Annotated in this window: 68 protein-coding genes, 8 tRNA genes, 2 pseudogenes and 2 other annotated features (1 of these 80 running past the window's edge); of the genes and pseudogenes, 75 read left to right on the plus strand and 3 right to left on the minus strand. The window is 49.8% G+C overall.

Annotated elements, in window-relative coordinates; genetic code table 11:
* The first annotated feature begins 74 nt into the window (after window positions 1–74).
* From Q6A92_RS11770 to rpsI, 73 genes are all read left to right on the plus strand, one after another.
* Window positions 75–147: transfer RNA gene (locus tag Q6A92_RS11770), tRNA-Val, on the plus strand.
* A 7-nt stretch (window positions 148–154) separates the two neighbouring features.
* Window positions 155–227, plus strand: a tRNA-Thr gene (locus tag Q6A92_RS11775).
* Window positions 228–237: 10 nt separating this feature from the next.
* Window positions 238–312: transfer RNA gene (locus tag Q6A92_RS11780), tRNA-Lys, on the plus strand.
* A gap of 20 nt (window positions 313–332) precedes the next feature.
* Window positions 333–407 (plus strand) — tRNA-Gly (locus Q6A92_RS11785).
* A gap of 20 nt (window positions 408–427) precedes the next feature.
* Window positions 428–516: transfer RNA gene (locus Q6A92_RS11790), tRNA-Leu, on the plus strand.
* Window positions 517–529: 13 nt separating this feature from the next.
* Window positions 530–606, plus strand: a tRNA-Arg gene (locus tag Q6A92_RS11795).
* 3 nt (window positions 607–609) lie between these two features.
* Window positions 610–683, plus strand: a tRNA-Pro gene (locus Q6A92_RS11800).
* Window positions 684–706: 23 nt separating this feature from the next.
* Window positions 707–779 (plus strand) — tRNA-Ala (locus Q6A92_RS11805).
* Between the two features lie 603 nt (window positions 780–1,382).
* Window positions 1,383–1,841: a CtsR family transcriptional regulator gene (locus Q6A92_RS11810; protein ID WP_274401815.1), complete on the plus strand. Its 459-nt coding sequence runs from the start codon at window positions 1,383–1,385 to the stop codon at window positions 1,839–1,841.
* Window positions 1,842–2,517: 676 nt separating this feature from the next.
* On the plus strand, window positions 2,518–4,965 hold the full coding sequence (gene clpC / locus Q6A92_RS11815) for an ATP-dependent protease ATP-binding subunit ClpC (protein ID WP_332238267.1): 2,448 nt from the start codon (window positions 2,518–2,520) through the stop codon (window positions 4,963–4,965).
* Between the two features lie 131 nt (window positions 4,966–5,096).
* Window positions 5,097–6,506, plus strand: coding sequence for a DNA repair protein RadA (radA, locus tag Q6A92_RS11820; protein ID WP_332238268.1), 1,410 nt, complete (start codon window positions 5,097–5,099; stop codon window positions 6,504–6,506).
* A gap of 128 nt (window positions 6,507–6,634) precedes the next feature.
* The gene (locus Q6A92_RS11825) at window positions 6,635–7,741 is read left to right on the plus strand and encodes a PIN/TRAM domain-containing protein (RefSeq protein ID WP_274401819.1); all 1,107 of its coding nucleotides are present in this window, start codon (window positions 6,635–6,637) and stop codon (window positions 7,739–7,741) included.
* A gap of 47 nt (window positions 7,742–7,788) precedes the next feature.
* On the plus strand, window positions 7,789–8,502 hold the full coding sequence (gene ispD / locus Q6A92_RS11830) for a 2-C-methyl-D-erythritol 4-phosphate cytidylyltransferase (RefSeq protein ID WP_332238269.1): 714 nt from the start codon (window positions 7,789–7,791) through the stop codon (window positions 8,500–8,502).
* Window positions 8,480–8,962, plus strand: coding sequence for a 2-C-methyl-D-erythritol 2,4-cyclodiphosphate synthase (ispF, locus tag Q6A92_RS11835; protein WP_274401822.1), 483 nt, complete (start codon window positions 8,480–8,482; stop codon window positions 8,960–8,962). The genes ispD and ispF overlap by 23 nt, the downstream gene beginning before the upstream one ends.
* Before the next feature lie 57 nt (window positions 8,963–9,019).
* Entirely contained in the window at window positions 9,020–10,501 is a 1,482-nt protein-coding gene (gene gltX, locus Q6A92_RS11840) for a glutamate--tRNA ligase (RefSeq protein ID WP_274401823.1), read from the plus strand.
* A 68-nt stretch (window positions 10,502–10,569) separates the two neighbouring features.
* Window positions 10,570–10,786, plus strand: a binding site (T-box leader).
* A 64-nt stretch (window positions 10,787–10,850) separates the two neighbouring features.
* Window positions 10,851–11,516 (plus strand): serine O-acetyltransferase EpsC, encoded by a 666-nt coding sequence (gene epsC / locus Q6A92_RS11845; protein ID WP_443029728.1) that lies wholly within the window; start codon window positions 10,851–10,853, stop codon window positions 11,514–11,516.
* The gene (gene cysS, locus Q6A92_RS11850) at window positions 11,513–12,910 is read left to right on the plus strand and encodes a cysteine--tRNA ligase (protein WP_274401825.1); all 1,398 of its coding nucleotides are present in this window, start codon (window positions 11,513–11,515) and stop codon (window positions 12,908–12,910) included. The genes epsC and cysS overlap by 4 nt, the downstream gene beginning before the upstream one ends.
* Before the next feature lie 2 nt (window positions 12,911–12,912).
* Window positions 12,913–13,326 carry a Mini-ribonuclease 3 gene (locus tag Q6A92_RS11855; RefSeq protein WP_443029726.1) on the plus strand — a complete coding sequence of 138 codons (414 nt, stop codon included), beginning with the start codon at window positions 12,913–12,915 and terminating at the stop codon, window positions 13,324–13,326.
* Window positions 13,323–14,060 carry a 23S rRNA (guanosine(2251)-2'-O)-methyltransferase RlmB gene (rlmB, locus tag Q6A92_RS11860; RefSeq protein ID WP_274401827.1) on the plus strand — a complete coding sequence of 246 codons (738 nt, stop codon included), beginning with the start codon at window positions 13,323–13,325 and terminating at the stop codon, window positions 14,058–14,060. The genes Q6A92_RS11855 and rlmB overlap by 4 nt, the downstream gene beginning before the upstream one ends.
* A 5-nt stretch (window positions 14,061–14,065) precedes the next feature.
* Window positions 14,066–14,578: an NYN domain-containing protein gene (locus Q6A92_RS11865; protein ID WP_274401829.1), complete on the plus strand. Its 513-nt coding sequence runs from the start codon at window positions 14,066–14,068 to the stop codon at window positions 14,576–14,578.
* A 74-nt stretch (window positions 14,579–14,652) separates the two neighbouring features.
* Window positions 14,653–15,303 carry an RNA polymerase sporulation sigma factor SigH gene (gene sigH, locus Q6A92_RS11870; RefSeq protein ID WP_274401831.1) on the plus strand — a complete coding sequence of 217 codons (651 nt, stop codon included), beginning with the start codon at window positions 14,653–14,655 and terminating at the stop codon, window positions 15,301–15,303.
* Window positions 15,304–15,520: 217 nt separating this feature from the next.
* The gene (gene rpmG / locus Q6A92_RS11875; RefSeq protein WP_274401832.1) at window positions 15,521–15,670 is read left to right on the plus strand and encodes a 50S ribosomal protein L33; all 150 of its coding nucleotides are present in this window, start codon (window positions 15,521–15,523) and stop codon (window positions 15,668–15,670) included.
* Between the two features lie 26 nt (window positions 15,671–15,696).
* Complete coding sequence (gene secE, locus Q6A92_RS11880) at window positions 15,697–15,894, plus strand: preprotein translocase subunit SecE (protein ID WP_274401834.1); 198 nt, start codon at window positions 15,697–15,699, stop codon at window positions 15,892–15,894.
* 51 nt (window positions 15,895–15,945) lie between these two features.
* Window positions 15,946–16,482, plus strand: coding sequence for a transcription termination/antitermination protein NusG (gene nusG / locus Q6A92_RS11885; RefSeq protein ID WP_274401835.1), 537 nt, complete (start codon window positions 15,946–15,948; stop codon window positions 16,480–16,482).
* Window positions 16,483–16,674: 192 nt separating this feature from the next.
* Entirely contained in the window at window positions 16,675–17,100 is a 426-nt protein-coding gene (gene rplK, locus Q6A92_RS11890; protein ID WP_188804676.1) for a 50S ribosomal protein L11, read from the plus strand.
* A 97-nt stretch (window positions 17,101–17,197) separates the two neighbouring features.
* Window positions 17,198–17,890: a 50S ribosomal protein L1 gene (gene rplA, locus Q6A92_RS11895; RefSeq protein ID WP_332238270.1), complete on the plus strand. Its 693-nt coding sequence runs from the start codon at window positions 17,198–17,200 to the stop codon at window positions 17,888–17,890.
* Window positions 17,891–17,962: 72 nt separating this feature from the next.
* Window positions 17,963–18,110, plus strand: a sequence feature (ribosomal protein L10 leader region).
* A 66-nt stretch (window positions 18,111–18,176) separates the two neighbouring features.
* Window positions 18,177–18,674, plus strand: a complete 498-nt coding sequence (gene rplJ / locus Q6A92_RS11900) for a 50S ribosomal protein L10 (RefSeq protein WP_274401839.1) — start codon at window positions 18,177–18,179, stop codon at window positions 18,672–18,674.
* 75 nt (window positions 18,675–18,749) lie between these two features.
* Window positions 18,750–19,115, plus strand: coding sequence for a 50S ribosomal protein L7/L12 (rplL, locus tag Q6A92_RS11905; protein ID WP_274401840.1), 366 nt, complete (start codon window positions 18,750–18,752; stop codon window positions 19,113–19,115).
* Window positions 19,116–19,257: 142 nt separating this feature from the next.
* The gene (locus Q6A92_RS11910; RefSeq protein WP_332238271.1) at window positions 19,258–19,854 is read left to right on the plus strand and encodes a class I SAM-dependent methyltransferase; all 597 of its coding nucleotides are present in this window, start codon (window positions 19,258–19,260) and stop codon (window positions 19,852–19,854) included.
* 172 nt (window positions 19,855–20,026) lie between these two features.
* Entirely contained in the window at window positions 20,027–23,548 is a 3,522-nt protein-coding gene (rpoB, locus tag Q6A92_RS11915; RefSeq protein ID WP_274401843.1) for a DNA-directed RNA polymerase subunit beta, read from the plus strand.
* A gap of 96 nt (window positions 23,549–23,644) precedes the next feature.
* On the plus strand, window positions 23,645–27,271 hold the full coding sequence (gene rpoC, locus Q6A92_RS11920) for a DNA-directed RNA polymerase subunit beta' (protein ID WP_274401845.1): 3,627 nt from the start codon (window positions 23,645–23,647) through the stop codon (window positions 27,269–27,271).
* 87 nt (window positions 27,272–27,358) lie between these two features.
* Window positions 27,359–27,610: a 50S ribosomal protein L7ae-like protein gene (locus Q6A92_RS11925; RefSeq protein ID WP_274401846.1), complete on the plus strand. Its 252-nt coding sequence runs from the start codon at window positions 27,359–27,361 to the stop codon at window positions 27,608–27,610.
* Window positions 27,611–27,710: 100 nt separating this feature from the next.
* The gene (rpsL, locus tag Q6A92_RS11930; RefSeq protein WP_274401847.1) at window positions 27,711–28,124 is read left to right on the plus strand and encodes a 30S ribosomal protein S12; all 414 of its coding nucleotides are present in this window, start codon (window positions 27,711–27,713) and stop codon (window positions 28,122–28,124) included.
* Window positions 28,125–28,157: 33 nt separating this feature from the next.
* The gene (gene rpsG / locus Q6A92_RS11935) at window positions 28,158–28,628 is read left to right on the plus strand and encodes a 30S ribosomal protein S7 (RefSeq protein ID WP_274401848.1); all 471 of its coding nucleotides are present in this window, start codon (window positions 28,158–28,160) and stop codon (window positions 28,626–28,628) included.
* Between the two features lie 31 nt (window positions 28,629–28,659).
* Window positions 28,660–30,738, plus strand: coding sequence for an elongation factor G (gene fusA, locus Q6A92_RS11940; RefSeq protein WP_332238272.1), 2,079 nt, complete (start codon window positions 28,660–28,662; stop codon window positions 30,736–30,738).
* Between the two features lie 144 nt (window positions 30,739–30,882).
* Window positions 30,883–32,070 (plus strand): elongation factor Tu, encoded by a 1,188-nt coding sequence (gene tuf, locus Q6A92_RS11945; RefSeq protein ID WP_274401850.1) that lies wholly within the window; start codon window positions 30,883–30,885, stop codon window positions 32,068–32,070.
* Window positions 32,071–32,399: 329 nt separating this feature from the next.
* Window positions 32,400–32,708 (plus strand): 30S ribosomal protein S10, encoded by a 309-nt coding sequence (gene rpsJ / locus Q6A92_RS11950; RefSeq protein ID WP_274401851.1) that lies wholly within the window; start codon window positions 32,400–32,402, stop codon window positions 32,706–32,708.
* A 32-nt stretch (window positions 32,709–32,740) separates the two neighbouring features.
* The gene (rplC, locus tag Q6A92_RS11955; protein ID WP_274401852.1) at window positions 32,741–33,379 is read left to right on the plus strand and encodes a 50S ribosomal protein L3; all 639 of its coding nucleotides are present in this window, start codon (window positions 32,741–32,743) and stop codon (window positions 33,377–33,379) included.
* Window positions 33,380–33,396: 17 nt separating this feature from the next.
* Window positions 33,397–34,020 (plus strand): 50S ribosomal protein L4, encoded by a 624-nt coding sequence (rplD, locus tag Q6A92_RS11960; RefSeq protein WP_274401853.1) that lies wholly within the window; start codon window positions 33,397–33,399, stop codon window positions 34,018–34,020.
* The gene (rplW, locus tag Q6A92_RS11965; RefSeq protein ID WP_274401854.1) at window positions 34,020–34,310 is read left to right on the plus strand and encodes a 50S ribosomal protein L23; all 291 of its coding nucleotides are present in this window, start codon (window positions 34,020–34,022) and stop codon (window positions 34,308–34,310) included. Before rplD ends, rplW begins: the two co-directional genes overlap by 1 nt.
* Window positions 34,311–34,338: 28 nt before the next feature.
* The gene (rplB, locus tag Q6A92_RS11970; protein ID WP_274401855.1) at window positions 34,339–35,169 is read left to right on the plus strand and encodes a 50S ribosomal protein L2; all 831 of its coding nucleotides are present in this window, start codon (window positions 34,339–34,341) and stop codon (window positions 35,167–35,169) included.
* 38 nt (window positions 35,170–35,207) lie between these two features.
* On the plus strand, window positions 35,208–35,489 hold the full coding sequence (gene rpsS, locus Q6A92_RS11975) for a 30S ribosomal protein S19 (protein WP_274401856.1): 282 nt from the start codon (window positions 35,208–35,210) through the stop codon (window positions 35,487–35,489).
* Window positions 35,490–35,506: 17 nt separating this feature from the next.
* On the plus strand, window positions 35,507–35,848 hold the full coding sequence (gene rplV, locus Q6A92_RS11980) for a 50S ribosomal protein L22 (RefSeq protein WP_274401857.1): 342 nt from the start codon (window positions 35,507–35,509) through the stop codon (window positions 35,846–35,848).
* 3 nt (window positions 35,849–35,851) lie between these two features.
* A complete protein-coding gene (rpsC, locus tag Q6A92_RS11985; RefSeq protein ID WP_274401858.1) occupies window positions 35,852–36,511 on the plus strand; it encodes a 30S ribosomal protein S3 in 660 nt (219 codons plus the stop codon).
* Between the two features lie 2 nt (window positions 36,512–36,513).
* Window positions 36,514–36,948, plus strand: a complete 435-nt coding sequence (gene rplP / locus Q6A92_RS11990) for a 50S ribosomal protein L16 (RefSeq protein ID WP_274401859.1) — start codon at window positions 36,514–36,516, stop codon at window positions 36,946–36,948.
* The gene (rpmC, locus tag Q6A92_RS11995; protein WP_274401860.1) at window positions 36,938–37,141 is read left to right on the plus strand and encodes a 50S ribosomal protein L29; all 204 of its coding nucleotides are present in this window, start codon (window positions 36,938–36,940) and stop codon (window positions 37,139–37,141) included. Before rplP ends, rpmC begins: the two co-directional genes overlap by 11 nt.
* A gap of 16 nt (window positions 37,142–37,157) precedes the next feature.
* Window positions 37,158–37,430: a 30S ribosomal protein S17 gene (rpsQ, locus tag Q6A92_RS12000; RefSeq protein WP_274401861.1), complete on the plus strand. Its 273-nt coding sequence runs from the start codon at window positions 37,158–37,160 to the stop codon at window positions 37,428–37,430.
* Between the two features lie 43 nt (window positions 37,431–37,473).
* Window positions 37,474–37,842, plus strand: coding sequence for a 50S ribosomal protein L14 (gene rplN, locus Q6A92_RS12005; RefSeq protein WP_274401862.1), 369 nt, complete (start codon window positions 37,474–37,476; stop codon window positions 37,840–37,842).
* 45 nt (window positions 37,843–37,887) lie between these two features.
* On the plus strand, window positions 37,888–38,208 hold the full coding sequence (gene rplX, locus Q6A92_RS12010) for a 50S ribosomal protein L24 (RefSeq protein WP_274401893.1): 321 nt from the start codon (window positions 37,888–37,890) through the stop codon (window positions 38,206–38,208).
* Between the two features lie 25 nt (window positions 38,209–38,233).
* Complete coding sequence (gene rplE / locus Q6A92_RS12015) at window positions 38,234–38,773, plus strand: 50S ribosomal protein L5 (protein WP_332238273.1); 540 nt, start codon at window positions 38,234–38,236, stop codon at window positions 38,771–38,773.
* Window positions 38,774–38,796: 23 nt separating this feature from the next.
* The gene (locus Q6A92_RS12020) at window positions 38,797–38,982 is read left to right on the plus strand and encodes a type Z 30S ribosomal protein S14 (protein ID WP_130032512.1); all 186 of its coding nucleotides are present in this window, start codon (window positions 38,797–38,799) and stop codon (window positions 38,980–38,982) included.
* Window positions 38,983–39,015: 33 nt separating this feature from the next.
* On the plus strand, window positions 39,016–39,414 hold the full coding sequence (rpsH, locus tag Q6A92_RS12025) for a 30S ribosomal protein S8 (protein ID WP_274401864.1): 399 nt from the start codon (window positions 39,016–39,018) through the stop codon (window positions 39,412–39,414).
* 27 nt (window positions 39,415–39,441) lie between these two features.
* On the plus strand, window positions 39,442–39,978 hold the full coding sequence (rplF, locus tag Q6A92_RS12030) for a 50S ribosomal protein L6 (RefSeq protein WP_274401865.1): 537 nt from the start codon (window positions 39,442–39,444) through the stop codon (window positions 39,976–39,978).
* Window positions 39,979–40,069: 91 nt separating this feature from the next.
* Entirely contained in the window at window positions 40,070–40,432 is a 363-nt protein-coding gene (gene rplR / locus Q6A92_RS12035) for a 50S ribosomal protein L18 (RefSeq protein ID WP_274401866.1), read from the plus strand.
* An 18-nt stretch (window positions 40,433–40,450) separates the two neighbouring features.
* Window positions 40,451–40,951: a 30S ribosomal protein S5 gene (gene rpsE / locus Q6A92_RS12040; RefSeq protein WP_274401867.1), complete on the plus strand. Its 501-nt coding sequence runs from the start codon at window positions 40,451–40,453 to the stop codon at window positions 40,949–40,951.
* A 12-nt stretch (window positions 40,952–40,963) separates the two neighbouring features.
* The gene (gene rpmD, locus Q6A92_RS12045; protein ID WP_274401868.1) at window positions 40,964–41,152 is read left to right on the plus strand and encodes a 50S ribosomal protein L30; all 189 of its coding nucleotides are present in this window, start codon (window positions 40,964–40,966) and stop codon (window positions 41,150–41,152) included.
* 32 nt (window positions 41,153–41,184) lie between these two features.
* Window positions 41,185–41,625, plus strand: coding sequence for a 50S ribosomal protein L15 (rplO, locus tag Q6A92_RS12050; RefSeq protein WP_274401869.1), 441 nt, complete (start codon window positions 41,185–41,187; stop codon window positions 41,623–41,625).
* Entirely contained in the window at window positions 41,625–42,911 is a 1,287-nt protein-coding gene (gene secY, locus Q6A92_RS12055) for a preprotein translocase subunit SecY (protein WP_274401870.1), read from the plus strand. The genes rplO and secY overlap by 1 nt, the downstream gene beginning before the upstream one ends.
* 34 nt (window positions 42,912–42,945) lie before the next feature.
* Complete coding sequence (locus Q6A92_RS12060; protein ID WP_274401871.1) at window positions 42,946–43,599, plus strand: adenylate kinase; 654 nt, start codon at window positions 42,946–42,948, stop codon at window positions 43,597–43,599.
* On the plus strand, window positions 43,596–44,345 hold the full coding sequence (gene map / locus Q6A92_RS12065; RefSeq protein ID WP_274401872.1) for a type I methionyl aminopeptidase: 750 nt from the start codon (window positions 43,596–43,598) through the stop codon (window positions 44,343–44,345). The genes Q6A92_RS12060 and map overlap by 4 nt, the downstream gene beginning before the upstream one ends.
* Before the next feature lie 16 nt (window positions 44,346–44,361).
* Window positions 44,362–44,685, plus strand: coding sequence for a KOW domain-containing RNA-binding protein (locus Q6A92_RS12070; RefSeq protein WP_274401873.1), 324 nt, complete (start codon window positions 44,362–44,364; stop codon window positions 44,683–44,685).
* The gene (gene infA / locus Q6A92_RS12075; protein WP_010024579.1) at window positions 44,678–44,896 is read left to right on the plus strand and encodes a translation initiation factor IF-1; all 219 of its coding nucleotides are present in this window, start codon (window positions 44,678–44,680) and stop codon (window positions 44,894–44,896) included. Before Q6A92_RS12070 ends, infA begins: the two co-directional genes overlap by 8 nt.
* Before the next feature lie 40 nt (window positions 44,897–44,936).
* Window positions 44,937–45,050, plus strand: a complete 114-nt coding sequence (gene rpmJ / locus Q6A92_RS12080; RefSeq protein WP_010024581.1) for a 50S ribosomal protein L36 — start codon at window positions 44,937–44,939, stop codon at window positions 45,048–45,050.
* Between the two features lie 21 nt (window positions 45,051–45,071).
* The gene (gene rpsM / locus Q6A92_RS12085; RefSeq protein ID WP_332238274.1) at window positions 45,072–45,437 is read left to right on the plus strand and encodes a 30S ribosomal protein S13; all 366 of its coding nucleotides are present in this window, start codon (window positions 45,072–45,074) and stop codon (window positions 45,435–45,437) included.
* Between the two features lie 20 nt (window positions 45,438–45,457).
* The gene (rpsK, locus tag Q6A92_RS12090) at window positions 45,458–45,847 is read left to right on the plus strand and encodes a 30S ribosomal protein S11 (protein ID WP_188804749.1); all 390 of its coding nucleotides are present in this window, start codon (window positions 45,458–45,460) and stop codon (window positions 45,845–45,847) included.
* A gap of 163 nt (window positions 45,848–46,010) precedes the next feature.
* Window positions 46,011–46,955 (plus strand): DNA-directed RNA polymerase subunit alpha, encoded by a 945-nt coding sequence (locus tag Q6A92_RS12095; RefSeq protein ID WP_274401874.1) that lies wholly within the window; start codon window positions 46,011–46,013, stop codon window positions 46,953–46,955.
* Window positions 46,956–47,030: 75 nt separating this feature from the next.
* Window positions 47,031–47,396 carry a 50S ribosomal protein L17 gene (gene rplQ / locus Q6A92_RS12100; protein ID WP_274401875.1) on the plus strand — a complete coding sequence of 122 codons (366 nt, stop codon included), beginning with the start codon at window positions 47,031–47,033 and terminating at the stop codon, window positions 47,394–47,396.
* A 302-nt stretch (window positions 47,397–47,698) separates the two neighbouring features.
* Complete coding sequence (locus Q6A92_RS12105) at window positions 47,699–48,538, plus strand: energy-coupling factor ABC transporter ATP-binding protein (RefSeq protein WP_443029727.1); 840 nt, start codon at window positions 47,699–47,701, stop codon at window positions 48,536–48,538.
* The gene (locus Q6A92_RS12110; protein WP_274401876.1) at window positions 48,514–49,386 is read left to right on the plus strand and encodes an energy-coupling factor transporter ATPase; all 873 of its coding nucleotides are present in this window, start codon (window positions 48,514–48,516) and stop codon (window positions 49,384–49,386) included. Before Q6A92_RS12105 ends, Q6A92_RS12110 begins: the two co-directional genes overlap by 25 nt.
* Window positions 49,379–50,173 (plus strand): energy-coupling factor transporter transmembrane component T family protein, encoded by a 795-nt coding sequence (locus tag Q6A92_RS12115; RefSeq protein ID WP_274401877.1) that lies wholly within the window; start codon window positions 49,379–49,381, stop codon window positions 50,171–50,173. Before Q6A92_RS12110 ends, Q6A92_RS12115 begins: the two co-directional genes overlap by 8 nt.
* A gap of 15 nt (window positions 50,174–50,188) precedes the next feature.
* Window positions 50,189–50,929: a tRNA pseudouridine(38-40) synthase TruA gene (gene truA / locus Q6A92_RS12120; protein ID WP_332238275.1), complete on the plus strand. Its 741-nt coding sequence runs from the start codon at window positions 50,189–50,191 to the stop codon at window positions 50,927–50,929.
* A gap of 385 nt (window positions 50,930–51,314) precedes the next feature.
* Complete coding sequence (gene rplM / locus Q6A92_RS12125) at window positions 51,315–51,752, plus strand: 50S ribosomal protein L13 (RefSeq protein ID WP_274401879.1); 438 nt, start codon at window positions 51,315–51,317, stop codon at window positions 51,750–51,752.
* Window positions 51,753–51,772: 20 nt separating this feature from the next.
* Window positions 51,773–52,165: a 30S ribosomal protein S9 gene (gene rpsI / locus Q6A92_RS12130; protein WP_274401880.1), complete on the plus strand. Its 393-nt coding sequence runs from the start codon at window positions 51,773–51,775 to the stop codon at window positions 52,163–52,165.
* 88 nt (window positions 52,166–52,253) lie between these two features.
* On the opposite strand, the gene Q6A92_RS12135 is transcribed toward rpsI, so the two are convergent.
* The 3 genes and pseudogenes from Q6A92_RS12135 to Q6A92_RS20315 all read right to left on the minus strand — a co-directional run.
* Window positions 52,254–52,616 (minus strand): tyrosine-type recombinase/integrase, encoded by a 363-nt coding sequence (locus tag Q6A92_RS12135; RefSeq protein ID WP_332238276.1) that lies wholly within the window; start codon window positions 52,614–52,616, stop codon window positions 52,254–52,256.
* A 267-nt stretch (window positions 52,617–52,883) separates the two neighbouring features.
* Window positions 52,884–53,006: a YjcZ family sporulation protein gene (locus Q6A92_RS12140; RefSeq protein ID WP_274401883.1), complete on the minus strand. Its 123-nt coding sequence runs from the start codon at window positions 53,004–53,006 to the stop codon at window positions 52,884–52,886.
* A 185-nt stretch (window positions 53,007–53,191) separates the two neighbouring features.
* A pseudogene (locus Q6A92_RS20315) lies at window positions 53,192–53,263 on the minus strand (YjcZ family sporulation protein); the annotation flags it as partial.
* A 143-nt stretch (window positions 53,264–53,406) separates the two neighbouring features.
* Here Q6A92_RS20315 and Q6A92_RS12150 point away from each other — a divergent pair.
* Both Q6A92_RS12150 and Q6A92_RS12155 read left to right on the plus strand, forming a co-directional pair.
* Window positions 53,407–54,089 (plus strand): annotated as a pseudogene (locus tag Q6A92_RS12150) (PBSX family phage terminase large subunit); the annotation flags it as partial.
* Window positions 54,004–54,155, plus strand: partial view of a hypothetical protein gene (locus tag Q6A92_RS12155; RefSeq protein ID WP_332238280.1) — the beginning only. 340 nt of this gene lie beyond the right edge of the window; only the first 152 of its 492 coding nucleotides appear in the window; it begins with the start codon at window positions 54,004–54,006; its stop codon lies beyond the right edge, outside the window. The pseudogene Q6A92_RS12150 and the gene Q6A92_RS12155, both read left to right, overlap by 86 nt.

Genomic DNA, 54,155 nt, shown 5'->3' on the forward strand with positions numbered 1-54,155 from the left:
GTCGTTAAGCTCTTCGGCGCCGATGGTAGTGGGGGGCTGTCCCCCCGTGAGAGTAGGTCGCTGCCAGGCAATATGGAGGATTAGCTCAGCTGGGAGAGCGTCTGCCTTACAAGCAGAGGGTCATAGGTTCGAGCCCTATATCCTCCATTTTAGTGCCGGTCTAGCTCAATTGGTAGAGCAACTGAATCGTAATCAGTAGGTTGGGGGTTCAAGTCCTCTGACCGGCATTTTATTTATGAGCCACTAGCTCAGGGGTAGAGCATCTGACTTTTAATCAGAGGGTCGAAGGTTCAAATCCTTCGTGGCTCACCATTTATCAATTGTATTACTATGCGGAAGTAGTTCAGTGGTAGAACATCACCTTGCCATGGTGGGGGTCGCGGGTTCGAATCCCGTCTTCCGCTCCATTTGTTTTAATTTGTGTTGTGCCGGGGTGGCGAAATTGGCAGACGCACAGGACTTAAAATCCTGCGGTAGGTGACTACCGTGCCGGTTCGAGTCCGGCTCTCGGCACCATTCATTCTGTTTTGCGCCCTTAGCTCAATTGGATAGAGCGTCTGACTACGGATCAGAAGGTTGGGGATTCGAGTTCTCTAGGGCGCACCATATCGGGAAGTGGCTCAGCTTGGTAGAGCACCACGTTCGGGACGTGGGGGTCGCAGGTTCAAATCCTGTCTTCCCGATCTTTTTTTGTCTTTTTTTAGATGGGGCCTTAGCTCAGCTGGGAGAGCGCCTGCTTTGCACGCAGGAGGTCAGGGGTTCGATCCCCCTAGGCTCCACTTAAGCAAGAATTCCTGACAGACGAATCGATGGCTGAGTTCAGGAAAGAGAAGGTATCTCATGAGTCTATTCAGGCTTTGAGATGCCTTTTTCATTTTGCCTGATATTTTGGAGGAAGAATGTTTCCTCGCTTGAAAAGGGCTGAGCGATTTGAGGAGCGCCCGGGTTAAAGTCATTTTCTGATCGCTTGGTAAAAAATCGATGGGGGAATTTTTTTAGCTGTTCGTCATTTGGGCATCGCCGATGGATTTAATATTAATGATCACGGTCGCTCATCATGAACGCCCGGGAATGGACAATGCTGTCCGGCAAATTAACAGAATAAAATAAATGTGAATAATCTGAATATAACAGCCGGGTTTTGTTCATGTTTGTTCCGTCATCAGTAGAGCAGTCTTTTTCGTTGGCATGAATCCGGGTCAGCAGTCTGAGTACCCGGCACGGGAACGGTTTTTTCTGATCGGCGGATTAGAAGCACGCAGAGTGGAGCGGCCCGGCGGAGTGGGGGGAGTCCGTCAGAAGGAAGGTTGATTATTTGGTAAATATCATTCATAATTGAATTATAGTCAAAGTTAGTCAAAGTCAGGGAGGAGATGCCTCCGATGAGGAACATATCTGATATCATTGAAAAATATATAAAAGAAATCCTGGATTCAAGCGATATCATTAAATTGAAAAGAAGCGAACTGGCGGAAAAATTTCAATGCGTTCCCTCACAGATAAATTATGTACTGAAGACACGTTTCTCTATTGAAAGAGGTTACGTGGTTGAAAGCAAACGCGGAGGAGGGGGATACATTCAGGTTATTAAGGTACGGCCGGTTACGGATGCGGATTTGATTGACGAAATGATTGGTCTGATCGGTTACAGGTTGACAGAAAATATGGGTGAATCGATAATTCTTCATTTGCTTGAAGAACAGGTCATCAATGAACGCGAGGCAAGGCTGATGATGAGCGCCATCGATCAGACGATTCCTGACCTGGGTGTCCCTTTAAGAGACGAAGTGCGTGCGAATATTTTAAAGGCCATGCTTCAGTCACTGACGTATAAACGCTGAAGGGCAGCCGGCCGTTGCTTAAAAAGCCGCAGAGGCTGTCGAAGGGCAATCGAAAATGCTTGCTTTTTTCCGTCGATCCGCCGGAGTTGCTGGGCTGGTTTAGTAAAATCGTACGGACTGGAAATAATAAATTCTCTGCCGCTTTTTAATATGGAATAAAATGTTTGACACGACGAATGAAACGTAATGAATCGTTCCGTACAATGCCGGAGTGCTGAAAAAGATACCGACCGCTTTTTTGTTTTTCCGGTTCACCGCAAGAAAGAGGAATTTATGAGTGATGCGGCGAAATAGTAATAAGCGGCGAACCCATCCATCCAAATAAAATGGATCGCGGGATAACAGTGTGTCAAGAACTGGAAGGGTGCTTCAACAGTCTGTCGTGATCGGGAGGAGCGTCTTCGATGAGCGGCCATTCCCGTAAAAATTTATTAAATAAGCGGATGTTAAGCGAAAAAAGTTGAAGATTTATAAGAGGTTCTCTACAATAGACAAAACGGGAGCAATGAGCAATGATTGCTTCCTGGGCGGTACGACCCGGCCTGTAGCCACTATCAAAAAATATTCAATTGAATATTTTACAGGTATGAGAGAATTTTGAAAGAAACGGCGGGTCATTATTATCGTTGCTAAATGAGTCGGTGAACGGAGAGTACGATTAAAGGAGGCCACCATTATGATGTTTGGACGATTTACGGAACGCGCTCAAAAGGTGCTTGCGCTTTCTCAGGAAGAGGCCATGCGGCTGGGGCACAACAATATCGGTACTGAGCACATACTGCTCGGTCTTGTCCGTGAAGGTGACGGAATTGCTGCTAAAGCTCTTATGGCTTTGAATCTTAGTCCCGAGAAGATCCAGAAAGAAGTAGAAGCTTTGATCGGCCGCGGGAACGAAATAGTTCAGACACCTCACTATACACCGAGAGCGAAACGGGTTATCGAGTTGTCAATGGATGAGGCGAGAAAAATCGGCCATTCCTATGTAGGAACGGAACATATCCTGCTGGGGCTCATTCGTGAAGGCGAAGGAGTGGCTGCCCGGGTGCTGAACAATCTCGGCGTCAGTCTGAATAAGGCCAGACAGCAGGTGCTGCAGCTGCTCGGAAGCCACGAGGCGACGTCCGGTGGGGCACAGGGGCGGGCTGCGGCACATGCCAGTACGCCGACGCTTGACAGCCTGGCACGCGATCTGACGGCGATGGCCAGCGAAGGCAGTCTCGATCCTGTCATCGGCCGCAGCAAGGAAATTGAACGTGTCATTGAGGTGCTGAGCCGCCGGACGAAAAACAATCCGGTCCTGATCGGCGAGCCGGGCGTTGGGAAAACGGCCGTTGCGGAAGGCCTGGCACAGGAAATTGTCAACAATGAAGTGCCGGAAATTCTCCGCGACAAACGCGTGATGACGCTGGATATGGGCACAGTCGTAGCCGGGACAAAATATCGGGGCGAATTTGAGGACCGTTTGAAAAAAGTGATGGACGAAATTCGTCAGGCAGGAAATATTATTCTATTTATCGACGAGCTGCATACGCTGATCGGTGCAGGCGGCGCTGAGGGTGCCATTGATGCGTCGAACATATTAAAGCCGTCGCTGTCGCGCGGAGAATTGCAGTGTATCGGAGCGACGACGCTTGACGAGTACCGTAAGTATATTGAAAAAGATGCCGCGCTGGAAAGGCGCTTTCAGCCGATTAAAGTCAAGGAGCCGACCAAAGATCAGTCGGTTCAAATATTGAAGGGATTGCGCGACCGCTATGAGGCGCACCACAGGGTCAAGATCACCGATGAAGCGATTGTTGCGGCCGTCTGGCTTTCCGATCGCTATATTTCCGACCGGTATCTTCCTGATAAAGCGATCGATTTGATGGATGAGGCTTCGTCAAAAGTCCGTCTCCGCTCTTATACGGCTCCGCCGAATCTTAAAGAACTGGAACAGCGGCTTGAAGCGGTCAGAAAAGAAAAAGATGCTGCGGTACAGAGCCAGGAGTTTGAGAAGGCTGCCTCATTGCGCGACAGTGAACAGAAGCTGAAGGAGCAGGTGGAGGTCAGCGAAAAGGAATGGAAAGAGAAGCAGGGCAAAGAGAATACCCAGGTTCTGCCTGACGACGTGGCTCTCGTCGTAGCCAATTGGACCGGCATTCCGGTTGTCCGGCTTGAGCAAAAAGAAAGCGAACGGCTGCTTCACATGGAAAACATCCTTCACAAGCGTGTCGTCGGACAGGATGAAGCCATTAAGGCGATTTCTCACGCGATCAGGAGAGCACGGGCCGGTCTGAAGGATCCGAAGCGGCCGATCGGTTCATTCATTTTTCTCGGACCGACAGGGGTCGGCAAAACCGAGCTGGCGCGGGCGGTTGCCGAAACGCTGTTCGGCGATGAAGAGGCCATTATCCGTATCGATATGTCGGAATACATGGAAAAACATACGACATCCAGACTTGTCGGCTCTCCGCCGGGATATGTCGGCCATGAAGAGGGCGGACAGCTGACGGAAAAAGTCCGCCAGAAGCCTTATTCGGTTATTCTGTTCGATGAAATTGAAAAAGCGCATCCCGATGTCTTCAATATTCTGCTTCAGGTGCTGGATGACGGACGTCTTACAGATTCCAAGGGACGGACGGTTGATTTCCGCAACACGGCAATTATTATGACATCCAATGTGGGTGCGAGTGAACTGAAACGAAATAAGTATGTCGGTTTTGCGGTCGGCGGGGAAAACCATGAGTACAAGGAAATGAAAGATAAGGTCACAGGCGCGCTGAAACGTGCTTTCAGACCGGAGTTTCTCAACCGAATCGATGAGATCATCGTTTTCCATGAACTGACGAAACCTCAGTTGTTGGAGATAGTCTCTATGCTGGCGGAACATCTGAGAAACCGTCTGTCGAGCCAGGGGATTGTCATCGAGCTGACCGATGCGGCAAAAACACAGATTGTCGAGGAAGGCTATGATCCGGAGTATGGGGCAAGGCCTCTGCGCCGCGCGCTTCAGCGGCGCGTCGAAGACAAATTGTCCGAAGAGCTGCTGAAGGGCAACATTGCAAAAGGAACAGATGTTGTGATTGATTATAAAGACGGGGTATACGAGGTCATTAAGAAAGAAGAAGCCGTGGCAAAATCCTGAGACACGATTTTTCCGGGATGATCTGCCGCGCGAGAAGAAGCCAAAGTGATCGACAAGCCTTGGCTTCTTTGCGTGTTTTAAAAAAAAATCGGGCTTATTTTACGAGACAGTGCTGAAAGGTGATTCATTAAATGGCAAAAACAAAAACGGTTTTTGTCTGTCAGGAATGCGGCTATGAGAGCCCGAAATGGATGGGGCGCTGCCCGGGCTGCCAGAACTGGAATACGCTGGTTGAGGAGACAGTACGCCCTGTCGAATCGGCGGGACGCGTGCATCAGCGGCGGGACAGCAAGCCCTCCCTGCTGACGGATGTAGAATTGGAAGAAGAACCGAGAATACTGACCGGGATGAAAGAATTTAACCGTGTGATGGGCGGCGGAGTCGTGCCTGCTTCGCTTACCCTTGTCGGCGGAGACCCGGGCATCGGCAAATCGACGCTTCTTCTGCAGGCCTCCGATCAGCTTGCGCGAAATGGGCGGAAGGTTCTCTATATTTCGGGAGAAGAGTCGCTGCGCCAGACGAAGATGAGGGCCCGTCGGCTCGGCATTACTTCGGACTGCCTGTATGTACTGGCGGAAACAGATATTCATCAGATTGAGGCCCATCTTCAGGATGTCCGGCCGGAGATCCTGATCATTGATTCAATCCAGACTATTTATAATTCCGACATGTCTTCGGCTCCCGGAAGCATTTCACAAATTAAAGAATGCACCGGAGAGCTCATGCGTCTTGCGAAAACAAGCGGCATCGCAGTTTTCATTGTCGGCCATGTCACAAAAAACGGCGCGCTGGCCGGACCGAGGACGCTGGAGCACATGGTAGATACCGTTTTATATTTTGAAGGAGAACGCCATCATACATTTCGTATCCTGAGGGCGGTTAAAAACCGCTTCGGTTCAACGAATGAAATGGGTGTTTTCGAAATGAAAGAATCCGGACTGAGCGAAGTCGCCAATCCTTCTGAAATCTTTCTGCAGGAACGGACGAAGGGGGCGGCCGGTTCCGCAATCGTTGCTGCAATGGAAGGCACCCGTCCGGTCCTGGTCGAGGTCCAGGCTCTGGTGACACCGACCAGCTTCGGTTATCCGCGCCGGATGGCAGCCGGTATGGACAGCCACCGGGTTTCGCTGCTGATGGCCGTTCTCGAGAAACGGGTCGGTCTGCTGCTTCAGAATCAGGATGCCTATATTAATGTCGCCGGCGGGATTAAGCTGGATGAACCGGCCATCGATCTGGCGGCAGCGATCAGCATCGCCTCCAGTTTCCGCAACCAGCCGACACAGATTACGGACATTTTTATCGGCGAAGTCGGCCTGACCGGCGAAGTGAGGCGCGTCTCACGCATTGAGCAGAGGGTGAACGAGGCTTATAAGCTGGGCTTTTCAAGAGCCTATATTCCGGAGAAAAATCAGGGCGGGTGGTCTCCCCCGAAAGGAATGCAGCTCGTCGGTGTTGCTTCGCTTAACCAGGCCATCGATCTTGCGCTGGGCGGTTCGGAAGATCTTAAACCCGGATCCGAATTCTTTCCGTCCGATTTATAAATATACGGCGGATAAGTTCTCGGGAAAACGATGAATTTTGAAATGATCATGTTTCAAACGAACATAATGACAGAAGCAAGTTTTGATTTTGTCATTTTGTCTATACTGCTTAGAGGAGGTGATTGGATATGTTGAAACGAATGATTCAGCTATTTTTTATTCTATTGGGCGGTACATTAGGTTTTGTCTATATACCAAAAGTGATTCTTCTGTTGAATTTCGGAAGCGGGATCCCGGATTGGATTGCTTCCCCGTTTACGGGGATGGTCATCGGTGCTGTGATTTTAGCTTTATTAACTTTTTGGTTTGTGGACTCATTGACAGATTTGATAAAAACTTTCGAGGACAGAATAATAAAGGTACCGGCGATCGATGTTGTGTTCGGTACGATCGGTCTTGTCTTCGGCCTTGTGATTGCTTTCCTGATACAGTTTCCCCTGGAGAGCCTGAACATTCCGGGAATCAGCACGGTGCTTCCGATCTTTGTGTATGTTTTCTTAGGTTATTTCTTTTTCCAGGTCGGCTTTAAGAAGCGTGATGAGCTGCTGAACCTTTTTCATTTGCCGAACCGATCGAAGGAACGAAAGAAAGATGCCCGCCCGGAATTGCAAAAGCTGAACGGAATCAGTCCTTACAAAATTTTTGATACGAGCGTGATCATCGACGGAAGAATTGCGGATATTTGCCAGACAGGATTTTTGGAAGGAACGATGGTTATTCCGCATTTTGTACTCGAGGAGCTGCAGCATATAGCGGACTCTTCGGACGTCCTGAAACGGAATCGCGGCCGGCGGGGACTGGATATTCTCAATAAAATTCAAAAAGACCATTTGATTGACGTTGATCTTTATGAGGGCGACTATGACGACATCACGGAAGTGGACAGCAAACTTGTCCGGCTTGCCAAAGAGGTAAGCGGCGTGGTCGTGACCAACGATTTTAATTTAAATAAAGTCTGCGAGTTTCAAGGGGTTCACGTGCTGAACATCAACGACCTGGCCAACGCGGTCAAGCCGGTTGTTCTCCCCGGGGAAGAACTCCGTGTACAGGTTATTAAAGACGGGAAAGAGCAGAATCAGGGTGTCGGGTATCTTGACGACGGTACAATGATTGTGGTAGAAGAAGGACATAGGTATATTGGCAAAACCATTGAAGTGATCATAACCAGTGTGCTGCAGACATCGGCAGGGAGAATGATTTTTGCCAAACCCAAATTGCTTGAAAAGGCGCTTTGATTTTGCATAAAGCGAAAGCAGGGCGGCTGTATCCGGGGGCTTAGCAGATGAATTATCGAGTGGTGATCGTTGCGGCAGGGCAGGGCACGCGTATGGGAGCGGAGATGAATAAGGTCCTGCTTACTTTGCGCGGAATCCCCGTCATTATATATACACTCCGCGTGTTTGAGAAGGATCCCGACTGTGCGGGGATTGTTCTTGTCATCAGAGAATCCGAGAGAAAAACTTTTGATGAATTGATCCGCAAATATCGCATCAGCAAAGTGACCGAAATGACGGCAGGCGGAAGAGAACGTCAGGAAAGTGTTTATAACGGACTGATTAGACTGGGAGACTATCAGGATCAGATCGTGATGATTCATGACGGCGCCCGTCCGTTTGTTACGAGAAATCAGATTGTGAGGGTCGCCGAAGCGGCAGACCGCTGCGGCGCGGCACTTCTGGCCGTCCGGGTAAAAGACACGATCAAACAGGTGGCCTATCACAAAGTAAGTCAAACATTGGAACGCGAGAGCTTGTGGGCGGCGCAGACCCCGCAGGCTTTTCGCATGTCCGTCATTATGCAGGCGCATCGTGCCGGCAGGGTGAAGCATTTCAGGGCAACGGACGACGCTTCGCTTGTTGAACAGCTCGGCCGGGCGGTGGAAGTGGTTGAAGGCAGTTATCGCAACATCAAGCTGACGACGCCGGAAGACATGATCATTGCGGAAAAGTTCGTTCAGGAAGAGGAGAAAGCAGATGCGAATAGGCCACGGGTTTGATGTCCACCGATTTGCGGAGAATAGAAAACTGATTGTGGGCGGCGTTGTCATTCCCTACGGGTTGGGACTCGCCGGGCACTCCGATGCAGACGTTCTGCTTCATGCGATCAGCGACGCGCTGCTCGGGGCCGTCTGTGAGGGGGACATCGGCGGGCACTTTCCCGATACGGATGAGGCCTACAAAAACGCCGATTCAAAAGTACTTTTGGCGGAAGTGATGTCCGTTGTCCGAAATAAAGGGTACGATGTCGGAAATATTGACAGTGTCGTGATTGCGCAAAAGCCTAAATTTGCTCCATATATTCAGGAGATGCGCCGGACGATTGCCGGCGTTTTGCACACAGATCGGGATCGGGTCAATATTAAGGCGACGACGACCGAAAAAATGGGTTTTACCGGACGAGGGGAAGGCATTGCTGCCGAAGCCGTCTGTCTCCTGGAAAAAATTGAACGAAATTGAGCCGGCAGGCATGATCCGTGTTAGAATAAAAAAGAATAACGGAAAGTGGTGAAAGCAGTGGCCAATGAAGTGAGGGTACGCTATGCACCGAGTCCGACCGGATTCCTGCATATCGGCAATGCGCGTACCGCGATTTTTAACTATCTGTTTGCCCGCCATGCGGGTGGCAAGTTTATCATTCGTATCGAGGATACCGACCAGAAACGAAACGTCGAGGGCGGGGAAGAAAGCCAGCTGAAATATCTGAAGTGGCTGGGGCTTGAATGGGATGAAAGTGTTGATGTGGGCGGTGAATACGGCCCTTATCGGCAGATGGAACGGCTGGATATTTATAAAAAGTACTGGCAGGAACTGCTGGATAAAGGCTTGGCCTATAAATGCTACTGTACGGCAGAGGAGCTTAAGGCTGAACGTGAATCGCAGATGGCCCACGGCCAGACACCGGGGTATTCGGGAAAGTGCCGTCATCTGACGGAGGAGCAGAGAGCGCAGCTTGAAGCGGAAGGCAGAAAACCGACCATCCGTTTTCGGGTGCCGGCCGATCAGAAAATTGATTTCGACGATATTGTAAAGGGACATGTATCATTCAGCACGAACGATGTCAGCGACTTTGTCATTGTTAAACAAAACGGTGTGCCGACTTACAATTTTGCCGTTGTCATCGACGACCATTTAATGAAAATGACTCATGTCCTTCGCGGGGAAGAACACATCTCCAACACACCGAAGCAGATCATGCTTTTTCAGTCATTCGGCTGGGAGGCGCCCGTATACGGACATATGACGTTGATTGTCAATGAACATCATAAAAAGTTAAGCAAACGGGACAACAGCATCGTTCAGTTCATTGAACAGTATAAAAACATGGGCTTTCTGCCTGAAGCGCTGTTTAATTTTATCACGCTGCTGGGCTGGTCGCCGAAGGGCGAAGAAGAGATCTTTTCACGGGAAGAATTTATCAAGCTGTTCGATGCCGACCGGCTGAGCAAGTCTCCCGCAATGTTTGACAAGTCTAAGCTCGAATGGATGAACGGACAGTATATTAATAAAATTTCGGCAGAAGATTATGTGAAGTTCACGGTTCCGTATCTGATTGAAGCCGGGCTTCTTCCGCAGCAGATGACTCCTGAACAGAAGGAATGGGCAAAACGTGTGGTCCTCCTTTATCAGGAACAGCTTCATTACGGTGCGGAGATTGTCAAACTGACCGGAATGTTCTTTAATAAAGAAGTAGGGCTGAACAATCTGAGCAAGGATGAGAAAAAAATTCTTGCAGGCGAGCAGGTTAATGAAGTGATTACGGTGTTCAACAGGGAACTGAAAAGCCTGACGGAATGGAAGGCGGAAGAGATTGCCCTGAAGGTCAAGGTTACACAGAAAGAGACCAAGCAGCGCGGCTGGAAGTTGTACATGCCGATACGCGTAATTGCGACCGGCTCGGCTCACGGTCCGGAATTGCCGGAGGCGCTGGAACTGCTCGGCAGGGACATCGTCATTGAACGAATGGAAAGCTACTTGAGCATGCAGGAAAAAGTCTGAAAGTTTTCCGCGCAGTCTGCAGGGAATGGCAAGAATTTGCCGTTCCGCATAATGTGGAAATGAAAATAGAAAACGCGTTGAAGAGATTAAAGTAAGGATTTTCCTTCTTGGACAGAGAGAACGGTCTCCGGCTGAAAACCGTTCAGACAGGAAAATCACTGAATTGCCTCTCTGAGTTTTCCGCTGAACGGATGAGTAGGCGGAAACGGCGGCCGCCGTTATCGGTTTAAGTGGAGAGTACAGCTCTCAAACAAAGTGGAACCGCGCTATGAAGGCGTCTTTGTGTCGGATGATACAAAGACGCCTTATTTTTTGAAGGAAATAATCATGAATCGGAGGTGAATCCGTGGTGTGGAATATCATTGCAGAAGATTTGAATAACGTGTTCGATCAGGATCCTGCGGCGAGAAACAAATGGGAAGTGATCTGGACCTATTCCGGGTTGCATGCCATATGGGCGCATCGGGTTGCGCACTGGCTGTGGAAGAAAAAACTTTTCTTTTTTGCCCGCGCGCTTTCGCAATTAACCCGTTTTCTGACAGGCATAGAGATTCATCCGGGAGCCAGGATCGGCCGGCGCTTTTTCATGGACCATGGTATGGGGATTGTGATCGGCGAGACCTGCGAGATCGGCGACGATGTGACCCTTTTTCAGGGGGTGACCCTCGGCGGAACAGGCAAAGAAAAGGGGAAAAGGCATCCGACGGTCGGCAATGACGTGCTGATCTCTGCGGGAGCCAGGGTGCTCGGATCGATCACGATCGGCGACCATTCCAAAATTGGTGCGGGTTCGGTCGTGCTGCACAATGTCCCGGCGGGTTCGACAGTAGTAGGCATCCCCGGCCGCGTCGTCAGGCAGAACGGCAGAAAAGTACACCATCATGATCTCGATCATGCGGATCTGCCCGATCCTGTTGCCGACAAAATCAATCAGCTGGAAAGGGAAGTAAGGCTGCTGCACCGGGAAATTGAGGAATTAAAAGAACTTGATAAGAGGGAGACTGAGGTAGAATGACGCTCATGGTCTATAACACGTTGACGAGAAAAAAAGAGGCATTTGTTCCCATAGAAGAAGGTAAGGTCAAGATGTACGTCTGCGGACCTACCGTTTACAATTATATTCATATCGGCAACGCGCGTCCGGCCATCGTTTTCGATACGGTTCGCCGTTATTTTGAATATCGCGGCTATGATGTAAACTATGTATCCAACTTTACAGATGTCGATGACCGGCTGATTCATGCGTCTAAGGAACGGCATCAGCCGGTACCGGAAATTGCCGATCGGTTTATTAAGGCTTTTCTCGCCGATGTGGGCGCCCTGAATGTAAAGAAAGCGACAATCAATCCGCGGGCGACGGAAACCATGCCCGAAATCATTGCGTTTATCGGCCGGCTGGTCGATATGGGTTTTGCCTATCCCGTTAATGGGGATGTTTATTACAGAACAAGAAAATTTAAAGATTACGGCAAACTCTCGCATCAGTCCGTCGACGATTTGAAATCGGGCGCCAGGATTGAAATCGGCGAAAATAAAGAGGACCCGCTTGACTTTGCCCTGTGGAAGGCGGCCAAGCCGGGTGAAATTAAATGGTCGAGTCCGTGGGGGGACGGCCGCCCGGGCTGGCACATTGAATGCTCGGCAATGGTTGATAAATATCTGGGGGAAACGATTGATATTCATGCGGGCGGAACCGACCTTATTTTCCCGCATCATGAAAACGAAATCGCTCAATCGGAAGCGCTGCATCACTGCGCAATGGCCCATTACTGGCTGCATAACGGTCATATCCAGATTAATAACGAAAAAATGTCGAAATCGATCGGCAATGTGATTCTGGTTCACGATCTGATCAAAAAGTACGATCCGCTTGTCGTACGATTCTTTATTTTGACCGTTCAGTACCGCCACCCGATTAACTTCAGCGACGAATTGCTGAATGACGCGGTGCAGGCATTCGGACGGTTGCAGACCGTGTATTATAATCTCGATCATCGTTTGAAGGATTTTAGCGGGAAGGCGGACGCGGATGAGAGAATGGAGCATTATCGGGACCGATTCATCGAAGCGATGGACGACGACTTTAACACGGCCAATGCCATTTCCGTCCTGTTCGATCTTGCCAAGGATGCCAATATTGCTCTGCAGCGTACGGATACAGACATGGGGCTGCTGTTTTCATACCGGCGCGTGCTCTTTGAACTTTCGAACGTACTCGGCCTGAAGCTTGAAGGTGAGACCGAAAGCATGCTGGACAGCGACGTGGAAGCAATGATTGAAAGACGGGAGACGGCGCGGCAGCAGAGACAATTTGCCTTAGCCGATGACATAAGAAATCAGCTGAAAAACGCCGGTGTCGTCCTGGAGGACACACCGCAGGGCGTGCGCTGGAAAAGAGGGCAGGAATGAACATGGCCGAAAAACAGGCTCCGGATCAGATGAGCAGTCTGGCACTGGCCTATATGGGCGATGCGATCATCGAAGTCTATGTGCGCAGAGCCGTAATTAGCAGCGGTGCAGCCAAGCCGCATCTGCTGCATACTCTTGCGGTGGATTATGTATCGGCAAAGGCGCAGTCGCGGTTCCTCCATGAACTTGCCGAAGAAGGCTTTCTGACCGAAGATGAGCTGAATATTGTCAGGCACGGCCGGAACGCCAAATCGCATTCCGTTCCAAGAAATACGGATGTACAGACATATAACTTCAGTACGGGATTTGAGGCGCTTATCGGTTATCTTTATTTGACCGGCGGCAAAGACAGGATTGAAGAAATCATGAAAAAGATGTTTGCCAATCATCCGGTCGGAAGGGGAAAGGATTCGTGAACGATGAATGGATTGTCGGACGCCATCCCGTGTCGGAGGCCATCAGATCCGGAAGAGAAATCAATAAAGTGTGGCTGAATAAAGAGGGACGGGGATTTTCCGGCCTGCTTGAACTGATCAAGGAAAACGGAATCGCCGTGCAGTTTGTTCCAAAGCAAAAGCTTGATCAGCTGTCCCCGTCCGCCCAGCATCAGGGTGTCGTGGCTTCGGTCGCCGCTTATCGCTATTCAGGGTTGTCGGATTTGTTTAACCTTGCGAAAAAGCGCGGGGAACCTCCCTTTTTTCTGATGCTGGATAATATTGAGGATCCGCACAACCTCGGTTCGATATTGAGGACGGCAGATGCTTCCGGCTGTCACGGCGTCATCATTCCGAAGCGCCGCTCGGTCGGGTTGACTTCGGTCGTGGCCAAGGCCTCGACGGGTGCGATTGAGTATGTTCCGGTGGTACGCGTGTCCAACCTGGCCAATACAATGGACGCCATGAAAAAACAGGGGGTCTGGTTTGCCGGAACGGCCGCGGACGGCAGCGAGGATTACCGCAGGGCAGATTATGCTCTGCCGCTTTGCCTGGTGATCGGTAATGAGGGCAGCGGCCTATCACAGCTGGTACGAAAAAAGTGCGATTTTCTGATCCGTATACCGATGAAAGGAAAAGTCACGTCTCTGAATGCTTCGGTCGCGGCCGGCCTGCTCATGTATGAGGTGTTCAGACAGCGCGACCGGCAACGGTGAGCACAATGAACGAGATTCTGATTGTCGACGGCTATAATGTGATCGGTGCATGGAACGAACTGAAGGAATTGCGGGAGAGGGATTTCGAAAGCGCGAGGGATCTGCTGATCAATAAAATGGCAGAATATCAGGCAGTTACAGGCTGTCGCGTGATCATTATCTTTGATGCCTATCTGATCCCCGGCCAGGAGACGAAAACGAAGAAGTCGACGGTCGAAGTGATCTATACCAAAAAAAGCGAAAAGGCGGATCAGAAAATAGAAGGTCTGATCAAAAAGCTGCAGAACGTAAAGACGCGTATACATGTCGCGACCTCGGATATGGCGGAACAATGGGCGGTGTTTTCCCAGGGCGCTCTCCGAAAACCGTCCAGGGAACTGATTGAAGACATCCGAAAAATTGACCGTCAGATCGGAAAGGCGACGATGAATAATGAACGGCTGCCGGGCAAGCGATCGGTCATCCAAATTGATGAAGAGACACGGGCGAAGCTGGAAAAGATGAGAAGAGGTTTTTGAATTTTCTTGACGATTGGAATTTTATTACTGTATAATGTTTTTACTAAAGGCATCATGAGCTCGGAGGGATAAAAATGAGTTACGATCCGGTTAGGGCTGATATGGCAGTGTTTCGTTCACTTGATGATGAAAAAGTACTGAAAGTAGTTCATGATGGCAGCGGAGAAGCCTTGGAGTATCTCATTTTTAAATATAAAAATTTTGTGCGTGCAAAGGCGAAGGCCTATTTCCTTGTGGGTGCCGAACGTGAGGATATTATTCAGGAAGGAATGATCGGTCTTTTTAAGGCGATCCGTGATTACAGAGGGGACAAGCCGGCTTCATTTAAAGCGTTTGCGGAGCTTTGCATCACCCGGCAGATGATTACGGCGGTCAAGACAGCGACGCGGCAGAAACACATCCCCTTGAATTCTTATGTTTCGCTTGATAAACCGATCTACGATGAGGAATCGGATCGTACGCTGCTCGATGTCGTCTGTGAAACTCAGTCAAGCGACCCGGAAGAATTGCTGATCAGCCGGGAGGAGTACGACAATATAGAGGAAAAACTCTCACGGATCTTAAGCGATCTGGAACGCAAAGTATTGAGCCAGTATCTTGACGGGCGTTCCTATCAGGAAATATCCGCCGATTTGAAACGCCATGTGAAATCGATTGATAATGCGCTTCAACGGGTGAAGAGAAAACTGGAGCACTGCATGCAAATAAGGGGGCTGAGCTTATAATATCCCCGGCGTCAGAGTATGCGGCTTTGTATGTTTCGTTGACAGAGGCCAGGCTATACGCTATACTCGAGACGGTATAGATTCGTTGATCAGAAAGGCTGTTAGATGCCTTTCTTTTTAATGTAAAGCAAATGCGTAAATAAATAGAGAGAGAGAATAATCGAAAAGGGCGGGAAACCTGCCCGGCCTTATTTAGCAGCGGAATCAGGTGTGTGTCTTGAGAAAAAAGATCGTTCTTGCCTGCTCGGTCTGCAATTCAAGAAACTATACAATGACGAAAAAAGCGGACAATGACAGGGATCGGGCTGAACTGAATAAGTATTGCAAGACCTGCAAAGCGTACACATTGCACCGGGAAACGAAGTAGACTTTTAGACGGAGGTATTGCAGAGGATGTCAGGCATCAACAAAGGGATCGGGAAATTTTTTCGCAGCATCATCACCGAAACGAGGAAAATAAGCTGGCCGACACGCAATGAACTTTTGAAATATACAGTCACTGTTGTTATTACCGTCGTTTTTTTAGCTATTTTCTTCGTTCTTGTAGATTTAGGCATTTCGCAATTGATGCACCTGATCACAAATCGATGACTGTTCGCCGTATCGTTGTTTGACGGACCAATAATTTGGAGGAAGAAAGTTATGGAAAAGAACTGGTATGTCATTCACACATACTCGGGCTACGAAAACAAAGTCAAGACAAACCTGGAAAAAAGAGTTGAATCGATGGGCATGGCCGATAAAATATTCCGGATTCTTGTCCCTGTGGAAGAAGAAACGGAAATAAAAAACGGGCAGAAAAAAACGGCCATGAGAAAGGTCTTCCCCGGTTATGTGCTGACGGAGATGATCATGACGGATGATTCGTGGTATGTGGTCCGCAATACTCCGGGTGTAACGGGCTTTGTCGGTTCAACGGGTGCGGGCTCTAAGCCGATCCCTCTCCTCCCGGAAGAAGTAGATGCGATTCTGAAGCAGATGGGTCTTAAAGAACATGTCGCAGATGTAAGCTTCGAACTTAAGGAACAAGTGAAGGTTAAGGAAGGACCATTTGCAGATTTTATCGGCAGTGTCGAAAGCATTGACCGCGAAAAAAGCAAGCTGAAGGTCCATGTCAATATGTTCGGACGGGAAACGCCGGTTGAACTGGACTTCGATCAAGTGAAAAAAATCGACTGACGACTGCCGGGAGACTGGATATTTTCTCCGATCTTGCATTTTAGCGCCGACAAATGTATAATCTTGATGTTTGTATGATTTAAAACGATCTCACCATCGCAGGATAGAAAGATTGAAAAGTGTCATAGAGGCTTATGAGAAAGTGTGGGAGGGAATGTCCCGTACCACAAATTGTTGCAGGGAGGTGCTCTCATGGCAAAAAAAGTAGTTAAATTAGTAAAACTGCAGATTCCGGCAGGCAAAGCAAATCCGGCTCCGCCGGTGGGTCCGGCACTGGGCCAGGCGGGCGTTAACATTATGGGCTTTTGCAAGGAGTTCAATGCACGTACATCCGACCAGGCGGGTCTGATCATTCCGGTTGAAATTACCGTATTCGAGGACCGCTCGTTTACATTTATTACGAAGACGCCGCCTGCGGCCGTTCTTCTGAAAAAAGAAACGGGCATTGAGTCCGGCTCGGGTACGCCGAATACGAAAAAGGTCGCGACCATCAAGCGCGACAAAGTCCGTGCAATCGCCGAACTGAAAATGCCTGATCTGAATGCGGCCGACGTTGAAGCGGCGATGCGGATGGTTGAAGGAACGGCGCGCAGCATGGGCATTGTCGTAGAAGACTGATTGTCCGCGCACAAAGAGGCATAAAGGCCGCTGAAGTGTTTTTTAGATCGGTGGGAGGTCCAATACAAACCGTTATGACCACAAAGGAGGAATTTCAATGGCCAAAAAAGGAAAGAAATATCTTGAAGCCGCAAAAGCAGTTGATCGTTCCAAAGCTTACGATATTGAAGAAGCCGTCGGTCTGGTGAAAAAAATCGCTTCGGCCGGCTTTGATGAATCGGTGGACGTAGCTGTCCGGCTCGGCGTGGACACAAGAAAGAATGATCAGCAGGTCCGCGGCGCGGTTGTGCTGCCGAACGGTACAGGGAAGACGCAGCGCGTGCTCGTCTTTGCCAAGGGCGAAAAAGCCAAAGAAGCGGAAGCGGCAGGAGCGGATTATGTCGGCGAACAGGAATACGTTGAAAAAATCAACGGCGGCTGGTTTGATTTCGATGTCGTTGTTGCGACTCCCGATATGATGGCTCAGGTCGGCCGTCTCGGCCGGGTGCTCGGTCCGAAGGGCTTGATGCCAAACCCGAAAACCGGTACAGTCACTTTTGATGTTGAAAAGGCGGTCAAGGAAATCAAAGCCGGTAAAGTAGAGTACCGTGCCCAAAAAGACGGGAACGTTCATGTTCCGATCGGCAAGGTTTCTTTTGAGGCCGGCAGGCTGGTTGAAAATTTCAATGTCCTGATTGAAACGCTGATTAAGGCGAAACCGGCTGCCGCCAAGGGAACCTACCTGAAGCACATTGCGATCTCGTCAACGATGGGACCCGGTGTCGAGGTTTCGACTGCTTTTGCCAGATAAGCGTGTGAGACGTTCTTGACAAGCTTGACAGCAGGACTGAAACTCAATATAATGACTACTGTTTGTTAAAATTAAATCAAATATTAATTACCGTAGACAGCAGGGGCATTTTCAATGCTTAATTTTTCCCGGCCGAGGTTTGCAAATTCTTGATAACAATTTTGTGTTGGATAGATGCGTACCCTCTTGTCACCCGGCTTGAGGGTTTTTTGATAGGCCTTTCTTTAGCGGAGAAACAAAACTTCTGAATGCGGAAAAAAAGCAACAGGGAGGTGCAACGGGAATAATGAGCAATGAAAAAATACTTGAGGCGAAGAAACAGATTGTTGATGAAATCGCCGGGAAATTAAAAGAAAGTGTTGCGACGATTGTTGTGAATTATCGCGGACTTTCCGTCGCAGAAGTCACGGAACTTCGGAAACAGCTTCGCGAAGCAAACGTGGATTACAAGGTATACAAGAATACCTTCGCACGCAGGGCGGCCGCGCAGGCAGATCTGAGCTCTCTCGACAGCGCGCTTAAGGGGCCGACGGCGATCTCGTTCAGCAAAGATGACGTCATTGCTCCGGCAAAGGTGCTTTACAATTTTTCGAAAGATCACGAAGCACTGGAAATCAAAGCGGGCGTAATTGAAGGCAAAGCGACGTCGCTTGATGAGATCAAAGCACTTGCGGAGCTTCCTTCAAGGGAAGGCCTTCTGTCGATGCTGGCCAATGTCCTTCAGGCGCCGATCCGCAAATTGGCGATCGGGGTCAAGGCAGTTGCCGAACAGAAGGAAGCTTGAACCGTCGGTCTGACCGGTTCCGGAAAATAAGGGTTTACGTAGATAATAACAAAATTTTGAGGAGGATTATTTTCAATGACTAAAGAAGATATCATCGGCGCGATTAAAGAAATGTCCGTTCTTGAACTGAACGACCTTGTAAAAGCAATTGAAGACGAATTTGGTGTGACTGCTGCCGCCCAGGTTGCTGCGCCGGCCGGCGGTGCAGGTGCTGCGGCAGAAGAAGAAAAAACGGAATTCGACGTTGTTCTGGCCGAAGTCGGTCAACAGAAAATCAAAGTTATCAAAGTTGTCCGTGAAATCACGGGCCTCGGCCTGAAAGATGCAAAAGCACTGGTTGACGGTGCACCTAAGGCTGTCAAAGAAGGCGCTGCTAAAGAAGAAGCCGAAGAAATCAAAGGCAAACTTGAAGAAGTTGGCGCAAAGGTAGAACTGAAATAAGTTCGAAATCAGGCCCGCGCTTGCGCGGGCTTTTTATTTTACTTTAAATATGTGAATGATTAAAAAAGATAGCCGTTTGTACGGAGAGAACATGCCGCTTCGTTCGGGTATCTTTTACTATTCTTTTTAAGGTGAGTTATCTATGGGCGAACACTACTATTCACAGCACCCCCAGGCGGCGAGCCATCGCCGGACCGTGACGGTACAATTGAGAAGTCAGGCGTTTACTTTTGTTACAGATGCCGGGGTGTTTTCAAAAAAAGGCGTCGATTTCGGTTCCGAACTATTAATCGAAGCCTTCAGGGAGCCCGTCATACCCGGAAAAATTCTGGATATGGGCTGCGGCTACGGGCCGATCGGGATTGCGCTTTCAAAATCATTTCCGGAACGCCCGGTAATGATGGCCGATATAAATGAGCGGGCGGCCGAGCTTGCCGAAGAAAATGTCCGGGTCAACCGGGTGCGGGCAAAGGTGTGCCGGAGTCATTTATTTGAGCAGATCGACGGACGATTTGCTGCGATTGTCACGAATCCGCCGATTCGCGCCGGGAAAAAAATAGTTTATCGGATTTTTTCCGAAGGTTATGATTTCCTGGAGAGCAAAGGAGAATTATGGACGGTCATTCAAAAGAAGCAGGGGGCTCCTTCGGCACTTAAGGCACTTCAGTCGATCTTCGGGACAGTTGATGTGGTCGTGAAAAAGAAGGGTTATTTTGTTTTTTGCGCAAAAAAAGATTGACTTTGAAATGTGACTATGATATTATGATTTAATGCTAACATCGGTGTAGTTCTAGGTATAAAATTCCCTCACTGGGGGAAAACTAATCAAATAATTTTTGAACTGCGGTAAGCTAGCTCAGATGTTTGGTTTGCCGATTTTTTCAATATGCTTGATTTGAGGGGTGAAATAGTTGACAGGTCAACTCGTACAATACGGACGCCACCGCCAACGCAGGAGCTACGCTCGGATTAAAGAAGTACTGGAACTCCCTAATCTCATTGAGATTCAAACCGCCTCCTATCAATGGTTCCTTGATGAAGGCATTCGGGAAATGTTTCAGGATATTTCCCCGGTGGAAGATTTCACCGGAAATCTTATTCTGGAATTTGTCGACTACAGTTTGGGAGAGCCCAAATATTCGGTCGATGAAGCAAAATCCCGCGATGTGACTTATGCTGCACCGCTGCGCGTCAAAGTTCGGCTGATTAATAAAGAGACGGGTGAAGTTAAGGAACAGGAAGTATTCATGGGGGATTTTCCTCTGATGACAGAGGCAGGAACGTTTATTATCAATGGTGCGGAACGGGTCATCGTTTCACAACTGGTGCGTTCCCCAAGCGTTTACTTCAATGAAAAATTTGATAAAAACGGCAAAAAAGGTTTTGGAGCGACTGTTATTCCAAACCGAGGTGCCTGGCTTGAATATGAGACCGACGCGAAAGACGTGGCCTATGTAAGAATAGACCGCACGAGAAAAGTACCTGTGACGGTCCTTTTGCGTTCCCTGGGGTTCGGCACGGATCAGGAGATTATTGATCTGCTGGGCGATGATGAATACCTCAGAAACACTCTGGAAAAAGATAACACGGACAGCACGGATAAGGCGCTTGTCGAGATTTACGAACGGCTTCGTCCCGGCGAGCCGCCGACCGTGGAAAATGCGAAAAGTCTGCTTGAGGCCCGCTTTTTCGACCCGAAACGTTATGATCTGGCCAACGTCGGCCGTTATAAAATGAACAAAAAGCTGAACATCAAGAATAGAATCTTTAACCAGCGGCTGGCTGAAAAACTGGTGGATCCGGAAACGGGAGAGATTGTCGCCAATGAGGGGACACTGCTCGACCGGCGGACTCTTGACCGGCTTCTGCCGACCATTGAAAAAAAGCTGGGCTTTGTGGAATATACGCCTCACGAAGGCGTCATTGCCGGCCAGACAGTCAGGGTACAGACAATCAGCGTCTATTCGCCGCTTGATGAAGACAGAGGCAAAGTGGTTAAGGTGATGGGCAACTGCGGTATCGACAAGTCTATCAAACATATCACTCCTGCGGATATTCTGTCGTCGATCAACTATTTCTTTAATCTGCTTCACGGCATCGGCGATACGGATGATATTGATCATCTCGGAAATCGCCGGCTCAGATCGGTAGGCGAGCTGCTGCAGAATCAGTTCCGTATCGGCCTGTCGCGGATGGAACGCGTGATCCGTGAACGGATGTCGATTCAGGACACCAACAGCATCACACCTCAGGCTTTGATCAATATCCGGCCTGTTATTGCTTCAATCAAGGAATTTTTCGGAAGCTCGCAGCTTTCACAATTTATGGATCAGACCAATCCCCTGGCGGAGCTGACACACAAGCGGCGCCTTTCCGCACTTGGACCCGGCGGCTTGACGAGAGAACGCGCCGGCATGGAAGTGCGTGACGTGCACTACTCGCATTACGGCCGTATGTGCCCGATTGAGACCCCTGAAGGCCCGAACATCGGCCTGATCAACTCGCTGTCCAGCTATGCGCGTGTTAATAAATACGGCTTCATTGAAACCCCTTATCGCCGGGTTGATCCCGAAACGGGCAAAGTAACGGAGCACATTGATTATCTGACGGCGGACGAAGAGGATAATTACGTCGTTGCTCAGGCGAACGCCGAACTGAATGATGACGGTTCATTTAAAAATGATCATATACTGGCGCGTTTCCGCAGTGAAAATCTCGTCGTCCACAGGGACCGTGTCGATTATATGGATGTTTCTCCGAAGCAGGTCGTTTCGGTGGCCTCCGCATGTATCCCGTTCCTTGCCAATGACGACTCCAACCGTGCGCTGATGGGTGCGAACATGCAGCGTCAGGCAGTTCCGCTTCTGCAGCCTGAGGCGCCGATCGTCGGAACGGGTATGGAGTATGTGTCGGCCCGCGATTCGGGTGCTGCGATCCGTTCAAAGTATCACGGCCGCGTTGAGTATGTTTCTGCACATCAGATTAAGGTCCGTACGCTTGAGACAGTCGACGGCCGGGAGACGGAAGGCGATGTGGTCGCTTATAAACTGTCGAAATTCGAGCGTTCCAATCAGGGCATGTGCTACAATCAGAAACCGATTGTCAAAAGGGGAATGATTGTCGAGAAGGGAGAAATTATCGCCGACGGCCCTTCGATGGACCACGGCGAACTCGCACTCGGACGCAATGTACTGGTCGGCTTCATGACGTGGAACGGCTATAACTATGAAGATGCCGTGATCATGAGTGAAAAACTTGTCAAAGACGACGTTTATACGTCGATCCATATCGAGGAATACGAATCGGACGCACGCGATACGAAGCTCGGTCCGGAAGATATCACCCGCGATATTCCGAATGTCGGCGAAGACGCTTTGAAAAATCTTGACGATCGGGGCATTATCCGTATCGGTGCCGAAGTCCGCGACGGTGATATTCTTGTCGGCAAGGTTACACCGAAAGGCGTCACGGAGCTGACGGCAGAGGAACGCCTTCTTCACGCAATTTTCGGCGAAAAGGCGCGCGAAGTGCGTGATACTTCGCTGAAAGTGCCGCACGGAGGCGGCGGAATTGTTCACGACGTTAAAATATTCACCCGCGAAGCGGGCGACGAGCTTCCGCCGGGCGTCAATGAACTCGTGCGTGTCTATATTGTTCAAAAAAGGAAAATCCATGAAGGCGACAAAATGGCCGGACGCCATGGCAATAAAGGTGTCATTTCCAAAATTCTGCCTGAAGAGGATATGCCGTTTCTGCCGAACGGCCGACCGCTTGATATCATGCTGAATCCGCTCGGCGTGCCTTCCCGAATGAATATCGGCCAGGTGCTTGAACTTCATCTCGGCATGGCCGCACGCGAACTGGGCATTCATGTGGCGACGCCGGTCTTTGACGGAGCCAGAGAAGAAGATGTCTGGGATACATTGGAAGAAGCCGGTCTTTCAAAAGACGGAAAAACCGTCCTTTACGACGGCCGGACGGGTGAACCCTTTGACAATCGTGTATCTGTGGGTGTGATGTACATGATCAAGCTGGCTCACATGGTGGATGACAAACTGCATGCCCGTTCCACCGGACCGTACTCGCTCGTCACCCAGCAGCCGCTGGGAGGCAAGGCGCAATTCGGCGGCCAGCGATTTGGCGAAATGGAAGTGTGGGCCCTTGAAGCCTATGGTGCCGCGCACACACTGCAGGAAATTCTGACGGTCAAGTCTGACGATGTCGTCGGACGTGTGAAAACCTATGAATCCATTGTCAAGGGTGAAAATGTTCCGGAACCGGGTGTACCGGAATCGTTTAAAGTTTTGATTAAAGAACTGCAAAGTCTCGGCATGGACGTCAAAGTTCTGGCGGCCGACCATTCGGAAATTGTCATCAAGGAACTTGAAGACGAGGAAGAAACACTGGATGACAACCTGAACGTGCAGGTCTGAAATTCGGAATCAGCCTCTTCCGGCAAAACAACAGCTTGGTCAAACAACTCGGTGGCAGGATTGCCAAAACACTGAAAATAAAGGGAGGTTGCCCCTTTGCTGGATGTTAATAAATTTGAATTCATGAAAATTGGTTTAGCATCGCCGGACAAAATCCGGTCATGGTCACACGGCGAAGTCAAAAAACCGGAAACGATAAACTACAGGACTCTTAAACCGGAAAAAGACGGGCTGTTCTGTGAACGTATTTTCGGACCGACCAAAGATTGGGAATGCCACTGCGGAAAATATAAACGAGTCAGATACAAAGGCGTTGTTTGCGACCGCTGCGGCGTCGAAGTAACAAGGGCAAAAGTCCGCCGGGAAAGAATGGGCCATATCGAGCTGGCGGCCCCGGTGTCTCATATTTGGTATTTTAAAGGAATTCCGAGCCGGATGGGACTTTTGCTCGACATGTCTCCGAGAGCTTTGGAAGAAGTGATTTACTTTGCATCTTATGTTGTGACCGAACCGGGCGATACGCCGCTGGAGAAGAAGCAGCTTCTTTCCGAAAAAGAATACCGCAGCTACAGAGAAAAATACGGCAATGCTTTTAAGGCGGGAATGGGTGCCGAATCCATCAAAAAACTGCTGCAGGACGTCGATTTGGACAAAGAATCGAATTCGCTGCAGGAAGAACTGAAAAACGTTCAGGGGCAGCGCAGGACAAGGGCCGTGAAACGTCTCGAAGTCATTGAGGCATTCCGCGAATCGGGGAACGAGCCGTCCTGGATGGTGCTCGACGTTCTTCCGGTCATCCCTCCCGAACTGCGTCCGATGGTTCAGCTGGACGGCGGCCGCTTTGCTACTTCCGACCTGAACGATCTTTACCGCCGCGTCATCAACCGGAACAACCGTCTGAAAAGGCTGCTTGATCTCGGGGCGCCGAGCATTATTGTCCAGAATGAAAAACGCATGCTTCAGGAAGCGGTCGATTCTCTGATCGATAACGGCCGCCGCGGCCGCCCTGTCACGGGCCCCGGCAATCGTCCGCTCAAGTCTCTTTCCCATATGCTGAAGGGAAAACAGGGCCGTTTCCGTCAGAACCTGCTGGGCAAGCGCGTGGATTATTCGGGCCGTTCCGTTATAGCCGTAGGGCCGAGCCTGCAGATGTATCAATGCGGGCTCCCGAAGGAAATGGCTCTTGAGCTGTTCAAACCTTTCGTCATGAAAGAATTGGTCGGCCGCGGGATTGCCAACAACATTAAAAGTGCAAAACGGAAAGTTGAAAAAGTTCATCCGGATGTTTGGGGTGTTCTGGAAGATGTGATCAAGGAGCATCCGGTTCTTCTGAACCGGGCGCCGACGCTGCACCGGCTGGGCATTCAGGCTTTTGAACCGAAAATCGTCGAAGGGCGCGCCATCCGGCTGCATCCGCTTGTGTGTACAGCGTACAACGCCGACTTCGACGGCGACCAGATGGCCGTTCACGTTCCGCTTTCGACTGAGGCTCAGGCTGAGGCGCGCCTGCTGATGCTGGGCGCCCAGAACATCCTGAATCCGAAAGACGGCAAACCGATTGTTACGCCGTCCCAGGATATGGTGCTCGGCAACTATTATCTGACACTCGAAAGAAAGGGCGCCGTCGGCGAAGGGAAAGTATTTAAAGATGCGAACGAAGTTATGCTGGCTTATCATAACGGTTTTGTTCATTTGCATTCGCGGATTGCCATTCCGGCTTTGTCCGTTCATAATCAAACCTTTACCGAAGAGCAGAATAAACAGTATCTGTTGACGACCGTGGGCAAGCTGATTTTCAATCGCATCCTGCCTCCGTCATTTCCGTATATTAACGAGCCGACGGATCATAATCTTCAGGTTGCCACACCGGATAAATATTTTGTGCCGATGGGTACGGATATAGCGAAAGAGATTGCCGGACGCGAAGAAATTTCTCCGTTCAAGAAGGGCTATCTCGGACACATCATTGCCGAAGTTTTTAAACGCTACAAAGTCACAGAGACTTCCAAGTTTCTCGACCGGCTGAAGGCCCTGGGCTTCCAGTACTCGACAAAGGCAGGCATTACCGTCGGCGTTTCCGACGTAATCGTGCTTCCTGAGAAAAAGGAAATCCTCGATAAGGCGGAAGAGGACGTTCAGAAGGTGACGAAGCAGTTCCGCCGGGGCCTGATTACGGAGGACGAACGTTATGAACGGGTTGTCGGCATCTGGAGCGATGCCAAGGATACCATTCAGTCCAAACTGATGGATTCTCTTGCAAAAACCAATCCGATTTTCATGATGAGCGACTCCGGGGCCCGCGGTAATGCGTCGAACTTTACACAGCTTGCGGGGATGCGCGGGCTGATGGCGGATCCGTCCGGCCGAATTATTGAACTGCCAATTATTTCGAGTTTCCGTGAAGGACTGACGGTTCTGGAATACTTTATCTCAACACACGGCGCCCGGAAGGGATTGGCCGACACGGCTCTGAAAACTGCGAACTCAGGTTATCTCACCCGTCGCCTGGTCGATGTTGCTCAGGACGTTATTGTCAGAGAAGAGGATTGCGGGACAGATCGCGGCCTGACGGTTCGTGCTATCCGCGAGGGCAGTGAAGAAATTGAGAGTCTGTACGATCGCCTGGTCGGCCGTACGGCCAATCAGTCGGTTTACCATCCGGAAACCGGCGAATTGCTTGTTAAGAAGGACGAGCTGATCAACGAAGATAAAGCGACGCGAATTGTTGATGCCGGCATTGAGGAAGTTGAAATCCGAACCGTCTTTACCTGCGAGACGAGGCACGGTGTCTGCAAGAAGTGCTACGGCCGCAATCTGGCCACCGGTTCTGAAGTGGAAGTCGGCGAAGCCGTCGGCATTATTGCCGCACAGTCCATCGGCGAACCGGGCACACAGCTGACGATGCGTACATTCCATACAGGCGGCGTGGCCGGCGACGACATCACTCAAGGGCTCCCGCGTATCCAGGAATTGTTTGAAGCACGGAATCCGAAAGGGCAGGCTGTCATATCAGAAATCAACGGCATCGTGACTGCGATCAGTGAATTGAAGGATAAGCGGGAGGTAACCGTTAAAGGCGACCTTGAAACAAGGCGTTATACGGTTTCTCTGGGCGCGCGCATGAAAGTAATGGAGGGTTCTGAGATTAAAGCCGGAGAACCGCTGACAGAAGGTTCGATCGATCCGAAAGAGCTGCTTCATGTCGTCGGATTGCAAGGCGTGCAGAACTATCTGCTGCGTGAAGTACAGAAAGTATACCGGATGCAGGGCGTGGAAATCGGCGACAAGCACGTTGAAGTGATGGTGCGCCAGATGATGCGGAAAATTCGCGTCGTCGAGGGCGGAGATACTTCGGTTCTTCCGGGAGCACTTGTTGACATCCATCGATTTAAAGAAGACAATCGTGACGTACTGCTTCACCGCAAGATTCCGGCCACCGGCCATCCGGTGCTGCTCGGCATTACGAAAGCCGCACTCGAAACGGATTCGTTCCTGTCTGCAGCTTCGTTCCAGGAAACGACGCGTGTGCTGACCGATGCGGCGATCAAAGGCAAGGTGGACGAATTGGTTGGTCTGAAAGAGAACGTCATTATCGGCAAATTGATTCCTGCCGGGACAGGAATGCCGAAGTACCGGAATATCGTTGTCGAGACTGAGGACAAAGAGGGATCAAATACCGAAAGCGGCACGCGGGACGAAGAACTGATCAATCAGGAAGGTTAAGGCTAAACAAAGTGTTGACAATCGTGAACGCCTGGTGCTATTATAGCTGAGTGTTCGTGAACACTGGTTGCTTGGGAGGATGCTGCGATGTCTTATGATAAAGTGGCACAAGCAGAAAACGGAATCATTATTGGTACGAAGCAGGCGTTAAAGGCAATGAAGGAAAACCGGGTCAAAGAGGTTGTCATTGCTAAAGATGCCGATCTTCGGATAACCAATAAAGTGCTGACACTTGCGGAAGAATTAGATGTTCCGGTTTCTACGGTGGACTCTATGAAGAAGCTTGGCCAGGCCTGCGGCATTGAGGTCGGGGCATCGGCCGTTGCAATAAAAAGATAATGTTTTTGCAAAGGGAGATCTTTTGCAAAAACACTTTTTTGCGCGAAAAAGGAACCGCCTGGATCAGTGGGTTTAGAAATTTGAAAGGAGGAACAGGTAAATGCCTACAATCAATCAATTAATTCGTCAGGGACGAAAGTCCAAAATTAAAAAGTCAACATCGCCTGCGCTGAACAGGGGATACAACAGTTTCAAAAAATCGCTGACAAATGATTTTGCTCCGCAGAAAAGAGGCGTGTGCACACGTGTCGGCACACTGACCCCTAAGAAACCTAACTCTGCCCTGCGTAAATACGCGCGTGTCCGTCTGTCGAACAACATCGAAGTGAATGCGTACATCCCCGGAATCGGGCACAATCTTCAGGAACACAGTGTTGTTCTGATTCGCGGCGGACGTGTCAAGGATCTTCCTGGTGTGCGTTATCATATCATCCGCGGCGCGCTAGATACGGCCAGCGTTGTTGATCGGAAACAGGGCCGTTCAAAGTACGGCGCCAAGAAACCTAAAGAATAATCCATTAAACCGAAACGGGAAGGAGGAATTTTCATGCCTAGAAAAGGCCCAGTTGAAAGACGGGATGTTCTGCCTGATCCGCTGTATAATTCAAAGCTGGTCACCCGTCTGATCAATCGTATCATGAAGGACGGAAAGAGGGGAAAGGCCCAGACCATCCTTTATCAATCTTTTGATTTAATCAAGGAACGTACAAACCAGGAACCTATGGAAGTGTTTGAACAGGCGCTCAAGAACGTCATGCCTGTTCTCGAAGTCAAGGCACGCCGTGTCGGAGGTTCCAACTATCAGGTCCCGGTTGAAGTCCGTCCGGAACGCCGGACGACTTTAGGCCTGCGCTATCTTGTAAATTATGCGAGATTGCGCGGTGAGAAAACGATGATTGAGAAATTAGCCAATGAAATCATCGATGCTTCCAATAACACCGGCGCATCGGTAAAGAAGCGCGAAGATATGCATAAAATGGCGGAAGCCAACAAGGCTTTTGCTCATTATCGCTGGTAATATCGGCAAAAAACAGGAAGGAGCGAAAACCATGGCGAGGGATTTCTCCTTGGAGAAAACGCGCAATATCGGAATTATGGCACACATTGATGCCGGCAAAACAACAACGACCGAACGCATCCTTTTTTACTCCGGCCGTATCCATAAAATCGGTGAAACCCATGAGGGGGCTTCACAGATGGACTGGATGGAGCAGGAAAAGGAACGCGGCATTACGATCACATCGGCCGCGACAACCGCTCAATGGAAAAATCATCGGATCAACATCATCGACACCCCGGGGCATGTGGATTTCACCGTTGAAGTCGAACGCTCGCTCCGTGTGCTTGACGGAGCCGTAACGGTGCTCGATGCACAGTCCGGTGTCGAACCGCAGACAGAAACGGTCTGGCGTCAGGCAACGACTTATGGTGTCCCGAGAATCGTGTTTGTCAACAAGATGGACAAAATCGGTGCCGATTTCCTGTATTCATGTAAAACGTTGCATGAACGTCTGCAGGCAAATGCTCACCCGATCCAGCTTCCGATGGGATCGGAAGACAATTACAAAGGCGAGATCGATCTGGTCGGCATGCAGGCATTCATTTATGAGGACGATCTCGGATCGATTGTCGATGCCGAAGAGATTCCGGATGAGTACAAGGAGCAGGCGGAAGAGTACCATGACAAATTAATTGAAGCGGTTGCCGATGTTGATGACGACATCATGGAAAAGTACCTGAACGGCGATGAAATAACCGTGGAGGAACTGAAGGCGGCGATCCGCAAAGCAACCTGTGCCGTCAAGTTCTATCCTGTACTGTGCGGAACGGCGTTCAAAAATAAGGGCGTGCAGCACGTGCTGGACGCAGTGATCGATTATCTGCCGTCTCCGCTTGACGTGCCGCCGATCAAGGGCACGCTGCCGGATTCCGGAGAAGAGGTCGAACGTGCGGCGGATGACAGCGCTCCGTTTGCGGCACTGGCATTCAAAGTCATGACCGACCCCTTTGTCGGCAAACTGACTTTCTTCCGTGTATACTCAGGGACGGCTGAAGCCGGATCTTATGTTCAGAACTCGACGAAGGATACGCGTGAACGTCTTGGCCGTATTTTGCTGATGCACGCCAATCACCGCAGTGAAATCAAGAAAGTTTACTCCGGCGACATTGCGGCGGCAGTCGGTTTGAAAAATACGACGACCGGAGATACGCTTTGCGATGAGGATCATCTGATTGTTCTTGAATCGATGGAATTCCCCGATCCGGTTATTCACGTTGCCATTGAACCGAAATCGAAAGCCGATCAGGATAAGATGGGCATCGCTTTGGCAAAACTTGCGGAAGAGGATCCTACCTTTAAGACAAGAACGGATGAAGAAACGGGCCAGACGATTATCGGCGGCATGGGAGAACTTCATCTGGATATCATTGTCGATCGTCTGCGCCGCGAGTTCAAAGTGGATGCCAATGTCGGCGCTCCGCAAGTCGCTTATCGTGAGACGCTCACGAAAGCAGGCAGAGCGGAAGGCAAGTTTATCCGCCAGTCAGGCGGCCGCGGCCAGTACGGCCACGTCTGGATCGAATTTGAACCGCTTCAGGAAGGCAGCGGTTTTGTGTTTGAAAACAAGATCGTCGGCGGTGTCGTTCCCCGCGAATACATCCCGGCGGTTGAGACAGGACTGAAAGAAGCGTTGCCGAACGGCCTGCTTGCCGGCTATCCGCTGATCGATATTAAAGCGAGCCTTGTCGACGGCTCCTATCACGATGTCGATTCCAGTGAAATGGCCTTCAAAATCGCAGCGTCCATGTCGCTTAAAGCGGCAAAAAATATGTGTGCTCCGGTGATCCTTGAACCGATTATGAAGGTAGAGGTCAGTATGCCTGAGGAATACTTAGGCGATATTATGGGTGACATAACGAGCCGCCGCGGACGTGTCGACGGCATGGAGGCGCGTGCCGGTGCCCAGGTTGTCAGTGCCCACGTGCCGCTGGCAGAAATGTTCGGCTATGCCACGACTCTTCGTTCGGGTACGCAGGGACGCGGAACGTTCACAATGCAATTCGATCATTACGAACAAGTTCCGAAGAGCGTCAGCGAAGCGATTATTAAAAAGGCTACCGGTGAATAACGAACGGAATTCATTGATCGGCATACATGATTGTCACAACTTTTGTTTTATTGTAAGCTAAGGACGAAGGCGTATTCCATGCCGGATTCCTTACTGCATATAAATTAAAAAATTTGCTTTGAATTAAAGGAGGATATACATTCCATGGCTAAAGCACATTATGAACGCACAAAACCGCATGTTAACATTGGCACAATCGGTCACGTCGACCACGGGAAAACGACTTTGACTGCTGCGATTACAACTGTTCTGGCAAAGCAGGGCAAAGCGGAGGCCCGTGCGTACGATACCATTGACGGCGCTCCGGAAGAGCGCGAACGCGGAATCACGATTTCGACGGCCCACGTTGAATATGAAACGGACAGCCGCCACTATGCACACGTTGACTGCCCAGGTCACGCCGACTATGTCAAGAACATGATCACCGGCGCTGCCCAGATGGACGGTGCGATTCTCGTTGTATCGGCGGTCGACGGCCCGATGCCTCAGACACGCGAACACATTCTTCTTGCTCATCAGGTCGGCGTTCCTGCAATCATCGTTTTCCTGAACAAGACAGACCAGGTTGACGATCCGGAGCTCCTTGAACTGGTTGAAATGGAAGTGCGCGATCTGCTCACTGAATATGACTATCCGGGCGACGAAGTACCGGTTATTAAGGGCTCGGCATTAAAAGCCTTGCAGGGCGATCCTGAAGAGGAAAAACACATCCTTGAATTAATGGATGCAGTCGACAATTACATTCCGACTCCTGTTCGTGAAAATGACAAGCCATTCATGATGCCGGTCGAAGACGTCTTCTCAATCACCGGCCGCGGTACGGTTGCAACCGGACGCGTTGAACGCGGCACGGTGAAAATCGGCGATGAAGTTGAAATCCTGGGTTTGACGGATGCACCTAAGAAGAGCACGGTTACGGGCGTTGAAATGTTCCGCAAGACTCTGGACTATGCCGAAGCCGGCGACAACATCGGCGCTCTGCTGCGCGGCATCGATCGTGACGGCGTTGAACGCGGTCAGGTACTGATCAAACCGGGTACGGTTACCGCGCATAAGAAATTCAAGGCACAGGTTTATGTCCTGAAGAAAGAAGAAGGCGGCCGTCATACTCCGTTCTTCTCCAACTACCGTCCACAGTTCTATTTCAGAACAACCGACGTTACCGGAACGATTACACTGCCGGAAGGTACCGAAATGGTTATGCCGGGCGACAATGTTACAATGGATGTTGAACTGCTTGCCCCGATCGCTATCGAACAGGGCACGAAGTTCTCGATCCGTGAAGGCGGCCGTACCGTCGGCGCCGGATCTGTTTCAGAAATCGTTGAATGACAGAGCACTAAAGGGGCGTCTCAAGGTCGAGGGATCGACTGATGAGAGGCCTTTTTTTGTTGCATAAAGATTCACCGATTCATGGCTCTTCCCGGAACGGTCTCTTTTTAGTGCACGGAAACGTCCGATACTGAAACAGTCATAGATAAAAAAAGAGATGTGCGCCTTGCCTTGTGCCTTTCAATCATGTATAATAGTGGGGTTGGTTTGCAGCAATGATGCGGAAGGTTGCGGATACACCCGGCTCCTTTGCCAAGGCGGGTTAGACGGATATTTCCGTGGAGCAAGTCTGTTTTTAAAAAATGGACGAAAAAAGGAGGGAATGTAACATGGCAAAGCAAAAGATTCGCATTCGTCTGAAAGCATATGATCATCGTATTCTGGATCAGTCTGCCGAAAAAATCGTGGAAACGGCAAGACGCTCGGGGGCCAAGGTATCGGGGCCGATTCCGCTTCCTACCGAAAAGTCGGTCTATACGATTTTGCGTGCGGTACACAAATACAAGGATTCACGTGAACAATTCGAAATGCGCACACACAAACGTTTAGTTGATATTGTTGAGCCGACACCGCAAACGGTTGATTCGCTGATGAGGCTGGATCTTCCTTCGGGTGTAGACATTGAGATCAAGCTATAAATAAAATTCACGATTATTAGGAGGTGTTACGGATGACCAAAGGAATCTTAGGCAAAAAAATCGGCATGACGCAGATTTTCGCTGAAAACGGCGATGTGATCCCTGTAACGGTTGTCGACGTGTCCGGCAATGTCGTTCTTCAGAAGAAGACCGTTGAAACGGACGGATACGAAGCCGTGCAGCTTGGCTTTGACAACTTGAAAGCATCGCTGATAACGAAGCCGGCTAAAGGCCACGCGGACAAAGCAAAGGCGGAACCTAAGCGCTTCATGAAGGAAATCCGTGGTGTAAATCTTGGCGAGTATGAACCCGGCCAGGAAATCACAGCTGACACATTTAAGGCAGGAGATGTCATCGATGTTACCGGGACATCCAAAGGGAAGGGATTTCAGGGCCCGATTAAGCGCAACAATCAGTCGCGCGGTCCGATGAGCCACGGCTCCCGTTATCATCGCCGTCCCGGTTCAATGGGCGTTATCGATCCTGCCCGTACTTTTAAAGGCAAGATCCTGGCCGGCCGCATGGGCGGAGAAACGGTCACGGTCCAGAACCTTGTGGTTGCCAAAGTGGATACGGAACGCAAACTGATTCTTATCCAGGGCAATGTACCGGGTGCAAAGAAAAGCTATATCACCATAAAAACTGCTGTAAAAGCAGAAGAAGCTAAATAAGAAAGGAGGACGCTTCCATGCCAAAATTAACCGTATTTAATCAAAAAGGTGCCGAAGTGGGAGACGTGGAATTGGCCGATGCCGTTTTCGGCATTGAACCTAATGAACATGTTTTGTATCAGGCAATTGTTATGCAGCAGGCTTCACAGCGTCAAGGGACACATGCTGTGAAAAATCGTTCGGCTGTACGCGGCGGCGGCCGCAAACCATGGCGGCAGAAGGGAACCGGCCGTGCCCGCCAGGGTTCGATACGTTCTCCTCAGTGGGTCGGCGGCGGTACCGTGTTCGGCCCGACGCCGCGCAGCTACGGCTATAAGCTTCCAAAGAAAGTGCGCCGCCTGGCGATCCGTTCGGCATTGTCCGGCAAAGTCGGCGACAATGATGTAATCGTGCTGGACAGTCTCTCTTTGGAAGCACCGAAAACAAAAGAATTTGTTTCCGTATTAAAGAATCTTTCAGTATCAGAGAAGGCATTGTTTGTTACAGGTGATTATGATGAAACGGTAGCCCTGTCTTCACGCAATATTCCGGATGTAAAGGTTCTGACGGTTCCTGAGGTCAATGTCCTGGACGTTGTCGGCTACAACAAACTGATTGTCACAAAGGAAGCTGCCGAAAAGCTTGGGGAGGTGCTTGGATAATGAAGGATCCGCGCGATATCATTAAGCGCCCCGTACTGACTGAGCGGACAACCGATCTGATGGCTGACAAGAAATATACGTTTGACGTTGATCTTCGGGCTAATAAGTCTGAAATCAGACGGGCCGTCGAGGCCATTTTCGATGTGAAAGTCGTTAAAGTCAATACGATGAACGTAAAAGGCAAGCCGAAACGGTACGGCCGCTATTCAGGCTATACCGCCAGAAGAAAGAAAGCGATCGTCACTTTGACGCCTGAAAGCAAGGAACTTAATTTCTTCGACGGCGAATGAGCATCATTAAAGAAGGAGGTCAATAACCGTGCCACTTAAAAAGTACAAACCGACGTCCAACGGCCGCAGAAACATGAGCTCGCTGGATTTCGCTGAAATTACAACAAACAAGCCGGAAAAGTCGTTGCTTAAAGCGTTGCCCAAGCAAGCCGGCCGCAACAATCAGGGCAAACTGACGGTGCGCCATCAGGGCGGCGGTCATAAGCGCCAGTACCGCATCATTGATTTCAAACGCGATAAGGACGGCATCCCGGGCCGGATCGCGACGGTCGAATATGACCCTAACCGTACGGCAAATATTGCACTCGTGCACTATGCAGACGGAGAAAAGCGATACATTATCGCTCCGAAAGGCATTCAGGTCGGAACGGAAATCATGTCCGGCGCCGGTGCCGACATCAAGGCCGGCAATGCACTTCCGCTGAAAAATATTCCGGTCGGGACGACGGTTCACAACATTGAGCTGAAACCGGGCAAAGGCGGCCAGCTTGTACGCTCGGCAGGCACCTCGGCCCAGATTCTGGGCAAAGAAGGCAAGTACGTTCTTGTCCGTCTGGTATCCGGAGAAGTGCGGATGATTTTGGAAACGTGCCGGGCTACGATCGGTCAGGTCGGAAATCTGGAGCACGAGCTTGTATCCATAGGCAAGGCGGGCCGCACGCGCTGGCAAGGTATCCGTCCGACGGTCCGCGGTTCCGTCATGAACCCGAACGATCACCCGCACGGCGGTGGCGAAGGCAAGGCGCCTGTCGGACGTAAGTCGCCGATGTCGCCATGGGGCAAGCCGACAATGGGTTACAAAACACGCAAGAAGAAGAACGCTTCTGAACAGTTTATTATCAGACATCGCAAAAAATAATTGTGGATAGATACATTATTTTGGAAGGAGGCCTACCATTGAGCCGCAGCCTGAAAAAAGGACCATTTGTCGATGATCATCTGATGACAAAAGTTGTTGCTTTAAATGAAAAAGACGAAAAACGAGTCATTAAGACCTGGTCGCGCCGTTCAACCATTTTCCCTGAATTTATCGGCCATACCATTGCTGTCTATGACGGCCGCAAGCATGTACCGGTTTACATTACGGAAGACATGGTGGGGCACAAACTTGGCGAATTCGCCCCGACAAGAACGTATCGCGGACATGCGTCTTCCGATAAGAAAACAAGCGCCCGCTAACGAAAGGAGGAACTGTGATGCAAGTCAAAGCTATTGCCAGACAAATTCGGATTGCTCCTCGTAAGGCGCGTCTTGTTATCGATCTTATCAGGGGCAAAGATGTCGGTTACGCGATCGCCGTACTTAAAAACACGCAAAGAGCCGCATCGCCGATTATTGAAAAAGTGTTGAAATCCGCGATTGCCAATGCGGAACATAACTATGATATGGACAGAGAAGACCTGTATGTCGAAAAAGCGTTTGTGGACGAAGGGGCAACGCTCAAGCGTTTTCGCCCGCGCGCTCAGGGACGGGCGAGCAAGATCAACAAACGCACAAGCCATATAACGATCATCGTATCTGAAAAAAAGGAGGGATAATGCGTGGGTCAGAAAATCAATCCAATAGGATTCAGAATCGGAATCATTCGCGATTGGGAATCCAAATGGTATGCCGATAAAAACTATGCGGAATATCTTCATGAAGACATCAGAATCCGAAAATATGTCGAGAACAGACTGAAAGATGCGGCGGTTTCATCCATTGAACTGGAACGGGCGGCCAATCGGATCAACATCACGATAAAAACGGCAAAACCCGGTATGGTCATCGGAAAGGGCGGATCCGAAGTAGAGGAATTGAGAAAAGCCCTCAATAACCTGACGGGGAAACGCGTTCATGTCAATATTTTCGAGATCAAACAGGCCGATCTTGATGCCAAACTGGTGGCGGAAAACATCGCACGCCAGCTGGAAAGCCGGATTTCCTGGAGACGCGCTCAAAAGCAGACGCTGCAGAGAGCGATGAGAGCCGGCGCAAAGGGTATCAAGACGCAGGTGGCCGGCCGTCTGGGCGGGGCCGATATGGCACGGACGGAAGACTACAGTGAAGGCACCGTTCCGCTGCATACTTTGCGGGCTGACATTGATTACGGAACTGCGGAAGCAGATACGACTTACGGCAAGATCGGCGTTAAAGTATGGATTTACCGCGGAGAGGTCCTCCCGACGAAGGGAACGAACAATAAGGAAGGAGGCAGATAATTATGTTAATGCCAAAACGTGTAAAATATCGCAGACAGCATCGCGGCAGAATGCGCGGCAAGACAAAGGCCGGCGCGACAGTGACTTTTGGCGAATACGGGCTTCAGGCTCTTGAATCCGCCTGGATTACCAGCCGTCAGATCGAAGCGGCACGTATTGCCATGACACGTTTTATGAAACGAGGCGGGAAAGTCTGGATCAAGATTTTTCCTCAGAAATCATATACAAAGAAACCGCTTGATGTCCGCATGGGTTCCGGGAAAGGCGCTCCTGAAGGCTGGGTGGCTGTTGTAAAACCGGGCCGTGTGCTGTTTGAAGTCGCCGGCATTCCCGAAGAAGTGGCGCATGAGGCACTGAGACTTGCGGGCCATAAACTGCCGATAAAAACGAAGATCGTGAAACGCGAAGAAGTGGGTGGTGACGCAAATGAAGGCTGAAGAAATTCGCAAGTTGACCACTGCTGAGGTTGAAGAGAACGTTAAGTCTCTGAAAGAAGAATTATTTAATCTGCGTTTTCAGCTCGCTACCGGACAATTAGAGAACCCCGCCCGCATCCGTGAGGTCCGGAAATCCATTGCCCGTGCGAAAACGATTTTGCGTGAACGTGAACTGAATGTTCAAAACGGCTGAGAAGGAGGTTATCTGAATGGCAGAAGAAACACGCAAAAATGGCCGCAAAGTCCTGGTCGGACGCGTCGTCTCGGATAAAATGGACAAAACCATTACCGTTCTTGTTGAGACATCCAAGAATCACCGGCTCTACGGCAAGCATGTAAAATATTCGAAAAAATTCAAGACACATGATGAAAAAAATCAGGCAAAAGTCGGCGATATCGTTGAAATCATAGAGACTCGCCCGCTTTCGAAGGATAAACGTTTTCGTCTTGTGAAAATCGTAGAAGAATCCGTCATCATCTGATCTTTCGGCTTCATACCGGAGATCGAAGGGAGGTCGCATTTTAATGATTCAACAGGAAAGCCGTTTGAAAGTCGCCGATAATTCAGGCGCCCGCGAAGTCCTGACCATTAAGGTTCTGGGAGGATCCGGCCGCAAGACAGCGAATATCGGCGACGTGATTGTTGCTTCGGTCAAACAAGCCACACCAGGTGGCGTTGTTAAGAAGGGCGAAGTGGTTAGAGCGGTCGTTGTCCGCACAAAGCAGGGTGTCAGGCGTTCGGACGGTTCCTACATTCGTTTTGACGAGAATGCAGTCGTTCTAATCCGCGATGACAAGAGCCCGCGCGGAACACGAATTTTCGGGCCCGTTGCCCGTGAACTGCGTGACAACCAGTTTATGAAAATTGTATCGCTGGCACCGGAAGTACTGTAAATATGAATGGTCAGGGAAAAGGAGGTGGCACTTAACATGGCGAAACTGCATGTGAAGAAAGGCGATAAGGTTCAGGTGATTTCCGGCAAAGACAAGGGCAAGCAGGGTGTGATTCTCGCGGCTTATCCGGCAAAGGAACGCGTGGTTGTCGAAGGCGTCAACATCGTGAAGAAACACTCAAAACCGAATCAGGCGAGCCCTCAGGGCGGGATTCTGGAACGCGAGGCACCGATTCACGTATCAAATGTTATGCTGCTTGATCCAACAACAAATAAGCCGACACGGGTAGGCCACAAAATAGTAGACGGAAAGAAAGTACGTGTTTCTAAAAAAACAGGCGAAGTTATAGATAAAATAGATAAATAAGACGTCTCTGAAAGGAGGTAAAAGCATGGGCTGTTTCAAAGAAAAATACGAAAAAGAAGTTGTCCCTGCTTTAACTGATAAATTTAACTATACATCAGTCATGCAGGTCCCAGAAATCAAGAAGGTCGTTATTAACATGGGCGTGGGCGAAGCTGTTCACAATTCCAAGGTTCTGGACAGCGCGGTCGAAGATCTGACTGCATTGTCGGGGCAGAAGCCTGTCATCACTCGTGCAAAGAAGTCCATCGCCGCTTTTAAGCTGCGCGAAGGTGTGCCGATCGGTGCAAAAGTAACACTCCGAAAAGATCGTATGTATGATTTCCTGGATAAACTGATCGCCGTAGCCCTGCCTCGGGTTCGCGATTTCCGCGGCATTTCAAAGAAGGCATTCGACGGCCGCGGGAATTATACACTGGGCATTCGTGAACAGTTGATTTTCCCGGAAATTGATTACGATAAAATCGACAAAGTGCGCGGCATGGATATTGTCATTGTCACATCGGCAAAAAGCGACGAAGAGGCATCGGCTTTGCTGACATTGCTTGGCATGCCGTTTGCAAAATAATAATCGAAAAGGAGGTATGAACCTTGGCAAAAAAATCAATGCTTGTATCCGCACATCGACCGAAAAAATTCAAAGTGCAGGAATACACACGCTGCGAACGCTGCGGACGTCCTCATTCGGTTCTCAGGAAATTTAAATTATGCAGAATTTGCTTCCGTGAGCTCGCGTATAAGGGACAGATTCCCGGCGTCAAGAAATCCAGCTGGTAAAATAATAGGTAATAGGGAAGGAGGTCGATTTGCATGGTCATGACAGATCCTATTGCAGATATGCTGACCCGTATTCGTAACGCAAACGTTGTTCGGCACGAACAAATTGAGCTGCCCGGTTCCAGAGTCAAGAGAGAAATCGCCGAAATTCTGAAACGTGAAGGGTTTATAAAAGATGTTGAATATGTGGAAGACAACAAGCAGGGCGTGCTCCGTTTGTTCCTGAAATACGGCGGCAATAAAGAGCGCGTGATTTCAGGGCTGAAGAGAATCAGCAAACCGGGACTGCGCGTTTATGCCAAAGCGGATGAAGTTCCGAAGGTCCTGGGCGGTCTGGGCATTGCTATTGTCTCGACATCAAAGGGAATCATTACGGATAAGGAAGCCCGTCAGCAGCGGGTTGGCGGAGAAGTACTTGCCTACGTTTGGTAATCTGGAAACAAGAATGGAGGTGTTCCCATGTCTCGTATTGGTTTACGGCCGACAGTCATTCCTGATGGCGTGACGGTCACGATTGACGGTCAGAAAGTGACGGTCAAAGGACCTAAGGGTGAATTATCGCACAGCTTTCACCCGGACATGATCATTAAGCATGAAAATAATGAAATCAGAGTCGCCAGACCTGATGATTCTAATCAGCATCGCGCTCTGCACGGAACAACCAGCAGCCTGATCAGCAATATGGTTGAAGGGGTAACCAAGGGATATACAAAGAACCTTGAGCTTGTCGGTGTCGGTTATCGAGCAAACAAACAGGGTAAAAATCTGATCCTGAATGTCGGTTATTCCCATCCTGTGGAAATTGTTCCGGAACAGGGTATCGAAATCAATGTGGAAGGCAACAACAAAGTAATCGTAAGCGGCATTGACAAACAACGTGTCGGCGAAGTTGCAGCAAACATCCGCTCGGTTCGCTCACCTGAACCTTATAAGGGCAAGGGTATCCGCTATGAAGGCGAACATGTTCGCCGTAAAGAGGGCAAAACAGGTAAGTAAGTTCAGCCGTTTTGCGGAGGCTGCATGATTTCGCTTGCCGCGCCGCCGGTTTTGCGGTTCACAAATGATAAGAAGAAAGGAGCGATAGTGCATGATTACCAAAAAGGATAAAAATGCTATTCGCAAAAAGAGGCATCTGCATGTTCGCCGCCGTGTCGTGGGGACGGCAGAACGCCCACGTTTAAATGTTTTTCGATCATCCAAGAATATATATGCTCAGTTAATCGATGACAGCAAGGGCGTGACGCTTGCTTCTTCTTCAACGGTCGACAAAGCATTTGATCTCGAAAAAGGCAGCGATGTTGAAGCTGCGAAAAAAATCGGTGAACTGATCGGTCAGCGTGCTCTGGAGAAGGGCATTGAAACCGTCGTTTTTGATCGGAGCGGCTATCTCTATCATGGGCGCGTCAAAGCTCTTGCTGACGGCGCACGAGAAGCCGGACTTAAATTCTAATTACAAGGAGGGGAATCCATGGCTAACAATGAACGCAACAAATCAGAATTTGAAGAACGCGTCGTGACGATCAACCGTGTCGCAAAAGTAGTAAAAGGCGGACGTCGCTTCCGTTTCGCCGCATTGGTTGTTGTCGGCGATAAGAAGGGCAATGTCGGTTTCGGACAGGGAAAGGCCCATGAAGTGCCGGAAGCGATCCGTAAAGCGATTGAAGACGCGAAGAAGAATGTATTTAACGTACCGATTGTCAATACAACGATTCCGCATCAGGTCGTCGGACATTCCGGGGCCGGAAGCGTACTCTTGAAGCCTGCTTCAGAAGGTACCGGAATCATTGCGGGCGGGCCTGTCCGTGCCGTACTTGAGCTTTCGGGACTGGGAGACATTCTTTCGAAATCGCTCGGGTCGAACAACCCGATCAATATGGTCCGTGCAACCGTCGAAGGCCTGAAAAGCCTGAAACGTGCCGAACATGTTGCCAAACTTCGCGGAAAATCTGTTGAAGAACTGTTGGGATAAGGGGGGAGCAAAATGGCGAAAAAATTGGAAATCACCCTCAAGCACAGTGTAATCGGCCGTCCTGAATCACAACGGGTGACGGTAAGAACGCTTGGTCTTAGAAAAACCTATCAGACAGTCATTCAGGAAGACAATCCCGCTATTCGCGGTATGATCCGGAAAGTCTCCCATCTGCTGACGGTTCATGAACTGGACGATTAATGGAAAAATATTGAGAACAAGGAGGTGCCAAGATGAAACTCCATGAATTAAAACCGGCCGAAGGTTCCCGTTTCAGCAGAAAAAGAGTCGGCCGCGGATATGGTTCCGGACTTGGCAAAACGTCCGGCCGAGGACAAAAGGGACAGAAGGCCCGTTCAGGCGGTAATGTCCGTCCTGGTTTTGAAGGCGGACAACTGCCTTTGCTGCAGACGTTGCCGAAAAGGGGATTCAAGAATCCGACCCGCAAGGTTTATTCAATTGTCAATCTTGATAAATTGAATCGTTTTGAAAACGGAACGGAAATCACACCGGAACTCTTGCTTGAAACGCGCGTCGTCAGAAAACTGAATGACGGCATCAAGATTCTGGGTACGGGCAAACTTGAAACGAAACTGACCGTCAAAGCGCAAAAATTTTCTGCTTCTGCCAAAGAGGCAATTGAAGCTGCTGGCGGAAACGTTGAGGTGATTTGATGTTTCAAGTACTTTCAAGTATGTGGCGAGAGGCTGAAATACGTCGAAAGATCATATTTACGCTGCTGATGCTTATTGTGTTTCGAATCGGGACATTCATTCCCGTTCCCGGCATCAACAGCAGTCTGATTAACATTAGCGATTCCAGCGCCTTTGGTTTGTTCAACACCTTTGGCGGCGGGGCGTTGCAGAATTTCTCGATCATTTCGATGGGTGTCATGCCCTATATCACTGCATCCATTATCGTTCAGCTTTTGCAGATGGATGTTGTCCCTAAATTGACTGAGTGGTCGAAACAGGGAGAAATGGGAAGAAGAAAACTGAATCAGCTGACTCGGTATGGAACGATAGTACTTGGATTTATCGAAGCGTTAGGTCTTTCCTATGGATTTGATCAGAATTTTCCCGGGCTGGTCGTCAATCCGGACATCTGGACCTACCTCATTATTGCATCGGTGCTGACCGCCGGCACGGCGTTCCTTATGTGGCTCGGCGATCAAATTACGGCTTATGGCGTCGGAAACGGAATTTCGATCATTATTTTTGCAGGAATTGTGGCACGGATCCCGACGGCAATCAATCAGATTTATGCCCAGCGTTTCGCTTCCGCGACCAATACATTTATGGAAATTCTTAGTTTGCTTGCCATGATTGCGGTCGTGCTGGTGATTGTCGTTGGAACGATTTTTGTACAGCAAGGGGTACGGAAAATTCCGATTCAGTATGCGAAAAGAACGATCGGAACGAAAACGTACAGCGTCGAGCCGACGCATCTGCCGATCAAGGTGAATGCAGCCGGAGTCATTCCGGTCATCTTTGCCATCTCGCTGATGATTACACCGCCGACTATTGCCCGTTTCTTCCATAGTAATGCTGTCACAACTTGGGTAGAACGCATCTTTGATTACTCAACGGTCTATGGAATGGTTATCTATGCGGCTCTGATTATCGCTTTCACCTATTTTTATACGTTTGTGCAGGTCAATCCGGAGAAAATGGCGAAAAATCTTGGGGAACAGGGCGGGTACATTCCGGGAATCCGCCCAGGCAAGAATACGGAGAAGTATATCACCAAGATTTTGTACCGTCTGACCTTTCTGGGCGCGATTTTTTTGGCGGCGATCTCATTGCTTCCGATTGTTTTCGGTCAGCTCGGCAACTTGCCGACGAGTGCTCAAATCGGCGGTACCAGTCTTCTGATCGTTGTCGGTGTTGCTTTGGATACGATGAAACGTATTGAAGGTCAATTGGTGAGAAAAAATTATCAGGGTTTTATAAAAAGATAATTTGATTACGGCAAGAGAATCTGGAGGGGGTAGCATGAATTTAATTTTGATGGGACTTCCGGGAGCCGGAAAGGGGACACAGGCGGAGCGCATTGTCGACCATTATGGGTTTCCGCATATCTCAACGGGAGACATGTTCCGTCAGGCGATTAAGGATGGCACGGCGCTCGGGAAACAAGCGAAAGCTTTCATGGATAAGGGCGCTCTTGTACCGGATGAAGTGACGATCGGCATTGTCCGTGAGCGTCTTGCCAAAGCGGACTGCAAAAACGGATTTCTGCTGGACGGTTTTCCGAGAACCGTCCAGCAGGCGGAAGCGCTTGAAGCGATGATGACGGAAATGAACAATAAAATCGACGCTGTTCTTTATATTCATGTCGATCCGAAAAAATTGCTGACGCGCCTGACCGGACGTCGAATATGTGCCAATTGCGGCGCTACCTATCATCTGACATTCAATCCTCCGAAACAGGCAGGCATCTGCGACAGATGCGGCGGTCCGCTGAAACAGCGGGCGGACGACAGTGAAGAAACAGTGCATGAACGGCTCCAGGTCAATATAAAGCAGCAGCAGCCGCTGGTTGCTTTTTATCAGGAAAAAGGTTTGCTGAAAACGGTGAACGGCGATCAGCCGATTGAAACGGTTTTTCGGGATGTTTCTGCAATACTGGGAGCTTTCGCCGAATGATCAGGCTGAAAACCGAGAGTGAGATCGCCAAAATTCGATGTGCAGGCAGAATCGTTGCTCAGGCGCTTGAAGATTTGCGCCGGATGATTGAGCCGGGCGTATCGACGATTGAACTTGATGCACTGGCAGAGCGCTCGATAAGAAATGCGGGAGCGGAGCCGTCTTTTAAAGGCTATGACGGGTTTTCAAATAGTATTTGTACATCTGTTAACAATCAGCTGGCTCACGGCATTCCCGGTTCCTATGTTCTGAAGGACGGAGACATTATCAGTATTGATCTCGGCGCTCGCTATGACGGCTTTCACGCAGACTCCGCCTGGACTTATCCTGTAGGCCGGGTATCCGGATCCGACAGCAGGCTTCTTCAGGTGACAGAAGAGGCATTATATCAGGGAATCGCCGAAGCAAAACCGGGCGCCCGCCTGACGAACATTTCGCATGCGGTTCAAGGCTGCGCCGAATCGGGCGGATTTTCCGTTGTACGTGAGCTGACCGGCCACGGCATCGGCCAAGCGCTTCACGAAGATCCTGATGTACCTAACTACGGCAGGCCGGGGCGCGGGCCGACGCTTAGGCCCGGAATGGTTATTGCCATTGAGCCGCTCATTAATGAGGGAAGCCGCAATATCTATATTGTCGAGGATGATGGCTGGACCATTTTGACACAGGATGGAAAAAGGTGTGCTCATTTCGAACATACTTTAGTGATTACTGAAAATGGAAATGAGATCTTGACAAAGCAATAGGTGAAGGTGATGATTGATGGGAAGTGATCAGGCACCACTGCCTGTTCCCGGTCAGCTTGCTCGTGTTTTGAAAGGGAAAGAAACCGGCTCTTATTTTGTGGTTGTGCGACTTCTCGATCGCCGTTTCGTTGAAATTGCGGATGGAGACAGACGCAGATTCGACAATGCAAAGAAGAAGAACATCAGCCATCTTGATCTTCAATCATATGTGTCCGCCGAAGTTCAGAAAAGCCTGCGCGAAACCGGACGCGTGACAAATGGAAAACTGCGTTTTGCCATCGCGCATTATTTAGATGAAGAAGTCAGTAACAAGAGGAAGGGTGAGTCAGCCGATGGCTAAGGAAGATGTCATTGAAGTTGAAGGCACCGTTATCGAACCACTGCCGAATGCAATGTTTCGTGTCGAGCTGGAAAATGGTCATAAAATTTTAGCTCATGTATCCGGAAAAATACGAATGCATTTCATCCGCATTCTGCCCGGAGACAAAGTAACGGTTGAACTGTCGCCGTATGATGTATCGCGGGGCCGCATAACTTTCAGGCATAAATGAGCAGGAGATGCTCTGCAGTGTATATAAGGAGGGTTCAACAATGAAGGTAAGACCATCCGTGAAAAAGATGTGTGAAAAATGCAAGATCGTCCGCCGAAAAGGTGTTGTGATGGTTATTTGTGAAAATCCGAAACACAAACAAAGACAAGGATGAAAGAAGGAGGTGTTTTAACAGATGGCCCGTATTGCAGGTATTGACATTCCAAGAGAGAAACGAGTCGTTATTTCGCTGACCTATATATACGGTATCGGACAGACGACGGCCAAGAAGATCCTGGCGGAAGCAAAAGTCTCTGAAGATACACGTGTCCGCGATTTGACTGAAGAAGAACAGACACGTATTCGCGAAGTCGTCGATCACTATCGCGTGGAAGGGGATCTTCGCCGGGAAGTTTCTCTGAATATCAAAAGGCTGATCGAAATCGGTTCATATAGAGGTATCCGGCATCGCCGCGGGTTGCCTGTCCGCGGACAGAATACGAAAAATAATTCGCGCACACGCAAAGGTCCAAAGCGCACGATGGCAAATAAAAAGAAATAAGCAAGGAGGGTTAAGCATTTATGGCAAAACAACAACGTACGCGCAAGCGCCGTATCAAGAGAAATGTCGAAAGCGGAGTGGCTCATATTCGTTCGACATTTAATAATACAATTGTGACGATTACCGACCCGCATGGCAACGCGATTTCCTGGGCGAGTGCAGGCGGTCTCGGATTCAAGGGCTCGAGAAAATCGACGCCGTTCGCCGCGCAGACCGCAGCTGAAGCAGCCGGGAAAAGCGCGCTGGATAACGGTATGAAGACGATCGAGGTCTCTGTCAAGGGACCGGGTGCCGGCCGGGAAGCCGCTATTCGTGCTCTGCAGGCAGTCGGGCTTGAAGTGACAACGATCCGTGACGTGACTCCCGTTCCCCACAATGGCTGCCGTCCGCCGAAACGCCGTCGTGTCTGATCTGCGGGTGTATAGCTCGCAATCAATCTGTTTATAATGCTATTAAAATAAACGTGATGATACCGATGCAAGAAGCACGCCGTAAGCCCTAAGGAGCATTAATCGGGAAACTTTGGCCGGCGTCGACCGGAGTTTTGACGTTTTGAAGGAGGGTTCTTGTTTGATGATTGAGATCGAAAAGCCAAGGATCGATACGGTTGAATTGGCAGACGACGGAAGTTACGGAAAGTTTGTTGTTGAACCGCTCGAACGTGGGTACGGCACGACTCTGGGTAATTCTTTGCGTCGAATTTTACTTTCTTCCCTCCCAGGCGCGGCTGTTACAACAGTTCAGTTTGATACTGTGCTTCATGAATTTTCCACCATCGAAGGCGTTGTAGAAGATGTAACGGCGATTATTCTGAATATCAAGAAACTGGCATTGAAATTGTATTCAGATGAGGAAAAGACACTGGAAATCGATGTTCAAAGAGAAGGCAAAGTGACAGCCGCCGACATAAATCATGATAGCGATGTAGAAATTCTGAATCCGGATCTGGAAATTGCTACCCTGGCCAAGGGTGCTCATTTTCATGTACGGATGCTGGCCAAAAAAGGACGCGGGTATGTCCCTGCTGAGGGAAACAAGTCCGATGACCTGCCGATCGGTGTCATTCCGATTGACTCAATTTATACACCGATCTCCCGTGTAAACTATCAGGTTGAAAAGACGCGGGTCGGCCAGGTTGCCAATTATGACAAACTGACGCTTGATGTCTGGACCGACGGCAGCATTCGTCCGGAAGAAGCTGTATCGCTCGGTGCCAAGATTTTGACTGAGCACCTGAATATTTTTGTCGGTTTAACCGATCAGGCGCAAAAAGCGGAGATCATGATCGAAAAAGAAGAAGACCAGAAAGAAAAAGTGCTTGAAATGACGATTGAGGAGCTGGATCTGTCGGTTCGCTCCTATAACTGTCTGAAGCGTGCCGGAATCAACACGGTTCAGGAACTCACTCAGAAAAGTGAAGAAGACATGATGAAGGTCAGAAATCTGGGTCGCAAGTCGCTTGAGGAAGTGGAAGAAAAGCTGAATGATCTCGGCCTTGGGCTGAGAGTCGAAGAATAGCCAATGGACATGGAACATTTTTCTTTTTTGCGCAAAAAAGAAAGAGTCAGGACAGTACAAAGGAGGTACAGGTAGATGGCATATGTTAAACTGGGGCGGGATTCGGCTGCGAGGAAAGCCCTGTTCCGCGATCTGGCAACCGATTTAATTATAAATGAACGGATTCAGACGACGCATTCCAAAGCCAAAGCGCTTCGGTCCGTCGTTGAAAAGATGATCACCCTGGGTAAACGCGGCGACCTTCACGCACGTCGTCAGGCCGCTGCATTTATTCGCGATGAAGTGGCCGATCAGGAATCCGGTCAGAAGGCGCTGCAAAAATTGTTCGACGATATAGCGAAACGCTATGAAGATCGTCAGGGCGGATATACACGGGTACTGAAAGTCGGCCCGCGCCGCGGCGACGGTTCTGAGATGGCGATCATTGAACTGGTCAAATAAGTATCTCTGATGAAGGGCAGAAGCACGGTTCTGGCGAGCCGGTTTTCTGCCTTTTTTCACACAGGCAGGCATTGATCATCATGCATGTGCACATGCATGACCGGGCGGTGGATTCGCCGGCCGGGAAAAGTCTTTTGAATCCTGATTATCCGCGGAAAAGGGGCGGATGAAGGCCGCCCGCAAAACAAATCTCTGTGGTCGGGAAATTGCAGAGAAAACGGCGCCGGGAGCACTGAAACAGCGGTGTTTCCGGGATACATAGAGAACGCTGACAGGCGGGCCGAGAGGAGCGGTGGAAAATCATGGTGAAAATTATTGAAGTCGGCGGACTGTATTATCGCTACAATGAAGATCAGCCATGGGTGCTCCATGATCTTAATTTTTCGGTGAATAAGGGTGAATGGCTGGCGATCATCGGGCACAACGGTTCCGGTAAATCGACACTTGCAAAATGCCTGAACGGCCTGATTGTTCCCCAAAAAGGTACAGTCCGCATCGGCGGATTTGATACAAGCAATGAAGAGACGATCTGGGATATCCGGCGGATGGTCGGCATGGTCTTCCAAAATCCGGATAACCAGTTTGTCGGAGCTACGGTCCGCGACGATGTAGCTTTCGGCATGGAAAATAACGGCATTCCCCGTGAGGAGATGATCAGGCGGCTCTCGGAGGCGCTCCGGTTTGTTAAAATGGAGCGGTTCGCCGACAGCGAACCGCACCGGCTGTCCGGCGGTCAGAAGCAGCGTGTTGCCATCGCGGGTATTATTGCGCTTCAGCCGCTGATTATCATTCTGGATGAGGCGACTTCGATGCTCGATCCGGAAGGACGGAAAGACATGATCAGGACGATGCGCTATCTGAACAGGGAGCGCCGGCTGACCGTTTTGTCGATTACACATGATCTGAGCGAGGCCGTCTATGCCGATCGGATGATCGTGATGAATCAGGGAGAAATTGTCCGTGAAGGCTCCCCGCGCGACATATTTCAGGCACCGGAATTTCTGGAAAAAATAGGGCTTGATTTGCCGTTTACCGTCAAACTCGGTCACATTTTGCATGAAAAAGGAATTCCTCTGACCGATGCCGCTTTATCTCAGGAAGAGTTGGTGAATGAGCTATGGACATTACGCTCGAACATGTGACACATGTTTATAATCCAAGAACACCCTTTGAGCGGCTTGCCATCGACGACGTGAATCTGTTTATCCCTTCAGGATCTTTCACTTCGATCATCGGACAGACGGGTTCGGGAAAATCAACACTGGTCCAGCATATTAACGGGCTTCTGAAACCGTCCAAAGGCCGGATCAGCGCAGGTAAAATGACGATTGAAGCCGATGGGAAAAAATCGGATTTAAAAGCGCTCAGAGAAAAGGTAGGGTTTGTTTTTCAGTATCCGGAGCATCAATTATTCGAAGAAACGATCATTAAAGACGTTTGCTTCGGACCGATGAATTTCGGGGTATCCGCTGCGGAGGCGACGACCCGGGCGGAGGAGAGCCTGAACCTTGTCGGCTTGCCGTCTTCGTATTGGCACCGTTCCCCGTTTGACTTGAGCGGCGGTCAGATGCGGCGTGTGGCGATCGCCGGCGTGCTCGCCATCCATCCTGAGGTGATCATTCTGGATGAACCGACGGCGGGTCTGGATCCGCAGGGGAGAAGGGAAATCCTTCATCTGTTTGATAAATTGCACAAGGAATTCAACCTGACGCTGATTATGGTCACCCACAACATGGGGGACGCGGCTCTTTACTCCGATCAGGTCGTCGTTATGGCTGACGGCCGTCCGGTCATGGTCGGCAAACCGGAAAAAGTTTTTGCCAGAGAAGAAGAGCTGCGCAAGATAGGGCTCGATGTGCCGGAGACTATGATGTTTTTGGACAAGTTAGCTGCGAAATTCGGCGCCGGCCGGATACCGCCTGTTTTTACCATCCAGGAAACGGCCGACAGAGTGATGCGGCTTTTGAATGGAGGTTCTGAAAATGTTTAACTTGATTATCGGTCAGTACGTACCGATGGAATCCTTTGTTCACAAACTTGATCCGCGTTCAAAACTAGTCAGCGTCTTACTCTTTGTCGTCGTTGTTTTCCTGGCTGACAATTGGCAGACCTACGGATTGGTGACCCTTTTCTGCCTGGCTGGTATTTATTTTTCAAAAGTTCCGCTTCGCTTTATTTGCCGGGGGCTGCAATCCATTCTGTTCATTGTTCTGGTGACCTTTATACTGAACCTGTTCTTCACGGCGGGCGGCCCGCTCCTTTTTAGCATGGGCTGGCTGCACATTTATCTTAATGGACTCATTCAATCTATTTTTATTTCGATCCGTCTTCTGGTCATTATTGTTGTCGCCACTCTGCTGACGCTGACGACATCCCCGATCGAAATCACAGACGGAATGGAAACGCTGCTCGCACCTCTGAAAAAAATTAAATTGCCGGTTCATGAATTTGCACTGATGATGTCGATCTCACTGAGATTCATTCCGACTCTGCTTGAGGAGACTGAAAAGATCATGAAGGCGCAGGCGGCGAGAGGATCGGATTTTACAAGCGGTTCGCTGAAAAATCGCGTGAAAGCTATTGTCCCGCTCCTTGTCCCGCTGTTCGTCGGTGCTTTCAAACGTGCTGAAGATCTGGCAATGGCGATGGAAGCGAGAGGGTATCGCGGCGATATCGGACGTACAAAGCTTCGCAGGCTGGTCTGGACCTGGCGGGATACGCTGCTGCTGATCGTGTTTGCTTTCCTTACGGCCTTATTGATCATGATACGAAGCTAGATTGCAGGTGAAAGCATGGCAAAACTGAAATGTACGGCGGCCTATGACGGTTCCCGTTTTTTCGGGTATCAGGTACAGCCCGGAAAACGTACCGTGCAAAGAGAGATCGAAACGGCTCTGTCAAGAATTCATCACGGCCGGACAATAAAAATTACAGCTTCCGGCCGGACCGATCGCGGAGTTCATGCCGTCGGCCAGGTTTTTCATTTTGAAAGCCCGCTTAATATTCCGTCCGTGAACTGGACAAAGGCGCTCAACAGCTTTCTTCCTGATGACATCTATATAGACCGGACGGAAAATGTACCTCCGGATTTCCATGCCCGCTTTGATGTAAAAATGAAGGAGTACCGCTACAGGCTGCTGACCCGCCCGCAACCGGATCTGTTCCGCCGATTCTACACGCTTCACGTAAAATCCTCTCTTGATTTGCAAAAAATGAATGAGGCCGCCGGATTTATAATCGGAACCCACGATTTTTCATGTTTCTGTGCGGCGAATACAGATGTCAAAGATAAGGTCAGAACGGTGTATCATCTGGACGTTCATCGGGAAGGAGAGGATGAGACGGTCATCCGTATCGTCGGCAGCGGGTTTCTTTATCAGATGGTCCGAATTATTACCGGAACTTTGATCGCTGTCGGTATGCATGAGCTTCAGCCGGAGGCGCTCCCCGATATTATTGCGGGCAGAGACCGCGGGGCTGCGCCCAAAACGGCCCCCGCCCGCGGTCTGACGCTGTGGCGGGTCACTTACTAGCAGAATGATTCAAAAATAATGGATGCAGGAAGATGTTCAGGGCATATTGCTATAGAATTAATTAAGTTGAAGCTTTATGAAACGGTCCGCTGGAAATCGCTTGCGCCTGTCATTTTTCCAGAGCGGATGTCTTGGCTGTATGTTTTGAATCGGATGACCGGTGCCCCTTCCGGGTGCTGCCGGCCTGCTTGACAAAGGGTCTCCAATGTTATAAGATGTAGTTCGGTATTCTTGATTTGACCACTATTAGCCCCAAACAATACTGGTTCAAATAAATGAACGGACAAAGCGGAAGGCGGAGTCGTCTGCGTTTTCCGAAAAGCAATCGAAGCGGCTGTGGGCCGCGGAGATAAATAGAAATCATCGAAATCTAGGAGGAAACATCGTGCGTACTACCTTTATGGCCAAACCGGAAACGGTTGAACGTAAATGGCTTGTTATTGATGCCGACGGTCAGGTGCTGGGCCGCCTCGCAAGCGAAGTGGCTGCAATTCTCCGCGGCAAGAACAAACCGACTTTTACACCGCATGTCGATGTCGGTGACAATGTGATCATTATTAATGCGAAGAAGATCGAACTGACAGGGAAGAAGCTTCTGAATAAAAAATATATCCATCATTCCGGCTATCCGGGCGGTATTAAATCCCGTTCAGCGTTGGAGATGCGGGAAACCCGCGCGAAAGAAATGCTTGAACTGACGATCAAGGGCATGCTGCCGCATAACAGCCTCGGGCGCCGCATGTTTACGAAACTGCATGTCTATGAGGGTGCGGAACATCCGCACATCGCACAAAAACCGGAAGCCTACACGCTCCGCGGATAATTGAGGAGGGACAAGTAAAAATGGCACAAGTACAATATTACGGCACCGGCCGACGCAAGAGTTCCATTGCCCGCGTCAGGCTCGTTCCCGGTGATGGAAATATTGTGATTAACGGCCGCAGCGCCGATGAATATTTCAATCTCGAAACGCTTCGCACGATTCTGAAGCAGCCGCTCGTTACGACGGAAACGGAAGGAAGATATGATGTTCTCGTCAACGTTGCCGGCGGCGGATTTACCGGCCAGGCCGGCGCAATTCGCCACGGCGTCGCCCGCGCATTGCTGAAAGCCGATCCTGACTATCGCCCGGCGCTGAAAAAGGCCGGTTTTCTGACCCGCGATCCGCGTATGAAAGAACGGAAGAAATACGGACTCAAGGGCGCACGCCGCGCTCCGCAGTTCTCAAAACGCTGATCTGTCAGCGATTCAAGGCTCTCAACCACATCGGTTGGGGGCTTTTTTGCTGCCGAAAAACTGGCTTTTGACCATATTTTGACCATATTTATTTTGATTTTCGTAATTTCATGTATTCTTCATACTTTCCTGCAGCTTCAATTTTTACGAATTTCGTCACGTGCGTATAAATATTTGACGTCGTTTCCATGCGTCGGTGGCCGAGAAATTTCTGTGCTGTTTTGACACTCACACCAGCTTCATAGAGAGCCGACGCAAAAACATGACGGAACCCATGAACAGTTATTTTTGTGAAATCCGGATTGTCTTTGATAAATTTATCCAGAGTTTCGTTTGGTTCGGCCAGCCGAAGCGGTCGAAGATCTACCCGCGAAACAACATATTGAATGCGCTCCTGAGCGATTCCATAAGCGAGCAGGCGTTCTTTCTGAATTGTTTTCCATTTTTTCAATGCTTCAATTTCATAATCTGTCCCATTTCTTTTTGGGGGAGGGAGAGACATGAGCCATAGAAAATGGATTCTGCTCTTTCGAATGGAAGACCTGTAGAAAGTTCACCTGTATGAACCGCTTCAGGAACACGACCTGAATGAGCGGCTGCGGGGAGGATGGAAAGAAGTGAGGAAGAAAAAGTTTGAGTAATAAAAGGGACACCTAAATGAGGTGTCCTTGACATGGGGTGCTGAATGAGTTGGGGGACCTGGTGGAATGGGAAATGACTACCAGATAACGGCACCGATGATGATCAGCAGAATGAACAGGACAATAAGCAGTGCGAAACCACCACCTGCACCATATCCACCGCCGCATCCGCATCCGTAACCAGCAACTGGACCTCCCATGATGACACCCCCCTTATCACGTGATAAGGCAGTATATGTGCGGAAGGATAAATGTGGAATGGGTAAAGCGTCTAAATGGGCAGGCACAGCCACTAGGTGGGAAACGAATCAAAAGAGCATCCGGTGCCAGGATGCTCTTTGAAGGAGGCTTGCATGGGGGTTGCCTATGGATACGGCATTTGTTCTTAATAAACGAAAGCAGTTCCGACAATAATTAACAGAATGAACAGCACGACAATCAGAGCAAAGCTGCTGCCACTGCTGTATCCGCTACTGTAGCCGTAGCTAGATCCACCATCATATCCCAAGAGAAGCACCTCCTTGTCACGTGATAATACATGATATGAGCGGACAGGCGATCTTGAAGGGGACAAATGGATGAATGATAGTGCCTGTTTTGTCGGTGGATGATAACACGTTCCTCAATGAGCGGTACCGAGAGAATATCAAGGCGACCACACCGAGCGGCATGTTCTATGACCGAGATATTAACGGACTATGGTGCGCAGCCGAGGGTGTTGTCTACAAAGATTTTAACCAGGACGTGCATTACATTAGCGAATCCAGGCTGCAAGAAATTAATATGGTAAAATATTTTGCCGGCGTTGACTTTGGCTATGAGCACTATGGAGCAATTATAGTGATCGGTGAAGACGACAAAGGCAATTTCTATTTACTTGAGGAACACACGAAGCAGTTTGAAGAGATCGACTATTGGGTTGATGTGGCTATCGACATTAAAGGCCAATATGGAAACGTCAACTTTTTTGTGATTCAGCGCGGCCCGAACACGTTAAACGGCTGAGACGTGAGCATATCCGGGCCATTAACGCAGATAAGGCAGTCATTGCGGGCATTGAAGAAGTCGCACGACTGTTCATACGCAAAAAGCTGTTCATCATTAAGGATCGCGTACAACGCTTCAAAAAAGAAATCTACATGTACGTGTGGAACGAAACAACCGGCGAACCTGTCAAGCTGTGGGATGATGTGCTTGATGCTCTTCGCTATGCCATCTATACCAACAACCGGCCAGAGCGGCGTCGGACAGGAGGGAGGAAAGAGCGTGAATCCGTTTATTAAGTATATCAAGAAGATCCAGGCAGAAGGGACCACAGTGGATACGGTGAACGCCATCATCAATGATCA

The organism is Sporolactobacillus sp. KGMB 08714, from assembly GCF_036598985.1.
In the GTDB taxonomy this organism is placed as follows: Bacteria; Bacillota; Bacilli; order Bacillales; family Sporolactobacillaceae; genus Sporolactobacillus.

Excerpts from the sequence above, each read along its gene's own strand:
- Q6A92_RS11810 (WP_274401815.1), top strand. The coding sequence starts at position 1,383 with ATGAGGAACATATCTGATATCATTGAAAAATATATAAAAGAAATCCTG.
- clpC (WP_332238267.1), top strand. The coding sequence starts at position 2,518 with ATGATGTTTGGACGATTTACGGAACGCGCTCAAAAGGTGCTTGCGCTT.
- radA (WP_332238268.1), top strand. The coding sequence starts at position 5,097 with ATGGCAAAAACAAAAACGGTTTTTGTCTGTCAGGAATGCGGCTATGAG.
- Q6A92_RS11825 (WP_274401819.1), top strand. The coding sequence starts at position 6,635 with ATGTTGAAACGAATGATTCAGCTATTTTTTATTCTATTGGGCGGTACA.
- ispD (WP_332238269.1), top strand. The coding sequence starts at position 7,789 with ATGAATTATCGAGTGGTGATCGTTGCGGCAGGGCAGGGCACGCGTATG.
- ispF (WP_274401822.1), top strand. The coding sequence starts at position 8,480 with ATGCGAATAGGCCACGGGTTTGATGTCCACCGATTTGCGGAGAATAGA.
- cysS (WP_274401825.1), top strand. The coding sequence starts at position 11,513 with ATGACGCTCATGGTCTATAACACGTTGACGAGAAAAAAAGAGGCATTT.
- Q6A92_RS11855 (WP_443029726.1), top strand. The coding sequence starts at position 12,913 with ATGGCCGAAAAACAGGCTCCGGATCAGATGAGCAGTCTGGCACTGGCC.
- Q6A92_RS11865 (WP_274401829.1), top strand. The coding sequence starts at position 14,066 with ATGAACGAGATTCTGATTGTCGACGGCTATAATGTGATCGGTGCATGG.
- sigH (WP_274401831.1), top strand. The coding sequence starts at position 14,653 with ATGAGTTACGATCCGGTTAGGGCTGATATGGCAGTGTTTCGTTCACTT.
- secE (WP_274401834.1), top strand. The coding sequence starts at position 15,697 with ATGTCAGGCATCAACAAAGGGATCGGGAAATTTTTTCGCAGCATCATC.
- nusG (WP_274401835.1), top strand. The coding sequence starts at position 15,946 with ATGGAAAAGAACTGGTATGTCATTCACACATACTCGGGCTACGAAAAC.
- rplK (WP_188804676.1), top strand. The coding sequence starts at position 16,675 with ATGGCAAAAAAAGTAGTTAAATTAGTAAAACTGCAGATTCCGGCAGGC.
- rplA (WP_332238270.1), top strand. The coding sequence starts at position 17,198 with ATGGCCAAAAAAGGAAAGAAATATCTTGAAGCCGCAAAAGCAGTTGAT.
- rplJ (WP_274401839.1), top strand. The coding sequence starts at position 18,177 with ATGAGCAATGAAAAAATACTTGAGGCGAAGAAACAGATTGTTGATGAA.
- rplL (WP_274401840.1), top strand. The coding sequence starts at position 18,750 with ATGACTAAAGAAGATATCATCGGCGCGATTAAAGAAATGTCCGTTCTT.
- Q6A92_RS11910 (WP_332238271.1), top strand. The coding sequence starts at position 19,258 with ATGGGCGAACACTACTATTCACAGCACCCCCAGGCGGCGAGCCATCGC.
- Q6A92_RS11925 (WP_274401846.1), top strand. The coding sequence starts at position 27,359 with ATGTCTTATGATAAAGTGGCACAAGCAGAAAACGGAATCATTATTGGT.
- rpsL (WP_274401847.1), top strand. The coding sequence starts at position 27,711 with ATGCCTACAATCAATCAATTAATTCGTCAGGGACGAAAGTCCAAAATT.
- rpsG (WP_274401848.1), top strand. The coding sequence starts at position 28,158 with ATGCCTAGAAAAGGCCCAGTTGAAAGACGGGATGTTCTGCCTGATCCG.
- fusA (WP_332238272.1), top strand. The coding sequence starts at position 28,660 with ATGGCGAGGGATTTCTCCTTGGAGAAAACGCGCAATATCGGAATTATG.
- tuf (WP_274401850.1), top strand. The coding sequence starts at position 30,883 with ATGGCTAAAGCACATTATGAACGCACAAAACCGCATGTTAACATTGGC.
- rpsJ (WP_274401851.1), top strand. The coding sequence starts at position 32,400 with ATGGCAAAGCAAAAGATTCGCATTCGTCTGAAAGCATATGATCATCGT.
- rplC (WP_274401852.1), top strand. The coding sequence starts at position 32,741 with ATGACCAAAGGAATCTTAGGCAAAAAAATCGGCATGACGCAGATTTTC.
- rplD (WP_274401853.1), top strand. The coding sequence starts at position 33,397 with ATGCCAAAATTAACCGTATTTAATCAAAAAGGTGCCGAAGTGGGAGAC.
- rplW (WP_274401854.1), top strand. The coding sequence starts at position 34,020 with ATGAAGGATCCGCGCGATATCATTAAGCGCCCCGTACTGACTGAGCGG.
- rplV (WP_274401857.1), top strand. The coding sequence starts at position 35,507 with ATGCAAGTCAAAGCTATTGCCAGACAAATTCGGATTGCTCCTCGTAAG.
- rplP (WP_274401859.1), top strand. The coding sequence starts at position 36,514 with ATGTTAATGCCAAAACGTGTAAAATATCGCAGACAGCATCGCGGCAGA.
- rpmC (WP_274401860.1), top strand. The coding sequence starts at position 36,938 with ATGAAGGCTGAAGAAATTCGCAAGTTGACCACTGCTGAGGTTGAAGAG.
- rpsQ (WP_274401861.1), top strand. The coding sequence starts at position 37,158 with ATGGCAGAAGAAACACGCAAAAATGGCCGCAAAGTCCTGGTCGGACGC.
- rplN (WP_274401862.1), top strand. The coding sequence starts at position 37,474 with ATGATTCAACAGGAAAGCCGTTTGAAAGTCGCCGATAATTCAGGCGCC.
- rplE (WP_332238273.1), top strand. The coding sequence starts at position 38,234 with ATGGGCTGTTTCAAAGAAAAATACGAAAAAGAAGTTGTCCCTGCTTTA.
- rpsH (WP_274401864.1), top strand. The coding sequence starts at position 39,016 with ATGGTCATGACAGATCCTATTGCAGATATGCTGACCCGTATTCGTAAC.
- rplF (WP_274401865.1), top strand. The coding sequence starts at position 39,442 with ATGTCTCGTATTGGTTTACGGCCGACAGTCATTCCTGATGGCGTGACG.
- rplR (WP_274401866.1), top strand. The coding sequence starts at position 40,070 with ATGATTACCAAAAAGGATAAAAATGCTATTCGCAAAAAGAGGCATCTG.
- rpsE (WP_274401867.1), top strand. The coding sequence starts at position 40,451 with ATGGCTAACAATGAACGCAACAAATCAGAATTTGAAGAACGCGTCGTG.
- rpmD (WP_274401868.1), top strand. The coding sequence starts at position 40,964 with ATGGCGAAAAAATTGGAAATCACCCTCAAGCACAGTGTAATCGGCCGT.
- rplO (WP_274401869.1), top strand. The coding sequence starts at position 41,185 with ATGAAACTCCATGAATTAAAACCGGCCGAAGGTTCCCGTTTCAGCAGA.
- secY (WP_274401870.1), top strand. The coding sequence starts at position 41,625 with ATGTTTCAAGTACTTTCAAGTATGTGGCGAGAGGCTGAAATACGTCGA.
- Q6A92_RS12060 (WP_274401871.1), top strand. The coding sequence starts at position 42,946 with ATGAATTTAATTTTGATGGGACTTCCGGGAGCCGGAAAGGGGACACAG.
- map (WP_274401872.1), top strand. The coding sequence starts at position 43,596 with ATGATCAGGCTGAAAACCGAGAGTGAGATCGCCAAAATTCGATGTGCA.
- Q6A92_RS12070 (WP_274401873.1), top strand. The coding sequence starts at position 44,362 with ATGGGAAGTGATCAGGCACCACTGCCTGTTCCCGGTCAGCTTGCTCGT.
- infA (WP_010024579.1), top strand. The coding sequence starts at position 44,678 with ATGGCTAAGGAAGATGTCATTGAAGTTGAAGGCACCGTTATCGAACCA.
- rpmJ (WP_010024581.1), top strand. The coding sequence starts at position 44,937 with ATGAAGGTAAGACCATCCGTGAAAAAGATGTGTGAAAAATGCAAGATC.
- rpsM (WP_332238274.1), top strand. The coding sequence starts at position 45,072 with ATGGCCCGTATTGCAGGTATTGACATTCCAAGAGAGAAACGAGTCGTT.
- rpsK (WP_188804749.1), top strand. The coding sequence starts at position 45,458 with ATGGCAAAACAACAACGTACGCGCAAGCGCCGTATCAAGAGAAATGTC.
- Q6A92_RS12095 (WP_274401874.1), top strand. The coding sequence starts at position 46,011 with ATGATTGAGATCGAAAAGCCAAGGATCGATACGGTTGAATTGGCAGAC.
- rplQ (WP_274401875.1), top strand. The coding sequence starts at position 47,031 with ATGGCATATGTTAAACTGGGGCGGGATTCGGCTGCGAGGAAAGCCCTG.
- Q6A92_RS12105 (WP_443029727.1), top strand. The coding sequence starts at position 47,699 with ATGGTGAAAATTATTGAAGTCGGCGGACTGTATTATCGCTACAATGAA.
- Q6A92_RS12110 (WP_274401876.1), top strand. The coding sequence starts at position 48,514 with ATGGACATTACGCTCGAACATGTGACACATGTTTATAATCCAAGAACA.
- Q6A92_RS12115 (WP_274401877.1), top strand. The coding sequence starts at position 49,379 with ATGTTTAACTTGATTATCGGTCAGTACGTACCGATGGAATCCTTTGTT.
- truA (WP_332238275.1), top strand. The coding sequence starts at position 50,189 with ATGGCAAAACTGAAATGTACGGCGGCCTATGACGGTTCCCGTTTTTTC.
- rpsI (WP_274401880.1), top strand. The coding sequence starts at position 51,773 with ATGGCACAAGTACAATATTACGGCACCGGCCGACGCAAGAGTTCCATT.
- Q6A92_RS12140 (WP_274401883.1), bottom strand. The coding sequence starts at position 53,006 with ATGGGAGGTCCAGTTGCTGGTTACGGATGCGGATGCGGCGGTGGATAT.